Genomic DNA, 55,948 nt, shown 5'->3' on the forward strand with positions numbered 1-55,948 from the left:
ACTCAGCAAAAGTTCGATTTATTCAACAAAGCCCAATGCTGCGCTTTTTTCAACGTCATAAAAAGCATTTAAACTTTATTGCCTGCTGCTCGGTTAAAGCAATTCAGGTAAAAAGTCCGAAATAAGGGTGACGAAATGGGTAATTGTCGATAATTATTAATTATTGTCAGGAAAGTAAAATAAGGTGATTCTTATTTCAACTTTGGCTTCGGGAAGCTTTCTTATATTCTTCTGTTAAATCAAAAAGCGTTAAGAGAGATGAATGGGTAGCGCAAGCGCTGACGTGGTTAAAGGGATAACGGAAAACCAAAATTATCCCGGTACCATTGCTGCGCAGCCCTGTCCTGACGCGGCCTCCGCCGTTGCCTGCAGGGAGCGCAGCGTTCTCCTGCTTTGAGAACAGCTTGCCTTATGATGAATGATTAGCGTGTTAATCATTCTTGTGGTGGATATTTGTAATGATTTATTCATTTTTTGTTTTACATTTTGTTACAGGTGTGCGGGTAATGTGTTTTTTTCTGTTGGCGTAGTTTTTTACTTGCCGCAGTGAATTTAACAGGATTATTATTGTCTGAACTGCTACACGTACCGCCTAATGACAGATGAAGGGACTCGTTTTTTCCTTAAGCGTTACCTCATGTTCTAATGTTTACAGGAAAAAACATGTCTTACGCTTTTAATAAAAGTCTTCTTCACCCTCGTAATTGGGGTACCTGGTTTGGCCTGGGCGTACTCTGGCTGATTGTCCAGCTTCCTTATCCCGTTTTGCATCTTATCGGCACCAGCGCGGGACGCGCCTCCCGGCGCTTCCTTAAACGTCGTGAGCATATCGCCAGACGTAATCTCGAACTCTGCTTCCCCACAATGTCGCCAGCGGCGCGCGAAAAGCTGATCGAGCAAAATTTCATGTCTCTGGGAATGGGGCTGATTGAAACCGGTATGGCGTGGTTCTGGAGCGATGAGCGAGTGAAAAAATGGTTTGACGTCGAGGGGATGGTCAACCTCAACAATGCGCTGAGCGAAGGGAAAGGCGTGATGGTTGTCGGCGTCCACTTTATGTCTCTTGAACTGGGTGGTCGCACGATGGGGTTGTGTCGCCCCATGATGGCAACCTACCGTCCGCATAACAGTCCGTTGATGGAGTGGGTGCAGACGCGCGGTCGCCTGCGCTCGAACAAGGCGATGATCGACCGCCGAAATTTATCCGGACTGGTGCATGCGTTAAAGTCGGGCGAAGCGGTGTGGTTCGCGCCGGATCAGGACTACGGCCCGAAGGGGAGCGTATTTGCCCCGTTCTTCTCGGTCCAGCAAGCGGCGACGACCAACGGCACCTACGTGCTTTCTCGTTTGTCGGGCGCAAAAATGCTGACGATCAGCATGGTGCGTAAAGCGGACCGCAAAGGTTATAGCCTGCATATCAGCGATGTGATGCGCGACTATCCTGGAGAAGATAAACAGGATGCGGCGAGCTATATCAACAAGATTATCGAGAAAGAGATCCTGCGCGCCCCTGAGCAATATCTGTGGGTTCATCGCCGTTTTAAAACCCGTCCGCTGGGCGAAACTTCGCTCTATTAAGCCCTCCGCACTCTCGGCGCTTTCAAAATGGTCCCGGTTGCGTTAACGTGCGCGGGATCATATTTTCGTTGTAAGCGAAGGAGTGCGTTGTGTTCGCTGAGTTTGGTGTACTGAATTACCTGACCTATCTGGTTGGGGCTATCTTTATCATTCTGGTGCCCGGTCCCAATACCTTTTTTGTCCTCAAGACGGGCGTCGCTCACGGCGTGAAAAAAGGCTATCTGGCGGCAGCGGGCGTGTTTATCGGTGATGCCATTCTGATGTTTCTGGCGTTTGCCGGGGTCGCGACCCTCATCAAGACCACGCCGGTATTATTCAATATCGTCCGCTACCTGGGGGCGATTTATCTACTGTGGATGGGCGGGAAGATGCTCTACGCGGTGTTGACGCAGCGCGATGGGCATTCGTCTTCTGATTCCGAGCCGGGGAGCGGGATTCTTAAGCGTTCGCTGACCCTCAGCCTGACGAATCCGAAAGCGATTCTTTTTTATGTCTCATTCTTCGTGCAGTTTATTGACGTCAATGCCAAAACTCCCGGGCTGGCGTTCTTTATTCTGGCGCTGACCCTGGAGATAATTAGCTTTATTTACATGAGCTTCCTTATCGTCTCCGGCTCTTTCGTCACGCGCTACGTAAAAACGAAAAAGAAACTGGCGAAAATCGGTAATAGCCTGATTGGCCTCGTGTTTGTCGGTTTTGCCGCTCGGCTGGCAACGCTACAGTCGTAATCGTTGGGGCCGGTATATGCCACCGGCCCGCCGCTGGCTCTCTGTGCTTTGTAACAAATTCCCTTCAATTTTGATTGCATTGGTGTTACATATACAGCCGATTATCGCTCAGAAAAAAGGGAACCCGGATGATTCTGCAGAAACTCACCAGCAATAAAAACAGCAAGAAGTTCTTTATGTCGATAGCGGCGATATTTGCCATCGCGCTTTTCGTGGTAGGGCGTGCAACCTTTGGCGGCGTGGTGAGCGAGTACAATATGCCGTACTCAGAGTGGACGACTTCAATGTTTTTCCTGCAAGGGGCGATGGTGACGGTTTATAGCATCGTGTTTACTCTGCTGTTCTCCATTCCGCTGGGATTCCTTTTTTTGGGCTCCGACCGCCGGGACTAATCGTATGCGACAAGGCGAACCGAAGTTCGCCTTGTGATGTTTTGCGCTTTATCGCCAGCCTCTGTCGTCGTGATGATGATGACGGTGCCCGTGGTGATAGCCTCTGTCGACGATACATCCCGATAATAGCGTGCAAAGCGCGAGCACTAACGGCAACACGATCGATTTTTTCATTTCTCACTTCTCCAGTTAAATCTGTCCGCGAACGGCGACAAGCGCAAACGGCTGATGAAGTGAGTCTATTCTTTTAAGTTATTGAGTAGATAAGAAAATTCCGCAATGTTTGCCAGTCTGAAGGGCGAATATTCCTGGTTTTACCACCAGCCCAGCTGCGTACCCGCCACGGCCACAATTGCGACAATAAACATAATAATTGTGCTTTTCTTCATTACGCCCCGCCCGGTGCCGCATAGCCGCCGACAAAAAACCAGCCCAGAAAAACAACGGCGACGATAAAAATAGCCACCGGAAATAGAATACCCAGTCTCATTATTGAGCCCCTGTAGGTGCGAATCGTGCTTAATATGATACGGGATTTCACCGTATATTAGTCAATATGAAAAAATGTTCCCTGGCGACGTGACTTTTTATCCTGATACATCGCGTCGTCGGCGCTTCGTAGCGCTTGCTCAACGTCCATTGCCTGTGGGTCGGCTTCAATCACGCCAAAGCTGGCGCCGGGATAGTTAATTCGGTGCGCGCCAAGGAAATAGATCCCCGTTAGCTCTTTACGTAAAGCGGCAATATACTCCTGTTGTTCCTCCGCTTCGGAACATAGGCCAACCAGCAAAAATTCATCGCCGCCCAGGCGGCCAACAATATCGCCGCGGCGGGCGCGGGCCAACAGGCGTTCTCCAACCTGAATCAGAAAGCTGTCACCGCAGGGGTGACCGAATCGGTCGTTGATTGCCTTGAAATCATCGAGATCGATAAAAATGAGCAGTACGCTGCGCTGGCGTTCTCTGGCCTGCGCAAACTGTGCGGCAAGATGCTTGAACAACGAGCGGCGATTCGGCAAACCGGTGAGCTCATCGGTGTACGAGTGCATCTCCAGCGCGACGTTTGCTGCCCGAAGCTGCTGCACCAGGGTCTCTTTCTCAACATAGTGCGAAATGAGGTTGGCAAACAGATTCATCACCTGCTCACCCTCAATGTTATAGGGTTGTCTTTCCCGGCTGGTGGCGCAGAGCGTGCCGAATAATGAGCCATCGGTCAGGCGCACGGGGATGCTGAAAAAGGTTGCGATACCCAAATCCTGGGCGGCGATACACGAACGCCAGCGCTCGGCCACATCGTTGCTGAATATGCAGCGGTCGTCCAGCGCACGTTTACACAGGGAGTCATTCCAGGGAACGGAGAAACCTTCAGGGATCTGCATTTCGCTGCTATTGTGCGCGTACATAATCTGCTGGCGCTGCGCCTCGAAGTCAATACGAGTCAGGTAGGTAGATTCCATTCGGGTAACAAGCTCCAGCATCTCAAGCAGCTGTCGAACCAATGTTTCCAGGGTGTGTTCATTGGCGAGCGTTTGTGAAACGCGAGCGAGGAGAAAATCGGACATGAGGAATACGGCTCCCGAACGCTAATCGTAACTACCGGCAAGCTATGCGAAACGACAATTAGCGCAGAATTAACAGAGATACACAAAATTTAACACATCTGTCGGGAGAATACCTGCATCGAGGGTGGGAAAAAAGCCCCGTCGGGGGCGACGGGGAAAAACTCATTGATTATGGAATGATCTGTTCTCTGGTCAGTTCGAGAACAGGGCTACTCTACGATGCAAAAGTGCAGCTAAAATGGAGAAAAGGTGGAGATTCAGGGCGAAAGTCCGTTTTGATCAATTAAGGAGTAGAAATGAAGTGGATGATAGCTATGTTGCCTCTGGCGATGGCCGGATGTGCGCAGACTCAGCCGACGCAACCTGCGCATCCGGTGGGGATGGCTAACCCGGCTTCGGTTTACTGTCAGCAGCTCGGCGGCACGCAGGTTCCCATCCAAAGCCCGCAGGGCGTACGCACTGAATGTAAGCTGCCCAGCGGGGAAACGTTAGATGAATGGGCGCTCTGGCGGCGCGATCACCCGAATAAGCCGTAGCGTTTATTGTAGCGATTTTAGCCAGTCAGCCAGCACCTGCGCATGGTTTTGCCGGGTGTTTTTCGCCGCATAGAGTAACGTCAGCGGCTGTTGACTGGCCAGGGCCGCCAGGCGTTTGCCTTCCTCCCGTTGAGCCTCAAGCTCCTGGCGATAGAGTTGGCTAAAGTGGGCGAAATCGATGGTCTCGCTGTGAAAAGCCTTGCGTAAATCTGCTGATGGCGTCAGCGTTTTACACCACTCATCGTAGTTCAGCGCTTCTTTTTTTATCCCGCGCGGCCACAGACGGTCTACCAGTATCCGGTAGCCGTCGCTCGTTTCCTGCGGGTCATAAACGCGTTTACACTGAATCATCATTGCCCTCCCTTTGTTCCATCCACGCCAGCAGCTGCGGGAGCTGCTGCTCAGAAAATACCTTAATGCCGTGCTCACGAAGCAGAGCGGCTGCAACACCAGCACCGGGTTTGCGCTGGCCTTTAAAGGTACCATCATAGATAAACTGGCTGCCGCAGGTGGGGCTACCATCGGTAAGCAGAGCCGCAGCGCACCCTTCTTCTTGCGCCGCTTTTAGCGCCAGCCAGGCGGCCAACTGGTAATGAGCAGTGACATCCTTGCCGTCGCTTTCAACAATTTGCCCGCGATTTTGCATCACCTCTGCGCCCTGGGCGTTGAGGATCTCAGCCGGTAGTCGCGGTACAGGCAATCCGGCCGCCAGCTCCGGACAGTGGGTGACCAGCCGTCCCTCACGCTGCCAGCGAGTCAATGCGTCAGTCAAGCGGGCCTTGTGGCTGCCGTTATAGCGAACCTGAAAGCCCATCAGGCAGGCGCTAACCAGAATTTTGCTCTTCATCGTGTATCCATAGCCATTCTTCTGTCCTTTACCATACCGCCAGTCGGCGCAAAATGCCCGTCTTCAGGCGCAGAGAAAATAAGGATTGTTTTCTGCATGTGAGATCGCTAATCTGAGGTTCCTTGTGTTGCCTGATAATCGCTCTGACATAAGGATCCTGCTATGAATTCCCCCCTGCGTATTGCCCTGGTTGGTGATTACAACCCCGATGTTGTCGCCCACAAAGCGATTCCCCTGGCAATAGATGATGCTGCAGCCGTCCTCGAGCTTTCGTTGCGCTATGACTGGCTGGCAACCAGTGAGATAAAATCTACTGAGGATCTTGCTGACTACGATGCTATTTGGGTGGTACCCGCCAGCCCCTATAAAAACGCCGCAGGCGCATTTATCGCCATTCGCCACGCCCGTGAAAACAGCATACCGTTCCTCGGTACCTGCGGTGGGTTTCAGCACGCCATTATTGAGTATGCGCGCAACGTTATGGGCTGGCAGGATGCCGCACATGCGGAAACCGATACCGAAGGCCGGATGGTCATCGCGCCGCTAAGCTGCTCGCTGGTTGAAAAGACTGATAATATTGAGCTGCGCGCCAATACGCTTATCGCGCGCGCTTACGGTCGCGATAGCATTCAGGAGGGATACCACTGTAATTATGGGATTGCCGACGATTTTGCTCGCGAACTGGAGCAGGGCGATCTGCGGGTGACCGGCTGGGACGATGACGGCGAGATTCGTGCGGTCGAGCTGGTTACGCATCCATTCTTTGTCGCCACGCTGTTCCAGCACGAGCGCAATGCGCTGGAGGGGCGGCCCGCGCCGCTGGTTCACGCGTTTTTACACGCCGCGAGCCGTTAAATAAAAGCCCGGCAGCGTTTGCCGGGCGAGAGTGCCTCTAGCCGTGAATTTCCCGATCGCGGCCAGCCAGCGCGCCGAAGACCGCCATCACGACAGAAATTAGCGCCACGGCGATCAGCGGAATATGCCAGTCGCCCGAGGCGTCATGAATTTTACCCATCACCGGCGGCCCGCAGGCGGCCAGCAGATAGCCCACCGCCTGCGCCATTCCCGACAGCGCAGCGGCCTGATGGGCTGAGCTGGCGCGCAGTCCGATAAAGGTCAGCCCCAGAATCATGGTCGCGCCGGAGCCAAAGCCGAAGATAAGCGTCCACATTACCGCCTGGCCCGGGAGAAACCATAATCCGAGCGCGCTGACCGCGCACATCATGGCAACCAGCACCGCAATACCGCGCTGATCTTTTAACCGATGAAGGATTAAGGGAATCGCCAGTCCCGGCGCGGCGGTCGCCAGCTGCAGCAACCCGTGCAGGGAACCCGCCTGCGCTTCGCTGTAGCCAATACTTTGCAAAATGGCCGGCAGCCAGCCGATGATAACGTAATAGACCAGCGAGTTAATGCCAAGAAACAGCGTCACCTGCCAGGCTAACGCAGAACGCCAGATACCGCGGTTATGGATGGCTCCCGAACCGGTCAGCGGCGCGGTAGCCTGCCTGCGCGACTGCGGCAGCCAGACAAACAGCGCCAGCAGTGGAAAAACCATCAGCGTCAATAGCGCGCCGCGCCAGCCAAGTCCGGCAAGCGCCAGCGGTACCACCATGGCCGAGCCCAATGCCGCCGCGCCACCCATGGTGAGAGAGTAAGCGCCGGTCATTTTGGCGACGTGCTGCGAAAAGTCGCGTTTGATTAACCCCGGCAGCAGTACGTTCCCCAGCGCGATACCGCAGCCGATCACCGCGGTGCCGATAAACAGTAGCGAGACGAAGGGCAGGGAGCGCAGACCAATTCCGAGGCAAATCAGTATCATCGCCAGCAGCAGGCTGCGTTCAATGCCGAAGCGGCGAGCGACTCCCGCAGCCAGCGGTGACACCAGGCCGAAGGCCAGCAGCGGCAGCGTCGTTAACAGCCCGGTTTGTGCGGTAGTGAGGCCATATTCGCTGCGAATGGCGTCGAGCAGCGGCGCGGCGCCGGTAAATGCCACGCGTAAGGTCGTGGCGATAAGCAGAATACCGGCAATCAACAAAAGAGGACGGCGGCCGGCAGAAGGTAAAACAGAATTCATGGCGATCTCAAACAAGAATACGAGGCGTTCACAATAGCTTGTTTGTGGGATGTTTAAATCAAGCTAAAATGACAGATTATCGCTAAAATCGGACAATTTTATGATCGGACTCGGCCTGGACGGCTACGACCCGGACAGCGGCCACGAGGCGGCGCTGGCTTTTCGTATTCAGGTTGTCGCGGATGAACAGTACATTCCGCGCCATCAGCATCGTAAAGGGCAACTCATACTTGCCCTTCACGGGGCGCTAACCTGTGAAGTCGAGAACGCCATGTGGATGGTGCCGCCGCAGTACGCGGTGTGGGTGCCCGGGCAGGTACCGCACAGTAATCGCGCGACGCCGGAGGCGCAAATCTGCTTCTTATTTATCGAACCCGATGCGGCGCCGATGCCGGATTTCTGCTGTACGTTAAAGATTTCGCCGCTGGTGCGCGAGCTGATCCTCGCGATGGCCCAGCGCGGCAGGGCCTGGCTCGGTAAACCGGAGATGGACCGGCTGGGGCAGGTGCTGTTTGATGAGCTACCGCAGCAGCCGCAGGAGCATCTGCAGCTACCGGTCTCCGGACATGCCAAAATTCGTCAAATGGCGGAAATGATGGCCGTCGACCCGGCCCGCTGGCAAACCCTGGCGCAGTGGGCGGCGGAGTTTGCCATGAGTGAACGCAATCTGGCGCGGCTGGTGGTGCGCGAGACGGGGCTGAGCTTTCGGCGCTGGCGGCATCAGCTGCAGCTTATTCTCTCCCTGCAGATGCTGATTCGCGGGCAAACGGTACAGCAGACGGCGCAGAGCCTGGGCTACGACTCCACCACCGCTTTTATTACTATGTTTAAAAAGGGCCTTGGGCAGACGCCGGGACGCTATCTTGCCAGCCTGGCTACGACTTCCCGATAAACAGCGAAATTATCCCGGCGGCGATCAACGGGCCGACCGGTACGCCGCGGAAGAGGGCGACGCCGAGCACGGTGCCGACCAGCAGCCCGGCAACCAGCTGCGGCTGCGAGCCCATCAGCGCCACGCCGCGCCCGCCAAGCCAGGAAACAAAAACGCCTACCGCGATGGCCAGCAGCGATTTCCAGTTAACGAAGGAATGCAGCAGCGTTGAAGGCGGGAGCGTACCGCTGGCGATTGGCGCCATCACGCCAATGGTGAGAATAATTATACCGATGGTCAGCCCCTGCTTTTCTATCCACGGAAAGAAAGCGTTAAGCGGGGTGACGCGAACGATAATTAACACCAGGATAGAAATAGCCACGGTTGTGTTATGGCTAACAAAGCCGAGCGCCGCCAGGCCCAGCAGTATTAACAGGGTGGTGTCGAGCATGTGCAGAGGTCCTTGCCAGAAAACAAAAAAGAGAAGCCCGTTTACTCTACGCATAATTGCGTGACTAAACAGGCTTTTTTTATCTCAGAATGATGTTTTCAGGCATCTGCCCGATGGCGATCTTCCCGCCGCGAAGCTCGCAAAAAAGCGGAAACGGCCTGGAGACGGCGGGAGCAGACTCAGGGCTGGCGATGAAAAGCCGCCAATTCCGGCCGAGCAATGCGCAGATAGTCGGCGGTATCCAGGATGATCGATTTATCAAGCTGCCCGGCGTTAAAGGCGATTTCCGGGAAACGCTCGAACAGGACCGGATCGGCAACCAGCCGCAACGCCGGGTGGAAACTAAAGGGAGGAATCGCGCCAAACACGCAGGCGGTCAGGGAGTCCACTTCCGCCGGGCTGGCGAGGGAGGCTTTACTGCCGCCGATATACTCGGCCAGACGGGCTAAGTCCGCCTGCAGGTCGGCGGCAAGAATCGCCAGAACGTGCTGATTTACGCCATGACCTTTAATTTTGCATACCAGCGCTTTGGCTCCCTGACCCAGCGCGGTACCGCGGATCTTCGACACCGCTTCACATTTCCCGACGGCTTCATGTTCCACAACCCGGTAGCGGGCATGGGAGCGGTTAAGCAGCGCGATCAGCTGCTGATGAATGTTGAGTCCTGCAGACGCGTTCATGCTGATGGTTCCTTAAAAATTTAAAGCTAAAGATTAATCCTCTCGCCCTGGATGGACGTGCTTTTTTTGTTTTTTATTTTCGTACAGCCGGGCATCGGCGATTTGCATGGTATCGGCCAGGCTATCTCCCGGCGCCATGCTACAGGCGCCCCATGAGAAGTTAACGCGCTTGTTGACGTCAATCGTTCGCAGATGATGGCGGATACGCTCGGTAATATTTTTGGCGTCTTCTTCGGCGTAATCAATCAGTATCAGAAAGAACTCATCGCCACCCAACCGGATACCGTAATCGCTTTTGCGTATGGCGGCGGATATGGACTGAGCAAGCATCACAATTGCGCGGTCGCCTTCGTTATGCCCAAAGGTATCATTAATGTATTTAAGCCGGTCGCAGTCCAGCGCCATAAACACAATATTCACCCCCTGTTCCGTCAGCTTTTGCATGCGCGATTCCAGCAGCGAGGAGAGAATTTTACGGTTGTAAAGACCGGTTAATGAATCACTAATATTTTCTTTAAAAACATCGATATACAAACGAAAATGCATGCGAACAAGATGAAGCAGCACGCCGGTAGAAATCAGGTAAAACAGGAAGAGCTTCCAGGAGCTGAGCAGGAAATACATCACGTCCAGCGACAGCGAGATCTGCAGGTTTGTGGCTACCGCATGTTGATAATGGGCATAGCTAAAAAGATGCGTTTTGCTGCGGTGAACAATGATTTCTGAGGTTGAGTCCGAATCCGTTAATGTGATGTCGAGATAACGCCACACCAGCGGGCGGTCAGCGGTATACAGGAGCTCTTCGATATCTTTACGGCTGACATCGACCATGACGACCCCTTTAAGCCCTTCGTGGTGATACACCGGGGACAAAAACGAGAGAATATTTTGCCCGGTCACCGCGTCCACGTACATGCTGGACATCAACGTGCGGCCGCGCAGTAAGCTGTTAAGGTTAGTCTGGGTAATACCTAATTTGCCGTCGTGGAGAAAGTTCCAGTTGTCCAGTGCGCGGTTTTTAATCTCGACTTGAGTATGGAAATACACATATTTATTTTTAAAATCAATGAAGTAACGTAATTTGTTGTCGGATTTATAAGGACCTGTTTCCTGGCCATGGTGGGTTCTGTTATGGTCGATAATGGTATCAAAGGCCTGCAGCGCGGGCAGATCGTTAACCCACGCCAGGCAGGAAGACTGATTCGCACTGAGCGTGCCGCTAAGCAGGGGAAAGGTGTACTCCGTAATATTCAGACCGCTAACGCTGCCTTTTGTTTGTACGCTGTCGCATGCCTGTTGAGCGACTTCAGCAGAAGGTAGGGTATCTAACTTGCGGGCGATCTGGGAGATAACCAGCTGATTTTGATATTTATCGTAGAGAAAAGCGTACTCGCCTTTTTCGACAATATAGTGCATATATTCCGACATATCCCGATGGCTGACGACTAACTCATAGACCAGGAATGAAGAGGTCAGGACCACTACCCCAGCCGAAATCAAATGACGAAGTAATTTATTCTTTAATTTCATTACGTTAGTTCACCAGATCGTTAAGGTCAGTTTACCTGCGCACGGTCTATTCATGTCATGAAGGGGAAAAATCAGGATACGCTGTGATAAAACTTAAGCAGTTGTCACCGGTAGATTCTAGCAAAAGCGTGTGCATGTTTAGCCACATTACGTGTTGAATGGAGAAAGAGTTCACTTTGTGTATGGCGATCCCGATAGCGATATGAAAACTGAAACCAGAATTCATGCAAACTATAAGCAGGCTAATTGTAGGCTTTCACACCCCTTTTATCCACATTAACTTCACCTTTCCCTCATTTTGCATGCAATAAGATATGCTGCAATAACGAAACGTATTACTATTCGCCCTGCGCCAAAAACAGGATAATTTTATATAACAAGAGAACTTTTCTTATTTTCATTAGTCATTAGGATGACTAGCAGAGGTGTTGTTGATTGTGGTGACGAGGTTATGATGATGGAAAACGCAGCGGTGCAGGTAGCTCCCCGGAAGTTTAAAAAAATAAGAGAGCTCAACCGGCGCCGTAATTATTTTTTTAAGAAATTACGCAATATTCTGCGGGTTTATATCGCAAAAGCGTTATGGGATAGTCGCGCGCGTCGCGAAGCAGATTTAACGTCCGCCAAAACGGTACTGCTTATGCGCAATGAAGGCGCGATAGGCGACGTTGTCGTTGATTCTGCGCTGGTTAAATGCCTCCATAAGGCAGGTATGACCGTTGATTTTCTGTTAACGAAATCGAACAGCCAGGTCATGCGTGATAATCCACATATTCGCCATATTTATGAAGCTGAGAATGTCGACTCGGCGGCTTATCTGCGTAAGTTTACTCATAACGTTCCTCAGTCCGTTATTAATGAGCTTGCGAATAATAAGTATGATATTGTTATTGACCCCTCGCTGTTTGATATTCCGGTGCACCGGATGCTGCTGTTACGGCAGATAAAAGCGCGCTCGGTGCTGGGGTTTAATAAATGGCCTTCTATTAATCACTATACCCGCTCTTTTGATTTTGACTGTGCAAACTGGCACGTCAGCAAGACCTTTACGCTCATTGCCGATTATCTCCAGCTGGACAAAAAATATCTGCAGTCTTATGACTTGCATATTCCCGAGAATGTCGAGCACGAGGTGCGTGATTATCTGGCGTCTAAAAGTGGACGAAATGTGGTCATTAATATTTTTGCCGGCCATCCGGACCGCAGCATGTCGCAGGAGCAGCTGGCCACGCTTCTCACCCGACTGCGCGAAGAGTATCCCGCTATCAATATTATATTGCTCGACCACCGCAATGAAATTCGTCTTTCTCTGCCGGAGAAGGTCAGCGTGAATCCGTTTAAAACGCTGCACCACTGCATGGCGCTGATTGCGCAGGCCGATTTGGTTATCTCGCCGGATACCTCGGTGGTACATATGGCGGCTGCGTGGAAAAAACCGCTGGTCGCAGTGTATAAGGATGTGCGCATGAATAATCGGCTGTGGGCGCCGGGATATGATAGGGCCCGGCAGATCATCGTTAAGTGCGGTAAGGTTCACCAGCTGGAGAGCTTGCCCGACCTGATAATGGCGGAGATTGACCCTGGCACTCTACAGCAGACCCGGGCCGGATAAAGCGAAAAAAACAGCCAGCTGTGAAGGCTGGCTGTCCGGAAGAGATTAACCGTCCGCTTTTGAGGTTTGCTTGTGAAACAGTTCCCGGAACACCGGATAAATATCTTCCGGGTCGCGAATATGCTGCATGGCAAAGTTTTCAAAGGTCGACTGCAGGTGTTCATACTCCCGCCACAGCGTCTGGTGCGCACGGCGGGTTATCTCGATATAGCTATAGTAGCGGACCACGGGCAGGATTTTCTTCGCCAGCAGCTCGTGACACAGCGGTGAATCGTCCGCCCAGTTATCGCCGTCCGATGCCTGAGCGGCGTAGATATTCCACTGCGCCGGGTCATAGCGCTCTTTAACGACTTCATCCATCAGCTTCAGAGCGCTGGAGACAATGGTGCCGCCGGTCTCCTGCGAATAAAAGAATTCGTGTTCGTCGACCTCTTTTGCCTGCGTATGGTGGCGGATATAAACCACATCAACGTTTTTATAGGTCCGGCTGAGGAACAGATACAGCAGGATGTAAAAGCGTTTTGCCATATCCTTTGTCGCCTGATCCATCGAGCCGGAGACGTCCATCAGGCAAAACATCACCGCCTGACTTGAGGGTTCTGGCCGTTTTTCGTAGTTCTTGTAGCGCAGATCGAAAGTATCGATAAACGGCACGCGGTCGATTTTCGCCCGTAGCTCGGCAATCTCTTTGCGCAGCCGCTCCTCCTCCAGCAGCTGCGCCGGTTCGCTTTTGCTAATACTCTCCAGATCTTCTTCCAGAGCATGCAGCTCCCGGCGCTTACCGGCGGTCATCGCCGTGCGCCGCGCCAGCGAGTTTTGCAGCGAGCGAACGACGCTGATGTTGGCGGGAACCCCGTTAGCGGTGTAGCCTGCGCGATGGGTTTTGAATTCCGTCAGCTGCCGATGCTGATTTCTCTTCAGATTCGGCAGGGCAAGATCTTCGAATAACAGATCCAGATACTCATCTTTCGAGATCTGAAAAACAAACTCATCCTGGCCTTCGCCATCGGCGCTGGCTTGCCCCTGACCGCTTCCTCCACCGCCTCCGCCGCCCTGAGGGCGTTCAATACGGTCATTCTGCACGAAGTGATCGTTACCGGGATGAACGCGATTGCGCAGGCCGCCGCGCCCCTGATGAAACATCGGTTCGTTGATATCGTCCGTTGGGATGGAGACGGACTCTCCGCTCTGAATATCGGTCACCGAGCGCTTGTTTATGGCCTCGGAGATCGACTGCTTTATCTGCGCTTTGTAGCGGCGCAGAAAGCGCTGCCGGTTGACGGCGCTTTTATTTTTCCCGTTCAGGCGTCGGTCTATGAACCAGGTCATATGCCCTCCTGTACTGCATTTGCCAACTATGCCCCGGCCATTCAAGCGCCGGAATGTGCCTGGCGCTGAATGTCATTGGGTCTTCGCAGTTATTATTCGCCCGGCAGCAGTTGCCTGCCGGGCTGGTCTATCAGGATGATTTACGTACCCGCAGATACCATTCGCACAGCAGGCGAACCTGCTTGCGGGTATAGCCTTTCTCCATCATGCGGTCGACAAAGTCATCGTGTTTTTTCTGCTCATCGGTTGACGTTTTGGTGTTGAACGAGATCACCGGCAACAGCTCTTCGGTATTGGAGAACATTTTCTTCTCAATAACCGTGCGCAGTTTCTCGTAGCTGGTCCAGTTTGGATTGCGTCCGCTGTTGTGCGCTCTGGCGCGCAGCACGAAGTTGACAATCTCGTTGCGGAAGTCTTTCGGATTACTGATCCCGGCCGGCTTCTCGATTTTTTCCAGCTCCGCATTCAGCGACTCGCGATCAAACAGCTGGCCGGTATCCGGGTCGCGATACTCCTGATCCTGAATCCAGAAATCGGCGTAGGTCACATAACGGTCAAAAATGTTCTGCCCGTATTCCGAGTAGGACTCAAGGTAGGCGGTCTGGATCTCTTTCCCGATAAACTCGGCGTATTTCGGGATCAGATAACCTTTGAGGAACTCCAGGTAACGTTCGGACTGCTCCTGCGGGAACTGTTCACGCTCAATTTGCTGCTCCAGGACGTAGAACAGATGCACCGGGTTCGCGGCGACTTCGGCGTGATCAAAGTTAAATACCCGCGACAGAATTTTGAACGCGAAGCGGGTAGACAAGCCGTTCATCCCTTCATCAACGCCGGCATAATCGCGATACTCCTGATAGGATTTCGCTTTCGGGTCGGTATCTTTCAGGCTTTCACCGTCATAGACGCGCATTTTCGAGTAGATGCTCGAGTTTTCCGGCTCTTTCAGGCGCGACAGAATCGAGAAGCGCGACAGCGTTTCCAGGGTTCCCGGCGCGCAGGGCGCGTGAGTCAGTTCGCTATTATTGAGCAGTTTTTCATAGATGCGGATCTCTTCCGAGATGCGCAGGCAATAAGGCACCTTGACGATGTACACGCGGTCGAGGAAGGCCTCATTGTTCTTGTTATTGCGGAAGGTAACCCATTCCGATTCGTTGGAGTGGGCGAGGATAATCCCGTTAAACGGCAGGGCGGAGATCCCTTCAGTGCCGTTATAGTTTCCTTCCTGCGTCGCGGTCAGCAGCGGATGCAGCACCTTAATAGGCGCTTTAAACATCTCTACAAATTCCATCAGCCCCTGGTTGGCGCGGCACAGGGCGCCGGAATATCCGTAGGCATCCGGATCGTTCTGCGCATAGTGTTCCAGTTTACGGATATCCACTTTACCCACCAGCGCCGAGATATCCTGGTTATTCTCATCGCCGGGCTCGGTTTTGGCGATGGCAATCTGCGCCAGGATTGACGGCCACACTTTCACCACGCGGAACTTAGTAATGTCGCCGCCGAATTCCTGCAGACGCTTGGCCGCCCAGGGCGACATAATTGTTCCCAGATAGCGGTTTGGAATGCCGTACTCTTTTTCGAGGATTTGCGCATCCTCTTGCGGGTTAAACAGACATAGCGGATGGTCGTTGACCGGGCTACGCTCTCCGTTTGCGCTAAGCACATAGATAGGCACGCGCTGCATTAAGGACTTAAGGCGTTCGGCAAGCGATGATTTACCGCCGCCCACGGGGCCCAGCAGATACAGAATCTGTTTCTTCTCTTCAAGCCCCTGAGCGGCGTGCTTTAAGTAAGAAACAATTTGCTCGATGGCATCTTCCATACCGTAAAACTCTTCAAATGCCGGATAGCGCGCAACGACCCGGTTTGAAAAGAGACGGGATAGCCTGGGTTCCAGGGCCGTATCGACCATGACCGGCTCACCGATGGCCATCAGCAATCTTTCTGCTGCGTTAGCATAAGCACTGCGATCTTGCCGACAGATGGTAAGAAACTCCTGCAGTGTGAACTCTTCGTCCTTGGCAGCTTCATAGCGCTGGCGATAGTGATCGAATATATTCATGGCATGCCGTCCTTTCGTTTTTAGCACAGGTTGAGAGCCGTTCATATGAATAGTGGGAGCCCCCGGAAGAGGTAAGCTGCACAGCGCTCTCTGATTCTCCAGCAACCCTTATGCCAGGTTGGCGAAGTCTCGGGATAACGTGCCCCGCATTTACTTCTTCTAAATTAAAGCGTAGATGCATTTGGAAAACTTGCATGGCGTGGAAAATCAATTTCAATGACTTATCAACAACTCATCCGGAAAAGCAGCCTCTCATTTCCACTTCTGGTTTCACGCCGTCATGACGCTGTCATTCGGCTGTCAGCGAATGGTCATCTGAGGATGAGAATCTGGTGAATTCAGTGTAATGACTGGTAAAGAATTTGAGGCATGACGTATACAACGTTAAACTGCCTGCGCTAATAATTTGACAACAGGAATATGGATCGTGACTAAAATCAAACTTCTGGCACTTGGTGTGTTGATTGCGACTTCAGCATCCGCCGTACACGCTGAAGGGAAGTTCACTTTAGGGGCGGGTGTAGGCGTCGTTGAACATCCGTACAAGCAGTATGATGCTGATGTTTACCCGGTGCCGGTGATTAATTACGAGAGCGATAACTTCTGGTTTCGTGGTTTAGGCGGTGGTCTTTACCTGTGGAATGATACCAACGATAAGCTCTCCGTGACCGCCTACTGGTCGCCGATGTACTTTAAGCCAGGCGACAGCGATAGCGAGCAGATGCGCCGTCTGGATAAACGTAAATCCACGGTGATGGCAGGACTTGCGTACGAACACTATACGCAGTACGGTTTCCTGCGCACCGCGCTGTCAGGGGACACCCTGGATAACAGCAACGGTATCGTATGGGATCTGGCCTGGCTATATCGCTACACCAACGGCAACCTGACGCTTACGCCGGGTATTGGCGTTGAATGGAATAGCGATAATCAGAACGAGTACTACTATGGTGTTTCGAAGCATGAGTCGAATCGCAGTGGCATGCGCAGCTACGATCCGGACAGCAGCTGGAACCCGTACCTCGAGCTGTCGGCAAACTATCGTTTCCTCGGCGACTGGAGCGTATACGGCGTGGCCCGCTACACCCGCTTGTCTGACGAAATCACCGATAGTCCGATGGTGGACAAATCCTGGAGCGGTCTGATTTCAACCGGGATCACTTACTCCTTCTGATAGTGCTTTATTACAGAGCAATTTGTGCATCAAAACAGGGCGTAATGCCCTGTTTTGCATTACGGTGGTGCAATCAAACGACAGGAGGCAGTCATGGCACAAAGGACAATCAGTTTTGGTGAGCATCCAGCGGTTCCCGTCATAGGGCAGGGGACCTGGTACATGGGCGAAAACCCGGCGCTGCGCGTTCAGGAGTCTGCTGCACTACGCGCGGGCATCGAACTTTGGCTCACGGTGATCGATACGGCGGAAATGTATGCTGACGGCGGCGCCGAAGAGGTTGTCGGCGAAGCCATTCGCGGCCAGCGCGAGCGCGTGGTGCTGGTGTCTAAAGTGTATCCGTGGAACGCTGGCGGTCGCAAAATAGCCAGCGCCTGCGAAGCCAGCCTGCGCCGCCTGAAGACCGACTATCTCGATCTCTACCTTCTGCACTGGCGCGGCGACTACGCATTGCAGGAGACGGTGGCAGGTATGGAAGCGCTCGTTGCGCAGGGCAAAATTCGTCGCTGGGGCGTATCGAATCTTGATTACGCTGATATGCAAGAACTCTGGCAGGTTGACGGCGGCGAGCAGTGCGCAACTGACCAGGTACTCTATCACCTGGCTTCTCGCGGTATTGAACATGATTTGTTGCCATGGTGCCAGCAGCAGCGGCTGCCGGTGATGGCCTACTGTCCGCTGGCCCAGGCCGGCCGTCTGCGCAATGGACTTTTAAATCATACCGTTGTGAAAAATATTGCGCAGGCCCGGGGCGTAACCGCCGCGCAGGTGCTTCTGGCATGGGTTATCAGCCATCAGGGGGTACTGGCGATCCCGAAAGCATCGAGTATCGAACATGTTGAGCAAAATGCTGCGGCGCTGGACATCGAGCTAACCGCTGAAGAGAGGGCGCTGCTGGAAAAAGCTTACCCGGCACCGGGAAGAAAAACACCGCTGGATATGGTCTGAATAGGGTATAAAGAAAAGCCCCGACTCTGCGGGGCTCCGGTCGCGAGCTGCCACCAGGCATGAATACGATCGCAATCAGTGCGTCAGGCCGGGCAAAGCGTCAGCTGCCGCCCGGCAGAAATACGCGCACTAGATTTTAACCCGTATGCGCTCTTTCAGTGCGTTAGCGTTTCACCACGCGAATGGTTTGCGCCAGGCGCGAAGGTTTCTCTTCGCTGGCCTTCTGCGATTCGGTTACGCAGCAAGTTTCTACGCAAACGAAGGTTTTGTAGCCATCATCGGGCATATCGCCCATGCTGACGGAAAGGGCCGGTCCCGGGTTCCAGCCAACCACGTTGCTGTTGTGATGATGGACGACATCGATGTTGCGGCTGAGCGCATCATCGTGAATGACGCTGCAGGTTTCTGCATTCAGATAGATGCGGTCGGTACGATCCGGGAAGGTTTCAGTGCCGTTGCTTAATACGCCTTCTTCGGCATTTTTCACTTTATCAATATAACGGTCGCCCAGACCGCTGACCTTCACTGCCGCAATGTCACCGACGTTGAAATAGGTGTGAAGGGCGGAAGTGGTTTCAAATTCGCCGTGCGCTTCCAGCTCAATTTCGCAGGTTTTACCCAGTTTGAAACGCGCTAACAGGGTGAACTCATGCGGCCAGTACTGGCGAGTGGCATCGCTGCTTTTTAGTTCAAAGGTCAGCACCACGCCGTTATCGTCTTCATCGTGGCCTTTCAGGGCCCACGGCAGATTGCGGGCAAAACCGTGCGACGGCAGACCCTGCTGAGCTGATGGGCCAAACCATGGCCAGCAAATCGGCACGCCGCCACGCAGGGCAACGCCATTTTTGAATGGGGTATTGCCGCTGAGCCACAGGACCTCTTCTTCGCCTGCGGGCTTCCAGGAGAGCAGGTGAGCGCCCTGGAAAGCCACGGAAGCTTTAACCTGCGGATGATCAACCACGATCAGTTCCAGGTCATCAAGCTGGCGACGGGAAAGGACAGGGGTAAGCTGTTCGATAACCGGGAGGGCAAAAATTTTATTAATCATTACGCAATCCTTTTTACCCTAAATAATTCGAGTTGCAGGAAGGTGGCAAGTGAACGACAAATTCGTCAGGAACGAATTTGAACAACCGAAGATGGCCTTCGGTCAGGGACATGGATGTCCTTGATTCATCCCGATGAGCTTACCGTAGTAAGTGATTCGGGTGAGCGAGCGTAGCCAACACATCTGTAACTTGAAGTATGACGGGTATATTTTTAGGCAAAAAAAAGAGCGACCGGAGTCGCTCTTACAGATTACGGTCTCATCTCAACTTATTTGGAGATGTGAGCAATCAGGTCCAGAACCTTGTTGGAGTAACCAGTTTCGTTATCGTACCAGGAAACCAGTTTCACAAAGTTGTCGTTCAGAGCGATACCCGCTTTAGCATCGAATACGGAAGTGCAAACTTCGCCGTTGAAATCGGTAGAGACAACGTCGTCTTCGGTGTAGCCCAGAACGCCTTTCATTGCGCCTTCGGAAGCAGCTTTGATTGCTTTCTTAATTTCTTCATAAGAAGCAGCTTTTTCCAGACGAACGGTCAGGTCAACAACGGATACGTTCGGAGTCGGAACGCGGAACGCCATACCGGTCAGTTTGCCATTCAGTTCTGGCAGTACTTTACCTACAGCTTTAGCAGCGCCGGTAGAGGACGGGATGATGTTCTGAGCTGCGCCGCGGCCGCCGCGCCAGTCTTTATGAGACGGGCCATCAACGGTTTTCTGAGTAGCGGTAGTGGCGTGAACAGTAGTCATCAGACCTTCGATGATGCCGAAGTTGTCGTTGATAACTTTTGCCAGCGGAGCCAGGCAGTTGGTGGTGCAGGAAGCGTTGGAAACGATGTCCTGGCCTTCGTATTTGTCAAAGTTAGCACCTTTAACAAACATCGGAGTGTTGTCTTTGGACGGGCCAGTCAGAACGACTTTTTTCGCGCCAGCGGTGATGTGCTTACGAGCGGTTTCGTCGGTCAGGAAGATACCGGTTGCTTCAGCAACAACGTCAACACCCACTTCGTCCCACTTCAGGTTAGCCGGGTCACGCTCAGCGGTAACACGGATTTTTTTACCGTTAACGATCAGATGACCGTCTTTCACTTCAACGGTACCGTTGAAACGGCCGTGAGTGGAGTCATACTTCAGCATGTAAGCCATGTAGTCAGCGTCTAACAGGTCGTTGATTGCAACGATCTCGATGTCAGAACGTTCCTGAGCAGCACGGAAAACAATGCGACCGATACGGCCAAAACCGTTGATACCTACTTTGATAGTCATATATTCCACCAGCTATTTGTTAGTGAATAAAAGGTTGCCTGTAAAATTACAAAAACCTTACGCAGCGTCAAGCGGAATCGTGTCAATCATTGCGACAAATCAATCCGGAGCATGCCTTTGCGCGGTTGATTTATCCCACTTTCCCTTTGAGCCCAATTCCATATGGGGGCTGCGCCCGGAATTTTAAAGGTCATTTGAGATAAAAATGTGATATTCATCACAATTGTGTGGCTGCCTTTTGGCGTCGCCTAAGTTTAGAACAAAAGTGCACGCTTCATTGTTAATATTTTGTTAGAATTAAGCCGAAAAAGTTGTCCTTTCACAGCGAGAAGCAAGCCAATGTCGAATAAACCCTCTTCGGACGAGCTCAAAAAAAATTTGAGCGAGATGCAGTTTTACGTGACGCAGAATCACGGTACTGAACCGCCGTTCACCGGGCGGCTACTCCACAACAAACGCGATGGCGTCTACCACTGCCTGGTATGCGACGCGCCGCTGTTTAACTCGCAATCCAAGTATGATTCAGGCTGCGGTTGGCCGAGCTTTTATGAGCCGGTAAGCGATGACGCTATTCGCTATCTTAACGATTACTCCCACGGTATGCAGCGCACGGAAATTCGCTGCGGAAACTGCGATGCTCACCTTGGACACGTCTTCCCGGATGGCCCGCAGCCTACCGGTGAGCGTTTTTGTGTTAATTCGGCCTCTTTAAGCTTCACCAATGATGAAAATGGTGAGCAAACCAAGGGTTGAAAAAACGATTCAGCAAATTATTCCAACACGGGGCGGGAGAACGATGGAAATTGAACGGATTATCGACGGCATGACGCCGGAAGTGTATCAGCGTCTGGCGACGGCGGTGGAGCTGGGAAAATGGCCCGACGGCGTGGCGTTAACAGCCGAGCAGAAAGAGAACTGTCTGCAGCTGGTGATGCTCTGGCAGGCCCGATATAACGTTGACGCGCAGCATATGACCATCGACACCAACGGACAGATGGTGATGAAGAGTAAACAGCAGTTGAAAGTGGACTTCGGTATTTCGCCGCAACCTATCGCGACGTTTAAATCCTGAGTCTGAACGGCCCGGCCAATTGAACGCCGGGCTTAGCGTCAGCTGAGCGTTATTTCTTGTTCATCATCGCTTTTAGATCGGCGAAAGGGTTATATTTCGCTTCGCCGACGCTTTTCTGCGCATCTTCGCCGGCCACCACCGTTGAACCATACTGATCGGCCTCGGTGTATTTTGAGTGTTCATGATCGTGGCAGTAGAGGCACAGCATCTCCCAGTTGCTACCATCTTCCGGGTTATTGGAGTGGTCGTGGTCGATATGATGTACCGTCAGTTCACGCAGATTCGAATAGACAAACTCACGCGAGCAGCGTCCGCAGACCCAGGGGAAGAGCTTCAGCGCTTTTTCGCGATATCCGACTTCCAGACGGGCGTAGTTTTTCGGGATATAAGCCATAATACCCATGCCTTCTGTTGCAAATGAAAAGCTGCGCCGGAGCTGGCGCAGCGGAATGTGCTTATCATAACCTATTGTGCAGGCGGTGACATCGCGCAGATCAGCGTTTGATCCCCAGGGATTCGGCCAGCTGTTTCGCTAGCTGGTTTTGATCATCGGCGCCGTACTCCCAAAACATCGCGCCTCCCAGTCCTTTGCTCTTGATATAGTCGGCTTTGATCGCCACCGAACGCGGGTTCTCATAGGAGAGGGCAAAGAGCGCTTTACCGTCGGAGGAAGTTACCGACAGCCACGGCACTTTCGCTTCATCATCCCAATGCTGAGTAAAGCGCTTCTGCGGATCGTTGATGAACTTCGCCACGATATCGTTATATTTCACGTAGGTATCTTTTGACAGATCGACGCCTAGCGTTTTGAACAGCTCGACCTGCTGCGGCTCAAAATAAGGCTGCGTTGCCGGATTTTTCTGTGCATCTGGTTTGCTCCAGTCAATGCCCGGCTCGACGGCGCGTTTCGGTACCCGCCCATAGAAACCAATCCCCAGGTTCATCTGGCTGGGCTTCAAACCCGCCGCAAGATAGTTGTTGACCACGAAATCAGCGCTGTACTTATCGGCTTCTGCGACCGTCGGCCATTGAGAGGAGTCGTACAGGTTGGAATTGAAGTACTGGGTGCCGTAAGCCATGTCGTAGGTCATCAGGTTGATGTAGTCGAGCGAGGGGGCTATCGCTTTGACATCCACCCAGCTCTTCGGACTCTCCGCGTTAGCGCCCACGGCGATGGTCACCAGTTTTTTATTGCCCACCGCCGCGCGCAGCTCTTTCAGCAGGGCGGTAAAATTATCGCGATCGGCCGGTTGGCTGTCGACCAGTCCCCATGCGCCGTTGACCGGATACTCCCAGTCCAGATCGATACCATCAAGACCATATTTTTCAATGATCTCCTGCGCCGACTGAATAAACAGCGCTCGGGTTTCTTTTGTCGCCGCCGCGCCGGAGAATCCGCGCGCTCCCCAGCCGCCGACGGAAAGCAAAACTTTCAGGTTCGGATTCTGCTGGCGCAGATGCGGGATTTTCTGCAAATCAGCCTGCACTTTTGGCGACAGCCAGATTTGATGCAGCCTGCCGGGGTCTTTCAGGGCCGCGTTGGTTTCACCTTTTTCGTCGTTATAGATCAGACCAAACGAGTAGTTGAGATGGGTAATCTGCCGGACGTCAAGTTTATCGATATTGCCGCCAGGTCCGGCAGTGACGTCGCCGCCGCCGTTAAAGTAGCCGACGGACATCAGGGTATTAGCAGAAGCGACGCTCGCGCAGAGCAGGGGTAAAGCTGCCAGTAAAGGCAAAAGTTTCATAGCAAATCCTCTTTGACAGAAAAGTGACTTAGTAAAACAAACACGCCACGGAAATGGCGTGGCGAAAAAACAGCTCGTGCAGGCTAGCATCTTCCATTGCGCAAAACTGCGAAGGGGTTCACGCTGCATCAGCGAAGCCGCGCCATGCCAACGCCATAAGCTTTCCTTCACATCTCTCCCCGCCATCCATTTTGCCGTATTTGTGATCTAAGTTGTGAAATGCAGATCAATATCTGTGTTTTAAACATTTAATGTTGACCTTAAAGATTTCGTGGTTAAGTATTGCTCCCACTGATGCAAAACCACAAACAAAGGAAGACGCAATGAAAGCACTGGCAAGATTTGGTAAGGCCTTTGGCGGCTATAAGATGATTGATGTTCCGGAACCGGTCTGCGGTCCGGATGATGTGGTGATTGAAATCAAGGCGGCAGCCATTTGCGGCGCGGATATGAAGCACTACAACGTCGATAGCGGATCCGACCAATTCAACTCCATTCGCGGCCACGAATTTGCCGGTGAAATCGTCCGGGTCGGCGAAAAGGTTAAGGACTGGAAAGTGGGCCAGCGGGTGGTTTCTGATAATAGCGGGCACGTCTGCGGCGTGTGTCCGGCCTGCGAACAAGGTGATTTTCTGTGTTGTACAGAAAAAGTTAATTTAGGTCTTGATAACAATACCTGGGGCGGCGGCTTTTCGAAATACTGCCTGGTGCCGGGGGAGATCCTCAAAATTCATCGCCACGCGCTGTGGGAAATCCCGCCGGGCATTGATTACGAAGAAGCGGCGGTGCTGGATCCTATCTGTAACGCCTATAAATCTATCGCTCAACAATCCAAATTTCTCCCCGGTCAGGACGTGGTGGTTTTCGGTACCGGTCCGCTAGGGCTCTTTGCCGTACAGATGGCGCGCATCATGGGGGCCGTCAATATCGTGATGGTCGGGCTGGAAGAGGACGTCGCGGTGCGTTTCCCCATCGCTAAAGCGTTGGGCGCGACGGCGGTGGTCAACGGTTCGAGCGAAGATGTGGTTGCGCGCTGTCAGGAAATTTGCGGCAAAGATAATCTCGGTCTGGTTATCGAATGTTCAGGCGCCAACATTGCCCTCAAACAGTCTATCGAAATGCTGCGCCCCAACGGTGAAGTGGTCCGCGTGGGGATGGGCTTCAAACCGCTGGACTTCTCCATCAACGACATCACTGCCTGGAACAAAAGCATCATCGGCCATATGGCTTACGACTCCACCTCCTGGCGCAACGCCATTCGCCTGCTCGCCAGCGGCGCGATCAAAGTCAAACCAATGATTACTCATCGCATTGGCCTGTCGCAGTGGCGCGAAGGTTTTGATGCCATGGTCGATAAAACCGCGATTAAGGTCATCATGACTTACGACTTTGATGAATAACCCATTTATTAAAGGAAGGTTCCCGGATGGAACAGATAGCAAAACCGCACTGCGGCGCCAGGCTCGATCGCCTGCCCGACTGCCGCTGGCACGCTTCAATGTTTGCCATGGTCGCTTTCGGATTACTTGTCTGCTGGAGTAATGCCGTAGGCGGGTTAATACTCGCGCAGCTAAAAGACCTGGGCTGGACCGATAATTCCACGACCGCTACGTTTTCTGCCATTACCACGGCGGGAATGTTTCTTGGCGCGCTCGGTGGCGGCATTATCGGCGATAAGATCGGGCGTAAAAATGCGTTCATCCTGTATGAAGCGATTCATATTATTGCCATGGTCATTGGGGCGTTTTCGCCGAATATGATCTTTCTGATTGCCTGTCGTTTTATCATGGGGGTAGGGTTAGGCGCGCTGCTGGTGACCTTATTTGCCGGATTCACCGAATATATGCCTGGCAGAAATCGCGGCACCTGGTCCAGTCGGGTCTCGTTTATCGGCAACTGGTCTTATCCGCTCTGTTCGCTGATTGCGATGGGATTAACGCCGTTAATCAGCGCGGAATGGAACTGGCGCGTACAGCTGCTGATCCCGGCGGTGCTGTCGCTAATTGCTACCGTTATTGCCTGGCGCAGTTTCCCTGAATCGCCCCGCTGGCTGGAGTCTCGCGGACGTTACGCGGAAGCGGAAAAGGTGATGCGGGCCATTGAAGAGAGGGTCGTGCAGCAAACCGGTAAGCCATTGCCGCCAGTGGTAATAGAAGATGATGGTAAAGCGCCGCGCGCGGTTCCTTATTCAGCCTTATTAACCGGCGTATTACTCAAGCGGGTTATTTTAGGCTCCTTCGTCCTGATTGCCATGAATGTCGTCCAGTATACCTTGATTAACTGGCTGCCGACGATATTTATGACACAGGGCATTAATCTGAAAGACTCGATCGTTTTAAACACCATGAGTATGTTCGGCGCGCCGTTTGGCATTTTCATCGCCATGCTGGTGATGGATAAAATACCGCGGAAAACTATGGGTGTGGGCTTATTGGTATTAATCGCCGTGCTGGGATATATCTATTCTCTGCAAACCAGTATGCTGCTCATCACGTTAATTGGCTTCTTCCTGATTACGTTTGTCTATATGTACGTTTGTTACGCCTCAGCGGTCTATGTGCCGGAAATATGGCCGACCGAAGCGAAGCTTCGTGGTTCAGGCCTGGCGAACGCGGTGGGGCGCATCAGCGGTATCGCCGCACCCTATGCGGTGGCGGTATTACTTAACGGCTATGGCGTAACCGGGGTATTTGTGCTGCTGGGGGCCGTCTCCATTATTGTTGCAGTCGCTATCGCCACAATCGGAATTGAAACTAAAGGCGTCTCTGTCGAAAGTCTCGGTATTGATGCCGTTACCAGCAAATAATATTGACGGAAAATAAAATGAATAATTCAAAAGCGATTTTAAAAACGCCGGGTATGATGAAAATCATCGCTACTGATATTCCGGTACCCAAAGAACATGAAGTGCTGATCAAAATTGAATACGTTGGTATTTGCGGTTCAGATGTTCACGGTTTCGAATCAGGTCCCTTTATTCCGCCGAAAGATCCCAATCAGGAAATTGGTCTGGGGCACGAATGCGCCGGTACGGTGGTCGCGGTGGGAAACCGCGTGAGCAAATTTAAACCCGGCGACCGGGTGAATATTGAACCCGGGGTGCCGTGCGGCCACTGCCGCTACTGTCTGGAGGGGAAATACAATATCTGCCCTGACGTTGATTTCATGGCCACGCAGCCAAATTATCGCGGCGCGTTAACCCACTACCTGTGCCATCCGGAGAGCTTCACCTATAAGCTGCCCGACAATATGGACACGATGGAAGGCGCGCTGGTGGAGCCTGCGGCGGTCGGCATGCATGCCGCAATGCTGGCGGACGTCAAGCCTGGCAAGAAAATCGTCATTCTTGGCGCAGGCTGTATTGGTTTAATGACCCTGCAGGCATGCCTTTGCCTGGGGGCTACCGATATCACGGTGGTTGATGTGCTGGAAAAACGCCTGGCCATGGCCGAACAGCTCGGGGCCAAAGTCGTTATCAACGGCGCAAAAGAGGACACCGTCGCGCGCTGCCAGCAGTTATCCGGCGACATGGGGGCTGATATCGTATTCGAAACCGCCGGTTCGGCCATCACCGTTAAGCAGGCACCGTATCTGGTCATGCGTGGAGGGAAAATCATGATCGTCGGTACGGTCCCCGGGGATTCGGCAATTAACTTCCTGAAAATTAACCGCGAAGTATCGATTCAGACCGTTTTCCGCTATGCCAACCGCTACCCGGTGACTATTGAAGCTATCTCCTCCGGCCGTTTCGATGTGAAGTCGATGGTGACGCACATTTACGACTACGAGGATGTTCAGCGCGCGTTTGAGGAATCTGTTAATAACAAACGCGAGATTATTAAAGGCGTTATTAGAGTTAACCATTAATTTATTAAAAAGGGAGAAACAACTATGCTGGCTGATATTAAATATTGGGAAAATGATGCGCAAAATAAACATTATGCCATTGCCCACTTTAACGTGTGGAATGCCGAAATGCTGATGGGCGTTATCGATGCCGCGGAAGAGTCAACATCGCCGGTGATTATCTCTTTCGGCACCGGATTTGTGGGCAATACCTCGTTTGAAGATTTTTCGCATATGATGGTTTCAATGGCCAAAAAGGCCTCGGTACCGGTGATTGCGCACTGGGACCACGGACGCAGCATGGAAATTATCCACAATGCGTGGGCCCATGGCATGAACTCCCTGATGCGCGACGCTTCCGCCTTTGATTTCGAAGAGAATATTCGTCTGACCAAAGAAGCGGTGGACTTCTTCCATCCGCTGGGCATTCCGATCGAAGCGGAGCTGGGACACGTGGGCAATGAAACGGTCTACGAAGAAGCGCTGGCGGGCTATCACTATACCGATCCGGATCAAGCGGCGGAATTCGTCGAGCGCACCGGCTGCGATTCCCTGGCGGTAGCGATTGGTAACCAGCACGGGGTCTATACCTCAGAGCCGAAACTCAACTTTGAGGTGGTGAAACGCGTGCGCGAGGCGGTATCCGTTCCGCTGGTACTGCACGGCGCATCCGGCATTAGCGACGCGGATATTAAGCAGGCTATTTCACTGGGTATTTCCAAAATTAACATTCATACCGAACTGTGCCAGGCGGCGATGGCGGCAGTGCAGGAGAACCAGAATCAACCGTTCCTGCACGTTGAGCGCGAAGTGCGCAAAGCGGTCAAAACGCGCGCGCTGGAGAAAATCAAACTGTTTGGCTCTGACGGTAAAGCGGAATGACAACATGGATAATATCGAGGTTATTTGTATAGGCGCGGCCATTGTTGATATTCCCCTGCAGCCGGTGAGCAAAAATATCTTTGATGTTGACTCATATCCCTTAGAACGCATCGCCATGACCACCGGGGGGGACGCAATTAACGAGGCAACCATTATTTCCCGACTCGGTCATCGAACGGCATTAATGAGTCGGGTAGGGGACGACGCGGCGGGAAATTTTATTCTTGCACACTGTCGCCGGGAGAATATTGATATCCACAGCCTGAAGCAGGATGGCGAAATCGATACCTCCATTAATGTGGGGCTGGTCACCGCCGATGGCGAGCGTACTTTTGTGACTAACCGCAATGGTAGTCTGTGGAAGCTGAATATTAACGATGTGGACTTTGGCCGCTTTTCTCAGGCAAAACTGCTGTCGCTGGCGAGCATTTTTAATAGCCCGCTGCTCGATGGTAAAGCGTTAACGGAGATATTCACTCAGGCCAAAGCGCACGGGTTAATTATTTGCGCCGATATGATTAAGCCGCGGCTTAACGAAACTCTGAACGATATTCGCCAGGCGCTGAGCTACGTCGATTATCTGTTTCCCAATTATGCCGAGGCAAAACTGCTCACCGGCAAAGAGACGCTGGATGAGATCGCCGATAGCTTCCTGAACTGCGGGGTGAAAACGGTGGTTATTAAGACCGGCAAGCGAGGCTGCTTTATTAAGCGTGCCGATATGAAGCTGGAAGTGCCGGCGGTTTCAGGCATTACCGCCATCGACACCATTGGCGCAGGGGATAATTTTGCCTCGGGATTTATCTCCGCGCTGCTTGAAGGCAAACCGCTGCGCGAGTGCGCGTTGTTTGCTAACGCCACGGCGGCGATCTCGGTGCTGAGCGTAGGCGCCACGACGGGCGTGAAGAACAGAACGCTGGTTGAACAACTTCTCGACGAATATGAAGGGTAATAGCAGCAGATGAAAATGATTTCTTTAGGCAGTACGGATATCACGCTTTCCCGAATGGGATTAGGCACATGGGCCATTGGCGGCGGCCCGGCGTGGAACGGCGATCTCGATCTGCAGATATGTATCGACACCATTGTTGAGGCGCATCGCTGCGGGATCAATCTGATTGATACCGCGCCAGGCTACAACTTTGGCAACAGCGAAGTGATTGTTGGCCAGGCGCTTAAACAGCTGCCGCGCCGCGAAGTCGTTGTCGAAACCAAATGCGGTATCGTCTGGGAGCGCACGGGCAGCCTGTTTAATAAGGTGGGCGATCGCCAGCTGTATAAAAACCTGACGCCCGAGTCGATTCGCAAAGAGGTGGAGGCCAGCCTGCAAAGGCTGGGCATCGATACTATTGATATCTATATGACCCACTGGCAGTCGGTAGAGCCCTGCTTTACGCCAATTGCGGAGACCGTAGCCACACTGAACGCGCTTAAGAAAGAGGGGAAAATTCGCTCTATCGGCGCGGCGAACGTAGATGCCGGGCATATCAGAGAGTACCTCAAGCACGGCGAGCTGGATATCGTGCAGGCCAAGTACAGCATTCTTGACCGGGCGCTGGAGGCCGAGCTACTGCCGCTCTGTCAACAGAACGGCATTGTAGTGCAGGTCTACTCGCCGCTTGAGCAGGGGCTACTGACCGGGACTATCGGCCGTGATTATATTCCCAGCGGTGCGCGGGCCAATAAGGTCTGGTTCCAGCGGGAAAATATGCTGCGCGTGATTGATATGCTTGAGCAATGGCAGCCGCTATGCGAAAAATATCGCTGTACCATCCCCGCGCTGGCGCTGGCGTGGATATTAAAGCAAAGCGATCTCATTACCCTGCTGAGCGGCGCTACGGCGCCCGAGCAGGTGCGCGAGAATGTCGATGCGCTGAACATCGCTCTGACCGATGATGATTCATTATTGATGAGGCGAATGGCGGAAGCGCTGGATCCTAAATAAGAGATAAGACGCGGACCTCTGTTTCTGTGTAAAAGAGTATTAAATCTGTGATTCAGACAGGTTCTTTTGAAAATAAACATGGCCTGTGCGATACTAGAATCTTATTATGACTTTGCAGGAAACAGAGGTGTCATCGTGGCGGCAAAAGACAGGATTCAGGCCATAAAGCAAATGGTGGCTAATGATAAGAAAGTAGCGGTTTCTAATTTAAGCGCAATTTTTCAGGTCACTGAGGAAACCATCCGTCGCGATCTGGAAAAGCTCGAAGATGAAGGTTATTTGACCCGCACGTACGGCGGCGCTGTATTAAATACCAATGCTTTAGCTGACAATATTCATTTTTATAAACGCGCTAAATCTTTTTTAGAAGAGAAGCAGATCATTGCCCGCAATGCATTACCGTTTATAAAGAATAAAACCACCATGGCTGCCGACTCCAGCAGTACCGCGATGGAGTTATTAAAGCTGTTGAAAGAGAGAAACGATCTCACGCTGTTAACCAACTCGGCGGAAGCCTTTCATGAGCTGGCACAGTCTGAAATCAACGTGGTATCTACCGGCGGCGAGCTCAATAAGAATACGCTGTCGCTGCAGGGAAGGATCACTAAGGAAATTATTAGCCGCTATCATGTTGATATTATGGTGATGAGCTGCAAAGGGCTGGATATGCAGAGCGGGGCGCTGGACTCTAACGAAGCGGAAGCGGAAATTAAGAAAACCATGATCCGCCAGGCGACCGAAGTCGCTTTGCTGGTCGATCATTCAAAATTCGATCGCAAAGCATTCGTCCAGCTCGTGGATTTTAGCCATATTAATTACCTTATCACCAATAAGGCGCCGGGTGCACAGTGGATTGCATTTTGTAAAGAAAATAATATTCAACTTGTTTATTAACATTAAGATTGGCTGTATCGATATTATTTTAATTTGCACCTGGATAATGCCATAAAAATTTAATGATGATGGCTGGCGCGGCAAAAATGATTCTGCCGCGATGGCCATACTTTATATTTTAGCTGAATTTGAGGCATCCAGATGGAACAATGTGACCCTATCGGCGCAAGATTAGACCGCTTACCTTTATCGCGATTTCATTTTCGTATTTTTGGCATTATTAGTTTTAGTTTATTAATCACCGGTTTTCTCAGCTATTCCGGCAACGTGGTGCTGGCAAAGTTAGTCAGCAATGGCTGGTCAAATAACTATCTCAACGCCGCATTTACCTCGGCGCTGATGTTTGGCTACTTTATTGGTTCGTTGACCGGAGGTTTTATAGGCGATTATCTCGGGCGACGTAAAGCATTTCGCCTGAATTTACTGATCGTCGGGGTCTCTGCCTGTGCGGCAACCTTTGTGCCCAACATGTACTGGCTTATCTTTTTTCGCTGTCTGATGGGCTGCGGAATGGGGGCGCTGATTATGGTGGGCTATGCCTCCTTTACCGAATTTATTCCGCCCGCGGTACGTGGAAAATGGTCCGCCCGGCTCTCCTTTGTCGGCAATTGGTCGCCTATGCTATCGGCGGCAATTGGCGTCGTGGTGATTGCTTTTTTAAGCTGGCGGATGATGTTTCTGTTCGGCGGAGGAGCCATGCTGCTGGCCTGGTATCTGTCGGGAAGATACTTTATTGAATCTCCCCGCTGGCTGGCCGGAAAAGGGCAGCGCAGCGCCGCTGAAAAGCATCTCCAGCAGGTAGAGTCGCAAATCGAGAGAGAGAAAAACATCACCTTACCGGCCTGGCAAAGCGCGGATCAAACGGCGGATGTGTGTGTGGAAAGCGGCTCTTTCTGGCTGCTGTTTAAAGGCCAGATGCTGCGGCGCACGCTGGTGGCAATCACGGTGCTAATCGCCATGAATATTTCGCTCTATACCATTACGGTGTGGATCCCGACAATTTTCGTCAATTCGGGCATCGACGTGACGAAGTCAATCTTGATGACCGCGATTATTATGATTGGCGCGCCGGTGGGAATATTTATCGCCGCGCTGATTATCGACCGTTTTCCGCGGCGGTTATTTGGCTCATCGCTGCTGATTATTATTGCGGTGCTCGGCTACTTCTATTCGATTCAAACCGCAGAGTGGGCCATCTTAAGCTATGGCCTGGTGATGATCTTTTTCCTGTATATGTACGTCTGCTTTGCCTCGGCGGTGTACGTGCCGGAGCTGTGGCCAACGCATCTCCGGCTGCGCGGTTCAGGCTTTGTCAACGCGGTAGGGCGAATTGTCGCCGTCTTTACTCCCTACGGCGTCGCTGTCCTGCTGACCCGCTACGGCGCGATTACGGTTTTTATGGTGCTCGGGGTGATGCTGGTACTCTGTGCGCTGATCCTGTTCTGCTTTGGCATCGAAACGCGCAAGATATCGCTGGAGGAGATTTCAACGCTGGCCTGAGAAATGCGCCGACAGGGAAAATGCCTGTCGGCACCGGTTATGCGTGGGTTTCCAGCCAGTCGTCCAGGGTATAGAGGGTGGCGCCCGCGGCGGCCATCTCCATAAATGCCTGATTGCTGTCGTGCGGCTGAATATTCACCCCGCGGCAGCCGTCGGTAATGACGTTGACGTTGTAGCCCAGATTGAGAGCGTCGAGCACGGTAAACTTGACGCAGTAGTCGGTGGCCAGACCCAGCACAGTGAGTTCGCGAATATCGCGCTCGCGCAGCCACGCATCAAGCTGCGTTTTCTGTCGGTGGCCGTTGTCGAAAAAGGCGCTGTAGCTATCTATGGCCGGATTTTCGCCTTTGTGGAAGACGGCGGCGATATGCTGCTGTTTGAGCAGCGGATGCAGAGCCGCGCCTTCGCTGTTTTGCACGCAGTGATCCGGCCAGAAAGTTTGCGCCAGGCCGTCGAGCTCGCCCTGGGTATAGGGTTCAACCTGATGCTGGCTGGCAAAGCTGCCGTGATTCGCCGGATGCCAGTCCTGGCTGGCTACCACCGTTTCGCCCCGCGTCAGGCTCCAGTCGATAAGCCGGTTGGCGACGTCAACCGTACTATCGCCCTGCGGAACCGCAAGTGCGCCACCGGCGCAGAAATCATTTTGTAGATCGACCAGTAGCAGCGCGCGCTGGGTCATGTGTTTCTCCTTACTCATCGGGGGTCAGTTCGCCGCGCAGGTTCTCCTGCATTGCGCGACGGATAGCCGCAACGTCCAGATCCTGACTCAATAAATAGTGTAGCTTGGTCAGCGTGGCTTCGACGGTCATATCAAAACCGCTAATCACCCCGGCCTGAGCCAGCGCGTTACCGGTGGCGTAACCGCCCATATTCACCTTGCCGGACATACATTGGGTCAGGTTAATCACCACGATACCGCGCTGGCTGGCTTCAGCCAGGACCTGAATAAATTCGCCGTTCTGCGGCGCGTTACCGACGCCATATGAGCGCAGGATCAGCGCTTTGACCGGCTGGCGCAGGAAATTGCGCACGACGTCGGCGGAGATGCCGGGATAAATGGTCACCACGCCAATCGGCTGCGGCGTGATAGGGTGAACCACCAGCTCACCGCTGCCGTGCGGTGCGGGAGGGGTGCCGAGACGGCGAATATGGATCCCGGCTTCCAGCAGCGGCGCCAGGTTTGGCGAAGCGAAGGCGTTAAATCCGTCGGCGTGTGCCTTTGTTGTACGGTTGCCGCGGTAGAGACGGTTGTTGAAGAACAACGACACTTCGTTAATCGGATAGTTGGCGGCGACGTACAGGGCATTGAGGAGATTAATCTGCCCGTCGGAGCGTAGCTCAGCGAGCGGAATTTGTGACCCTGTCACAATGACCGGTTTCCCCAGATTCTCCAGCATGAAGGAGAGCGCCGAAGCGGTAAACGCCATGGTATCCGTACCGTGCAGGATCACGAAACCGTCGTACTGGTCATAACGATCGCGAATATCCTCGGCGATATGCTGCCAGTCTTCCGGCGTCATATCGGAGGAGTCCATCAGCGGAGCATATTCATGAATGGTGAAGTCCGGCATCTCCGGACGGTGAAACTCGGGCATTAAAGCCAGCTGGCGCTGGAGATGGCCGGAAACGGGAATGTAGCCGTGTTCAGAACGCTGCATACCAATGGTGCCGCCAGTATAGGCAACGTAGATAGATTTCTTCTGCATAGCATCGCTTAGGTTAAACGTAGACAGGCGCAGTATATACCCGTCACGCCGCAAGTTGCAGGGGCGTCGGCTGCTTTCGTGTATTGCATGGCTTGCCTGACACAAAAACATTTACGCTGCATCGAGGCGGCAAGCAATGAAATCTATGGGAGCATAGTGACTATGGGGCCAGCGTTGCTGCGCGTAGCCAGGAAAGAGGCGGCGGGAAGGATGAAGTGAAAAATGCCGCCCCGTGGAATGGGGCGGCGGAGGATTAACGAATATTGCCGCAGGTCAAGCAGAAGGCGTAGCGATTCTGCGGATCATTAAAGGCCGCCAGCTTGTCGCTTTCGTTTTTCACTGCATTAGCCGCAGCGGCCACCGGCGCAGGCAAATAAGCCTGAACCGCCGCCGGCAGCGCCGCGCGAACGGAACCGGTCAGGCTATCGACCACCATCGAGAAGAAGGTCGGCTCTTCCTGATAATAATTGATATGCCACTCTTTCAGCTTCGCCAGCTCTGCGGCTTTTGCCACCGCGTCGTCAAAGTCGCCAAGGCTGTCGACCAGACCGTTTGCTTTCGCATCTTCACCGGTCCAGACGTGGCCCTGGGCGATTTGGTCGATTTTTTCCGGCGTGCTCTTACGCGCGTTCGCCACCAGGGTGATAAAGCGCTTATAGCCGTTTTCGATGCTGAGCTGCATCAGCTGTTGTACTTCCGGCGGAAGCGCTTTAGTGGTGGAGACATCGGCCAGCGGAGAGGTGGCCACGCCATCGGTATGAACGCCAATCGAGCCGAGCGTATTTTCGACGGTGTTAATTACCCCAAAGATACCGATAGAACCGGTCAGGGTGCTGGGGTTCGCGACGATATAATCCGCCGGGGTGGAGATCCAGTAGCCGCCGGAGGCCGCCATGCCGCCCATCGATACCACCACCGGTTTGCCGGCCGCTTTTGCCGCCGCCAGCTCTTCGCGAATCACCTCCGAGGCGCTGACGCTGCCGCCAGGGCTGTTTACCCGCAGTACGATAGCTTTCACTTTCGGATCGAGGCGGGCGTCGCGGATCTGCGCAGCGGTAGTGTCGCCGCCGACGTTACCCGGCGTTTCCTCGCCATCCATAATCGCGCCGTTAGCAAAGATAACCGCTATCGCGGAGCCTTTATCGGCAGGCGTTTTCACGGTGTAGTCGTAGTAGCTGATCGCGCTGTAGTTATTATCCGCTTTGCTCCAGCCAAACTGCTTAGTCAGCGCTTTCTCCACTTCGGTAGAGGTGCCAAGCTCGTCAACCAGCTTGTTATCCAGCGCGTACCTGGCGGTGTCGCCATCAACTTTACGCAGACCGTCGAGGACCCCCTGAGCGCCAGGGAACAGCTGCTGTGCGGAGATCTGGCGGTTGGCGGCGATGGTGCTGAGGTAGTTTTGCCACAGTTCGCCAATCCAACGGCTATCCGCCTCGCGCGCTGCCGGGGACATATCATCGCGGATAAACGGCTCTACCGCTGATTTATAAGTGCCGACGCGGAAAACGTGGGTCGATACTTTGAGTTTGTCGAGCAGCGATTTGTAGTACAGGCCGTTGGTCGCGAAACCATGCAGATCCACTTCGCCCTGCGGCGAAAGCCAGATTTTATTGGCGAAGCTGGCCAGATAATACTGCCCCTGGCTGTAGCTGCTGCCAATGGCGTAGACCGGTTTGCCGCTATCGCGGAATTCGCGCAGCGCTTTACCGATGTACTGCATCGATGGCTGATCGCCGCCGGCAAAGTTTTTCAGATCCAGCACGATGCCGGTGATATTGCGGTCGTCTTTCGCCTGGCGAATTGTCTGCACAATATCAAACAGCGAGTTTTCCTGTAGGCGATCCGAGCTGGCGCCAAACAGTTGACGGCCAATGACCCCAAGTTTGCTGCTGGCCGAAGGTTTATCGACCACCACGCCGGTGATATCCATCAGCAGCGCGCCGCGAGTGGTATGCTCTGTTGTGTTACTGCTGAACTGGGCCCAGATACCGACGCAGGCCAGCACCAGCACAAGGAAAACCACGTTCAGTGCGAGCTGGCGAATGAAGTTGAGCACTCGCCATGTCCATTTAAAGATTCCGGCGAGCAGTCGCCAAAGAGTTCGCATGTATTCTCCCTAACCATTATCAAAATAGGGCAAGCCGCAGGGGCTGCCGCGTCTGGCTATCCTAATGAGAGTGCCGACGGTTGTCAGCAGGAATCACCCGCTGGGCTGTAACAAAATCCTTGTGCATGTTAATTTTATGAAAAATGACATCACAGGAGTTACACAGATGGATGCTCTCGAACTACTGGTTAATCGCCGCAGCGCTTCACGTTTGACCGATCCGGCGCCGGCTGGCGAACAGCTGGAAAACATCCTTCGCGCGGGGCTGCGCGCGCCGGACCACGGAACGCTACAGCCGTGGCGCTTCTTCATTATTGCCGATGATGGGCGCGAGCGCTTCAGCCAGCTGCTGGAAAAAGGCGCCGTGGCGGCAGGCGGAGATGAAAAGGCGATTGAAAAAGCGCGCAGCGCGCCGTTCCGCGCGCCGCTGATTATTGCGGTGGTGGCGCGCTGTGAAGATCATCCGAAGGTCCCCAGGTGGGAACAAGAGATGTCGGCGGGCTGCGCGGTGATGGCCATGCAGATGGCGGCCGTGGCGCAGGGTTTTAACGGTATCTGGCGCAGCGGCGCATTAACCGAGAGCCCGGTCGTCCGTGAAGGGTTTGCCTGCCGCGAGCAGGATAAAATCGTGGGCTTTCTTTATCTGGGAACGCCGCAGCTCAAAGCTTCAACCACCATCACTTTGCCGGATACCGCGCCGTTCGTGACGCGCTTCTGAGTCCATTCTCGTTATGCCGGGCGGGCCCGGCTCACCGCCGCCTCCGGGATTGTAGCCCCGCTAAGCGCAGCGCGAGTCGGGTGGAAGCCGTACCAGTGTACCAGGCTCGACACCTTTCCCGGAGGCGGTGCTGGCGCATCTGCCCGGGCGACCAAACCGCGGACGGCTGGGAACCCGTAGCCCGGATAAGGCGCGTCAAGCGCCGCCTCCGGGAATTTAACAGCGATGAGGTTACTTCTGCCGTTTGGCGAATTCGTCTTTCGCTTTCTGAAGCTGCTGCTGGAAGGCCGGGTTGGTATGCAGCGTGGCAACCACCGCCGAACCGACAATCCGCGCCGCGTCGACGTCGCTCTGCCAGTGATAGCCGCAGATCACCCGGCTTTCGCCCAGCTCAAAGCCGCGCTTAAGAATTTCATTTTGCCGCTGCGGATTAATCTCAGCCAGCACCAGCGCGGTGGCCCAGCCGATAGAGGTGTGGCCGGAGGGGTAGGAGCCGTTTTTCGATAGCGTATCCTGTTCCTTGGTGTTACAGGTGGCGACTCCGTAAAACGCAAAGGGGCGAATGCGCATGTATTTCTCCTTCGCCCCTCGCGTGGCCAGGTCGCCGGCATCTTCAATCATATTGGTGAGCAGCTTGTGCAGCTCCGGCGCATCTTTGGCGGTAATGGGCGAGCCGAAGGCACCCGAGAAGGCGTTGGCGACGCCGCCGCCGCTCAGGTTTGCGTCTTCCGCCGCCAGTTTGCCGCGCTCGGTGCCGCGCAGCAGGCGTCCCTTCTCATACATGGCCTGATCGTTTAAAAACGCGATACTGCCCACCTCCGGCGGCGGCGGTAGCAGCGCGAGGCTGTCGATAGCCTGCGCATTGGTCAGGTAGTAGAGATCCGGTTTGGTGGTGACGTCGTTACCGGCGGGAACCAGGGCGAAAGCGTTGATGGAGAAGAAACTGGCCAGGCAAAGGGCGAGAACACGCTTTTTCATGAAAACTTCCTTACGTTGTTATATGTCCAGACAAAACAGAATTTTTTGTTGTTACATTTCTGTCATTTTTTAGTAAAGGGTAAAATGACGACGAAAAAGCGGGCCCGCATCGCAAAATCGGTTTTTTGTCTGCTTAATGAGCAACCATACGCGATTTCGGACTGTCGCACTTACCACTCCGCCATTTGGGCGCTACCATATCGGGATTGCAATGACAGGAGATGTCCATGAGCGAGCAAGCCATTCGTTTAACGCAATACAGCCACGGAGCCGGTTGCGGATGTAAAATTTCCCCTAAAGTGCTGGAAACCATCCTGCAGAGCGACCAGGCCAAATTTATTGACCCGAATCTGCTGGTGGGGAATGAAACCAGCGATGATGCCGCGGTCTACGATCTCGGCAACGGTACCTCGATTGTCAGTACTACCGACTTTTTTATGCCGATCGTCGATAATCCGTTCGACTTTGGGCGCATTGCCGCGACAAACGCCATCAGCGATATTTTCGCTATGGGCGGCAAGCCGATAATGGCCATCGCTATCCTCGGCTGGCCCATCAATACGCTGGCGCCGGAAATTGCCCGTCAGGTAGTTGATGGCGGGCGTTTTGCCTGCCAGCAGGCGGGGATCGCGCTGGCCGGGGGCCACTCGATTGATGCGCCTGAACCCATCTTCGGTCTTGCGGTGACCGGCGTGGTTCCGACCGAGCGGGTGAAGAAAAACAGTACCGCTCAGGCCGGATGCAAACTCTACCTCACGAAACCGCTGGGTATCGGCGTGCTGACCACTGCCGAGAAAAAGTCGCTGCTGAAGCCGGAACATCAGGGGCTGGCGACGGAAACCATGTGCCAGATGAACCTCGTCGGCTCGGCGTTCGCCAACATTGACGGCGTGAAGGCGATGACCGACGTCACCGGCTTCGGACTGCTGGGGCATCTGAGCGAAGTGTGCCGCGGCGCGGGCGTACAGGCGCAACTCACCTATGCCAGTATCCCGAAACTACCGGGCGTGGAAGAGTATATTGCGGCCGGTGCGGTGCCGGGCGGAACCGGGCGAAACTTTGCCAGCTACGGGCATCTGATGGGCGAAATGCCGCCTGAGTGGCGCGATCTGCTGTGCGATCCGCAAACCTCCGGCGGCCTGCTGCTGGCGGTAACGCCGGAAGCCGAGGACGAGGTGCTGGCAGCAGCCGCTGAATATGGCATCACGCTGACCGCTATCGGCGAGCTGGTGACCGCCCGCGGCGGACGCCCTATGATCGAGATTCGTTGATTTCATGCGGCTGTTTATTGCAGAAAAGCCGAGTCTCGGCCGCGCCATTGCCGATGTGCTGCCAAAACCGCATCGCAAAGGCGATGGTTATATTGAATGCGGCAACGGACAGGTGGTCACCTGGTGTATCGGCCACCTGCTGGAGCAGGCTCAGCCGGACGTCTATGATGAGCGCTATGCGCGCTGGAATCTGCTCGACCTGCCTATCGTTCCGGAAAAGTGGCAGCTCCAGCCCAAGCCCTCGGTGACCAAACAGCTTAACGTGATTAAGCGTTTGCTTGGCGATGCGCAGGAAGTGATCCACGCGGGTGACCCGGACAGAGAAGGTCAACTGCTGGTGGACGAGGTGCTCGACTACCTGCAGCTGGCGCCGGAAAAGCGCCAGCAGGTGCAGCGCTGCCTGATTAACGATCTCAACCCGCAGGCGGTGGAGCGGGCGATTAACCGCCTGCGCGCCAATAGCGAGTTCGTTCCGCTGTGCGTCTCGGCGCTGGCTCGCGCCCGCGCCGACTGGTTATATGGGATCAATATGACCCGCGCCTACACCATCCTTGGGCGTAACGCGGGTTATCAAGGGGTGCTATCGGTCGGACGCGTGCAAACGCCGGTGCTTGGCCTGGTTGTACGCCGCGATGAAGAGATTGAAAACTTCGTCGCCAAAGACTTCTTCGATGTGAAGGCGCATATCGTCACCCCGAAGGAGGAGCGTTTTGTCGCCACCTGGATCCCCAGCGAGGCCTGTGAACCCTACCAGGATGAAGAGGGACGGCTGCTGCATCGTTCGCTTGCCGAACATGTGGTCAAGCGCATTGAGGGCCAGCCGGCGACGGTGACCGCTTATAACGACAAGCGGGACTCCGAGCCAGCGCCGCTGCCGTTTTCCCTCTCGGCGCTGCAGATTGAAGCCGCGAAGCGCTTCGGATTTAGCGCGCAGAACGTGCTGGATATTTGCCAGAAGCTGTATGAAACCCATAAGCTGATTACCTATCCGCGTTCGGACAGCCGCTATCTGCCGGAAGAGCATTTTGCCGGAAGACATGCGGTGCTGAACGCCATCAGCGTACATGCGCCTGACCTGCTGCCGCAGCCGGTGGTGGACCCGGAGATCCGCAACCGCTGCTGGGACGATAAAAAGGTCGATGCCCACCACGCCATTATCCCCACCGCGCGCAGTTCGCAGGTGAAGCTCAGCGACAACGAAGAAAAGGTTTACACCCTGATTGCCCGCCAGTATCTGATGCAGTTCTGCCCGGATGCGGTGTTCAGAAAGTGTCAGATCGATCTTGATATCGCCAACGGTAAGTTTGTGGCCAAGGCGCGTTTTCTGGCAGAAGCGGGCTGGCGAACCCTGTTAGGCAATAAAGAGCGCGATGAAGAAAACGACGGCATGCCGCTGCCGGTGGTCGCTAAAGATGATGAGCTCCTGTGCGAAAAAGGGGAAGTGGTGGAGCGCCAGACCCAGCCGCCGCGTCACTTTACCGACGCCACGCTGCTGTCGGCGATGACCGGTATTGCCCGCTTTGTGCAGGATAAAGACCTGAAGAAAATTTTGCGCGCCACGGACGGTCTCGGTACGGAGGCGACCCGCGCCGGAATTATCGAGCTATTGTTCAAACGCGGTTTTCTGACCAAGAAAGGGCGCTATATCCACTCTACCGATGCCGGCAAGGCGCTTTTCCATTCGTTGCCGGAGATGGCGACGCGTCCGGACATGACTGCCCACTGGGAGTCGATTCTGACGCAAATCAGCGAGAAACAGTGCCGTTATCAGGATTTCATGCAGCCGCTGGTCGGGACGCTGTTCCAGCTTATTGACCAGGCCCGTAGCACGCCGGTACGCCGCTTCCGCGGAATTGCGGCGCCGGGGGAGGGGAAGAAAAGCTTTAGCAAGGGGAAAGGCAGAGCCAAAGCGAAAGATAAAAAAAGCGCCGCCGGCCCTGCGGCGGAAAACCCGCAGTAAAAAACCCCGGGAAGCCGGGGTTTTTCAATTATGCACCGAATCCGCATGCAGGGGTTCATTCAGCGAGTGGGCTTAAATCACACCCTGAGCCAGCATAGCGTCAGCAACCTTCACGAAACCGGCGATATTGGCGCCGCGCACGTAGTTGGTCTGCTTCGCTTCGCCGCCGTACTGCACGCAGGCGTGGTGAATATCCAGCATGATGTGGTGCAGACGCGCATCCACTTTTTCCGCTTTCCAGCCCATGCGCGCGGCGTTCTGCGCCATTTCCAGGCCGGAGGTGGCGACGCCGCCGGCGTTCGCGGCTTTACCCGGCGCGAACAGTACGCCCGCTTCAAGGAACAGATCGGTGGCGGCGATGGTGGTTGGCATATTGGCGCCTTCCGCTACGGCCTTCACGCCGTTAGCGATCAACTGACGGGCGGCATCGACGTCCAGCTCGTTCTGCGTCGCGCACGGCAGCGCGATATCCACCGGTACGGACCACGGCTGTTTGCCTTCCAGATAGGTCAGGCCAAACTCGCGCGCGTAATCCGCTACGCGGCCATGGCAACGCTCTTTAATGTCGATCAGGCGCGCCAGTTTTTCTTTGGTGAAGCCTGCCTCGTCGACGACGGTGCCGTTAGAGTCGGACGCTGTAATCACCCGCGCGCCAAGCTCCATCGCTTTCTCGATGGCGTACTGCGCCACGTTGCCAGAGCCGGAAACCGCCACGCGAGCGCCTTCAAAGCCCAAACCGTGGCGCTTAAGCATTGCTTCGGTGAAGTAAATCAGGCCATAGCCGGTGGCTTCCGGACGAATCAGGCTGCCGCCGAAGGAGAGACCTTTGCCGGTAAATACGCAGGCGCTGTTGTTAGAGAGCTTACGCATCATCCCGGCCATAAAGCCGACTTCACGACCGCCTACGCCGATATCACCGGCAGGCACGTCGGTATCCGGCCCCAGATGACGATACAGTTCGGTCATCAGCGCCTGGCAGAAACGCATGACTTCGCCGTCGCTCTTGCCTTTAGGATCGAAATCGCTGCCGCCTTTACCGCCGCCCATAGGCAGGGTGGTCAGGGCGTTTTTGAAGGTTTGTTCAAAGCCAAGGAATTTCAGAATCGACAGGTTTACGGAGGGGTGAAAACGCATACCGCCCTTGTACGGGCCGATGGCGGAGTTGAACTGCACGCGCCATGCGCGGTTAACCTGAACCTGGTTACGGTCATCAACCCAAACGACGCGGAACTGGATAGCACGCTCCGGTTCAACCAGACGTTCCAGCAAATTCATCTGGCGATAGCGCGGATTTTCCTCAAGGAAGGGCCACAGGGTGGTCATCACCTCGCGGACGGCCTGAGCAAATTCAGTTTGATTTGGATCGCGCTGTTGAACGCGGGCGAGAAAACCTTCCAGAGTGCACGTCTGATCCATAGATATAATTTCCCCTTATGGTTGTGGTTGCGTCTATTTATTATGATTCGGCCCTTGAAAAAGCCGATTTTCCGACTATACCACCGGGAATCGTTAGGTAAGCAAGGAAAAATTGTTCGGAAAGCAAAATTTATAATCAGGCATGGGTCATAATCAAAAACGATGACCGCCGCCTGACAGAATTAGCGGGAGAGGAGAGCGGCACGCTGGGCGATAAAGGCTTCCAGCAGGGGGATGTCCGCTGGCGCAAGGTTGAAGCTAAAGGCCTCCTGCGGTGAACACCAGCGCAGCTGGCTGTGATAGCGGGCGGTGGGTTCGCCGCTAAAATGAGGGACCCACCAGGCGTGAAGATGAATCAGGCGAGCGGAAACTTCGCGCCGATGGCTGGCGATATAGCATCCCGGGCTGGCGTCGATCTCCAGCTCTTCCCGGAGCTCGCGGGCCAGCGCCTCGACCTGGGTTTCGCCGGGTTCGACTTTACCGCCGGCAAATTCCCACATCCCCGGCTGATCCGCGTGGGGAGGGCGCTGCGCCAGCAAAATTTGCCCGTTGCGTTCGATAATGGCGGCAACAACATCAAGAGTTTTTAGCATGTGAATCATCGTTCTGTACGAAAGAATCGCCTATTATCACCGCCCTGGTACTCTGCAAACAACCCTGAATCCGCTGGAGAAACTTCGTGCTTGATCGTTATCTGCATCCGCGTTTGAAACCTGCCCTCAACGCCACCGCCGCTCTACTGGATCGTCCAGCCGTCTCTCCAGACGGTCTGACCCTGCTTGGCTTTGCAATTGGCGTACTGGCGCTGCCGTTTTTAGCCCTGGGCTGGTATCAGGCGGCGCTGGCGGCGATAGTGCTTAACCGCCTGCTGGACGGCCTCGACGGCGCACTGGCCCGGCGACGCGGATTGACCGATGCGGGCGGTTTTCTTGATATTTCCCTCGATTTTCTGTTTTACGCCCTGGTGCCGTTTGGCTTTATTCTGGCCGACCCGGCGAGCAACGCGCTGGCGGGCGGCTGGCTGCTGTTCGCGTTTATCGGTACCGGCAGCAGCTTTCTCGCCTTTGCCGCGCTGGCGACAAAGCATCAGATCGCCAATCCGGGCTACGCCCACAAATCGTTTTACTATCTTGGCGGATTGACGGAAGGGACGGAAACCATCGCGCTGTTTGTGCTGAGCTGTCTGTTCCCGGCATGGTTTGCCTGGCTGGCGTGGATTTTTGGCGCGCTGTGCTGGCTGACGACCTTTACGCGGGTGTGGAGCGGATACCTGACCCTGAAACAGGTAAAAGAGTGATGAGCAGGTTTTGTGCTGGGCGGCGGCTGACGGGTTCAGTGCCGTCTGCGGGCCGGTAGCCCGGACAGATGCGCAGCATCGCCTCCGGGAATCTCTGTCACTCTGCGCGCGGCTCCCGGGGGCGGCGCTTAACGCGCCTTGCCCGGACTACGGGTTCTGACGACCTTGGCACAGGTGCCTGAGTCTAAGAAAAAATCAGCGCCACCCAAAAAATAACAGCCTTGGTGGTACGGCGAATCAGGAGTGAATTAGTTTGTAAGGCTGGCCAGAACCAGGCCAAAACCCACCCCAGCGCTGAGAATTAGTGTCAGGATCGCATTGCGCCATACGCGCCAGTGTTTGCCGAAAGTATCGGGATCGGATTTGTGTTTATGCCAGGTTTGCCATGCAACGGCGACAGTAGCCACAATGGGCAAACCCACCATAAATGTCAGAATAAGATTTTCGATATATTCGGTATTAATGGTCAATTTCATCGTCCTTTATCATTAACGTGCCGGGCAAATCCATCGCCCGGCATCAAAGCCGCGATATCACTCCGGCTTGCGATCGCCAGTCGCAATCGGATTTTTCGGATCGCTGCTCCACTCGTACCAGCCGCCGTCGTAGACCGAGACGTTGTTCCAGCCCATCGCCCTGGCGTACATAAACGTTTCTGAGGCGCGCCATCCGGTGCCGCAGTAAAAAGAGACCTGCTGGCTCGGCAGAATATTCCATGATTTCCACATCGCGGCGATATCATCAGCGCTACGCATGGTGCCGTCCGGATTATGGAAATCCTCCATATGGGTGGAATCGCTTCCGGCATGACCCCAGCGAGCCCCGGCAATTTCGCCCTTCGGCTTGATATAGCTGTAGCCGCTGGTGGTACCGATAAACTCCGGCCAGGAACGGATGCTGACCAGCGAAGCATCCTGACGATGCAGCAGGGCGCGAGCCTGCTCGGTATTGAGCATCAGCTGCGGCTGGCCCGGGATGGGGGCGCCAAAATCAGGTTCAGGTTTCTGTTCTGGCGGCGTTCCGCGCTCAACCGGCAGACCGGCATCGGACCAGGTCTTCCAGCCGCCGTCGAGCAGTCGCACATCCTTCACGCCGGCGTAGAGCATAATCTGCGCCACGCGGGCGGCGGCATACACGTCGCGACCGTACAAAATTACCGTGGTGTCATGGCGAATGCCGTGTTTTGCCAGCATCGCTTTAAGCTGCGCGTCGGACACTTTATTCCATAGCGGTTCGCTCTCCACCTCGTTAGTGTCGATATAACCGGCGCCCGGAATATGGCTCAGCAGATAAAACTTCGGCGCGCCCCAGGCGGCTTCAAAAACTTTCCATTCACCGGCAGGCGCGGCGGTAACCGGCTCGCCGCGCTGGAGGTCGTGCAGCCACTGTGGATATACCAGCTGTTCAAAATGCGGCAGCTTTTGCAGGCGACCTGCCTGGCTCAGGGCATCGCCGAGGGAGCTGAGATGAGTGAAACCAGCAGCCTGAAGGCGCGCCGCGACTTTCGCGTTGTCGTCGGCATTGCCGTATAGCGCAATTGGCGTAGAGGTCTGCAGATTGTGCAGCTTAGCCCAGGCGCTCAGCTGTTCGTCGTTCATCGCGCCAAGCCAGCTGGCTGACAGGTTAAGCGCCTGCGGTTCATGACCCTGAGGCCCGTTAGCGCTTTGCGGCCAGCCGTTATAGAAAGCGCTGAGACGCGTATCAATAGCGACGCCGTTCTGCTGTTGCAGCGTGGAGAGCGTTAGCGTTGGCATGGATTCAGCGGCGGAGGTGGAAGCAGCAAGCCCCATCAGGAGGGCGAGTGCGGTCAATTGAGAAACACGTTTCATCGAAATGCCCGACAGTAGAAAATTGAGCGGCAATTCTCGGCGTTCTCAGCGGAAAAATCCTTGCGATAGCGCAGGCTTTCATTGCCACTGGCTCATATGCAAACAGCGCCCGCCGACGGGAGAGTCCTGGCGATCGTGCGTCACCAGCAGCGCCGGAATGGCCAGCCGCGCCAGTTCGTCGAATACCCAGCGGCGAAAATCGGCGCGCAGCTCAATGTCGAGGCGATTAAAGGGCTCATCAAGCAGCAGCGCCCGTGGTCGGGCCAGCAGGGCGCGCATCAGGCTGACCCGCGCCCGCTGGCCGCCGGAAAGGGTGGCCGGATCGCGGCTGTAGAAACCCTCCAGACCGGCGCGCTCCAGCGCCTGTTCTACCTGCGGTTTTCGCTGGGAACGCTGGACGTCAGCGGGCAGCGCCAGCCGCAGATTTTGTCCGACGCTGAAGTGGTCAAACAGCAGCGCGTCCTGGAACAGGATGCCGATACGCCGCCGCTCGGTGGGTAAACTGTCGCAGCGCTGGTTATCCAGCCACAGCTCCCCTGCGGCGCGGAAATCTTCCGCCAGCGCGCCCACCATCCAGGCGAACAGCGTCGATTTGCCGCTGCCGGAGGGGCCCATCAACGTCAATATCTCGCCCGCTGCGACCGAAAAATCGACGTCGCGCAGCAGCGGCTGCCCGTTGAGTCTGAGAGTCAGGTTTTTGACGATCAACATTAGCGTAATCCTTGTCGATAGCGGCCAATCGGCCAGGCCAGCAGAGCGGTGAGAGCAAAGAACATCGCCGGTAGCAGCAACTGCCACAGCGCCTGCGCGGCGAGGGTGGCGATATCGCCGCCGCTGCTCAGCGCCACGGCTTCGCTGGTCAGCGTTGGGATCCGCCCGCCTCCCAGCCATAACGTCGGTAGATATTGCGCAATGCTTACCGAAAAGCCCACCGCCAGCGCCGTCAGCAGCGGACGCGTCAGGGCAGGTAAGGTGACCAGCCAGAAGATACGCCCCTGATGCCAGCCGAGGGTTCGGGCAACCAACTCCGCGCGCGGATCGGCCGCGCGACGCGCGGGATGCAGAATAAACAGCATCCATGGTACCACCCATAGCAGATGGCCCCATAAAACGGTAAGCCACTCGCCGTCCTGCCACGTATACAGCGCCAGCTGGTATTGCCCGTCCACCAGCGGCAGCGCCGGTAAAATTAGCGGCAGCCAGATCCAGCCGCCGAAGCGGGAAGGGCCAAGCTCCAGCCACAGCAGGCAAACGACCGCGCCGAGAAGCGCAGAGCAGAAACCGAGCCACAGACTGTTGCCGATGCTATCGCCGAGCGGAGCTCGACTCTGCGCCGTCGCCGCCAGCAGCAGCGCGCAGAGCGCGCCACACAGCGGCAGGAGAATCGCGAAGCTTTTCCCGACGAGCGCCCGCGGCTGCGGGCGGCGGATCCCCTGAACCGGTGGGATCCGCCGCCGCCAGACGCGCCAGGCTCCCCATGCCAGCAGCGCCATCATGACGAGCGTCAGCAGTAATACCAGGCTGGCAAGGGCCCCTTTGGCCTGCTGTTGTTCATCGCCCTGGCTCAACCATTGCCAGGCCAGCACCGCCAGCGTCGGCGGGTTGCCCGGCCCAATTACCAGCGCGACATCAACCGCCGAAAGGCTCCAGGCGGCGGTCGCCAGTAGCGCGATCGCCAGCGCTGGCAGCAGTGCAGGTAACACTAGCCACTTCAGGCACTGCCAGCGGCCATAGCCGAGGCTTTTTAATACTGTAGCCTGTCCCGCCAGCCGTTTCTCACCTAACAGGCCGTAAACCACCCACAACAGAAATGCGCTCTCTTTGACCGCCATCGTCAGACCCAGGCCAATGCCGTAGCGGTCAACTGGCGGAATGAAAAAGGGCAGCAGGCGAGAGAGCCAGCCGCCTTCAGCAAATAGCAGCAGGGCGGCGGTAGCGAAGGCGACATGGGGTACCGCCAGCAGCAGCGGCAGCCTGGCTGCCAGCCGGCGCCAACCGCTTGATGGCCAGAGTGCGGCAACAACCGAGAGCGTGATGATCAGCGCGCCGCCAACCGAGAGCAGGGTTGAGACGAGAGTCGCCGCCAGCGCCTGCCAGAACTGCGGATCGGCAACCAGCGACTGCCAAAGCGTCAGGCGCAGCGCCGGAAGCGTCATCATAGAAACGGCCGGCAGCAGCGGGAGATAGATCAGCGCGACGGCGGCCCAGGCCAGCAGCCTTAGTGCGTGCCGTAGCGGCGCAGCCATTCCTGCTCCAGCGCTTCTACCCAGGCCGAGTGCGGTTCTCCCAGCATTGGCGGCAAATCCTGCGGCACAACGGCGTTGAAGGACTGGCGCTCATCTGCCGTTAACTTCGCCGGATCCAGCACGCTGGGGTCGCCCCACACCGCCGGGTCGGCCTTGCGCAGCTGCGCCTGCGGTGAGAGCAGGAAATTGGCGACAACTTTCGCCCCTGCCGTCGCGCGGGCGTTAACCGGGATCGCCACAAAGTGGACGTTGCCGAGCATCCCCTGGCTAAAACCGAAGCCGTAGCTGTCTTTCGGCAGCTCGCCGCTGGCCGCTTTTTGCTGCGCGTGCAGCGGGTTGAAGGTGATTGACAGCCTGAGGACACCGTTCGTCAGCATGGTATCCATACGGGCGGGCGAAGCCGGGAAGTCGCGGCCCTCGCGCCATAGCAGAGGGTGAAGCTGGTCAAGGTATTGCCACAGCGGCGCGGTCGCGGCGGCGAAGTTGGCCTCTTGCGGCGGCTGACGCAGGGCGTCAGGATCTGGGGTCAGCGTCAGCAGCAGCTGTTCGAGAAAGGCGGTACCGGTAAAATCCGGCGGCCGCGGATAGGTAACGCTACCGGGGTGCGCGGCGGCGAAAGCCAGCAGCGCCTGCGGATCGTTGGGCGCGTCGGGCGTTTGCGAACGGCGGGCGATAAAAGTGAGCTGCGCGCCGCCCCACGGCGACTCCGCCCCGTCGGTAGGAATGGAGAAATCTTCGCGCACCGGCTTTTGCGTATCGACAAAGCGCCAGTTGGGCAGGGTTTCCGCCCACTGGGTTTGCAGCAGATTTGCGCTTTTCAGGGTGCGGAAATTCTCGCCGTTAACCCACAGCAGGTCGATAGAACCGCCTGAACTGCGCCCGGCGCGGGCTTCGCTTTGAATGCGCTTTACCGCGTCGGCGGCATCGGCGATATGCACGATGCGCAGGTCGATGGCATAGTCGCGCTTCACCTCTTCGCTGACCCAGTCGAGATAGCGGTTAACCGCCGGATCGCCGCCCCAGGCGTTAAACCACACCGTCTGGCCGCGAGCCTCTTGTTGCGTGGATTGCCAGTTGGCGCTGGCGGACAGCGGAGAAAGCAACAGCAAAGCGAAGACCAACAAACTACGCATAACCACTCCTTATGGTTTCGAATCGGTGGGAAGCTGGCATAACCCCTGGGCGGGGATCGCCATCGCCGAATTAAAGCGCGCTGACAGGTTTTGTAACCCGATCAGCGCCGTGAGTTCGGTCAGCGCTTGAGCATCAAACTGTCCCGCCAGCTTATCGCGCAGCGCGTCGTCGACGGCCGGAGGCGTCATGCTGGCCGCTTCGGCATACTCCAGCGCCAGCCGCTCGCGTTCGCTGAATAGCGCGCTATCTCGCCATCCGGCTACAGCCAGGAGTTTATCGCTGCCGCCGCTGCGCTCCGCCAGCTTCATGCTGGTGATATCAATACAAAACTCGCACAAACACAGCTGCGCGATGCGGGCGCTGACCAGCGAACGCAGCACCGGCTCGAGGGGCGAGCGTTTGCGTTCCAGATAACCGACGAACATCGACACCAGATAAAAGACCAGCGGAATGCGACCCCACCAGCGAATAGGGCTCAGCACCTCGCCGTAGTGGCGGCGATGCAGCCAGGCCTGCGGGCGCAGAATCAGGGGAATTGACTTCAAGGGGGGTAAGCTCATCGTGAACGCCTCTTTTGTTGTTCAAGATAGAGTGCTTTCGCGACGACCACCAGGATCGCCAGCGCAAACAGGATCGATAAACCGGTTACCAGCCAGAATGTACCGCCCGTCAGCAGGCTGCCGGTCCACGAGTAGACTATCGTGGCGGGCAACTGGCCCAGACCGGTAGCCAGCATAAAATGGCGAAAGCGTATTGAGGTCAGTCCGGCTGCGTAACTTACCGGATCAAAAGGTACAAAGGGCAGCAGGCGGCAAACCAGGATGGTGTGTTTACCGTAGCGGGTAAAAAAGCCATCCATACTCTGCAATACGCTTTTGCCGGTCAGTTTTTCCACCGCTTCGCGGCCAAATACTCTGGCGATGAAAAAACACAGCGCCGCCCCGGCCATGGCGCTCACCCACGATAGCGCGCCGCCCCAGAAGGCGCCGAACAGGGAAGCGTTAGCGAAGGTGATGAGAAAAGCGGGAAGCGGGGCGATAATCGCCTGCAGAATCATCAGCGCAAAGGAGACCAGAGCCGCCTGCGGCCCCCAGGAGTCGATAAAACGCTCAATAGCCAGCTGATCGAGCGTGGCAAAGGCGGCGAGGCTGCGCTGCATAAACCCATTGACGCCGGGGATCAGCCACCATGCCAGCAGCCCCGCCAGCAGCGTAGCGCCAATGATTATCCGGTAGATCGCCTGGCTATTTTTCATCGTTGATTCGCCACCGTTGCGTGTCGATCCGCCGATAGCGGGCATATCTTTTGGCTGCCTGAATCAGGACAAATAACACCAGCCCGGCAAGCGTTAGCTTTAGCACAAAAAGGGAAGTGATACCGTCGCGGATAAGTTCGCTGGCCATCAGCGTATAAATAAATATGCCGGGCAAGGTGGTTATGGCGGAAATAAAGGTAAACGACCAGAATGAAATAGCCGTGAGGCCATAGGCGTAATTCTGAATATTATAGGGAAACAGCGGGACTAACCGGGTCAGAATTAAAAAGTCGCAGCCGCTACGTTCAATGCCTCTTTCAATTGCCTGGAATATCGCCGTCTCTCCGAAGTATTTAAGCAGCAGCTCGCGGCCCAGCCAACGGGCGAGCAGGAACGACAGGGAGGAGGCGACCGACGCCGCCAGCAGCGATAGCAAGGTTCCCGTCAGCGGGCCAAAAAGTACACCGCCGGCAATGACCAGCGCACTGCCCGGAATCAAAAACAGGGTAGCGATAATAAACAGCAAGATATAGAGCGCATACCCGAAGCCACCGCTTTGGCGGATCATTTCGCGCAGATGGTGGAAATGAGTGACCAGCTCGGCAAAACCCGACTGCTGGATAATACAGGCGAAAATGCTCAGGATGACCACAACAGAAAGCAGCTTATACTCTGCTTTATGACGGCTTCTTTTGCATTGGGTTCTCCTGTCTTACGCGGGCGGTCAAAAGTGCGCGCGACAGTATAATAGTTTGCCGACGTTCACAATCTATTACGGCGGCTTTTTTGATATGGCTCAGGCTCTCCGGGCGGGAGAGCCTGACAGAGGGCATCATCAGACTTTAAAGGTGGCCCATACCGGGGCATGGTCGGAGGGTTTTTCCATGCCGCGAATTTCGTAGTCGATGCCGGTCTCGATACAGCGCTGCGCCAGCGGGTGGCTGGCCAGCAGCAGGTCGATACGCAGCCCGCGGTTATCGTCAAAGCCCTTAGAGCGATAGTCGAACCATGAGAAATGTTCGTTGTCCTGCGGGTTCGCATGGCGGTACGTATCCACCAGGCCCCAGCCCAGAAGGCGCTCCATCCATTCGCGCTCTTCCGGCAGGAATGAACATTTGCCGGTACGCAGCCAGCGCTTGCGATTCTCTTCGCCGATGCCGATATCAAGATCGGTAGGGCTGATGTTCATATCGCCCATAATCAGCACCGGATTCTCTTTATTCAGTTCGGTATCAAGGTAGTTCTGCAGATTCTGATAAAAGGCCGCTTTCGCCGGGAATTTGGTTTCATGATCCCGGCTTTCGCCCTGCGGGAAATAGCCGTTGATTACCGTCACGTTGCCAAACGGAGACGGGATTTCCGCCATGATAATGCGGCGCTGGGCCTCTTCACCATCGTTGGGGAAGCCGCGGCGCACCGAGATCGGCGTCTCTTTGGTCAGCAGCGCGACGCCGTAATGGCCTTTCTGCCCGTGATAAAAGACGTTATAGCCTAGCTTCGCGACCTCTTCGAGGGGAAACATATCATCGTGAACCTTGGTTTCCTGGAGGCCGATGACGTCGGGCTGGTGTTTGTCGATGATGGCGGCCAGCTGATGCGGGCGGGCACGCAGGCCGTTGATATTAAAAGAGACAAATTTCATAGTCGCTGCCACTGTGCAAGGTGAATAGTGCAGGGATGGTAGCAGAAATTCGCCGGGCTGGCTGCGCAAAGGCGCTTTATTCTGCCGATTGCAGCGGTTGGTAGCCTGTTTGCACAAAGTGTGCACCATTCTGGAACGCGCTGCGCCAAAAAAGGGCGATTATTGCCGATAAATTTCGTCAAGGATCACAATTACAGAATTATATCTTACCCCTGCATAATCTTTCTTTTTATTCCACTGCTAAAGCCTCTTTTAGTATTTTTATTCACTTTTTATGCATTTTATGTGAATAGCGGTCTTTTGTAACTTATTGATATTTCGTTGACGACCTCGATTTATGCATTTTTACCTCTGGCTGGCACGAACCGTGCAATCTACATTTACAGCGTAATAACCATATTCATTAACATTATTTAAACTTTTTGTTTACCGGAAGAGGTCGATATGTCTCAGTCAATTACGCGTAGCAACTTTGATGAATGGATGATGCCTGTATACGCGCCAGCGGCTTTTATTCCGGTACGCGGCGAAGGGTCACGCCTGTGGGATCAGCGGGGGAAGGAGTATATCGATTTTGCCGGCGGCATTGCGGTTAATGCCCTCGGCCATGCGCACCCGCAGCTGATTAAGGCGCTGACCGAACAGGCGGAGAAATTCTGGCATACCGGCAACGGCTATACCAATGAGCCGGTACTACGTCTGGCTAAGCAGCTCATTGACGCCACTTTTGCCGACCGGGTCTTTTTCTGTAACTCGGGGGCTGAAGCCAACGAAGCGGCGCTAAAACTGGCGCGCAAATATGCCCACGATCGTTTCGGCAGTGAGAAAAGCGGCATCGTGGCATTCAAGAATGCCTTCCATGGCCGCACGCTGTTTACCGTTTCTGCGGGCGGTCAGCCGGCCTATTCACAGGATTTTGCGCCGCTGCCGCCGCAGATTCAGCACGCTATCTTTAACGACCTCGACTCGGCAAAGGCGCTGATCGACGACAATACCTGCGCAGTGATCGTTGAACCGATGCAGGGGGAAGGCGGCGTCGTACCAGCGGATGTGGAATTCCTGCGCGGCCTGCGTGAGCTGTGCGATGCGCACAATGCGCTGCTGATTTTCGATGAAGTCCAGACCGGCGTCGGCCGTACCGGGGAGCTGTACGCCTATATGCACTATGGCGTGACGCCGGACGTGCTTTCCACCGCGAAAGCGCTGGGCGGCGGTTTCCCGATCGGCGCGCTGCTGGCAACGGAACGCTGCGCCAGCGTAATGACCGTGGGTACTCATGGCACCACCTACGGCGGCAACCCGCTGGCCTGCGCGGTGGCGGGGGAAGTCTTTGCCATCGTCAACACGCGTGAGGTTCTCAACGGCGTCAAGCAGCGCCATCAGTGGTTTAGCGAACGGCTCAACGCCATCAACGCCCGGTACGGCCTGTTTAAAGAGGTTCGCGGTCTGGGGCTGCTTATTGGCTGCGTGCTGAAAGATGAATATGCCGGCAAGGCGAAAAACATCAGCAACCTGGCGGCGGAGGAAGGGCTAATGATGCTGATTGCCGGCGCCAACGTGTTGCGCTTCGCACCGGCACTGATTATCAGCGAAGACGAAGTCAATAGCGGCCTGGATCGCTTCGAGCTGGCCTGCAAACGCTTTCTCTCGGGGGTCTCATCATGATGGTGATCCGTCCAGTCGAAAAAGGTGACCTGCCGGGGTTAATGACGCTGGCAGGCGAAACCGGCGGCGGCCTGACATCGCTGCCGGCCGATGAGGCCACGCTGGCCGCGCGCATTGAACGTTCACAGATGACCTGGCGCGGCGAGCTGCCGAAAAGCGAACAGGGGTATGTATTCGTTCTGGAGGATTGCACCAGCGGCGCGGTGGCGGGAATTTGCGCCATTGAGGTGGCCGTAGGGCTTAACGACCCCTGGTACAACTATCGCGTTGGTACGCAGGTCCACGCATCGAAAGAGCTAAACGTCTATAACGCCCTGCCGACGCTGTTTCTCAGTAACGACCATACCGGCAGCAGCGAACTGTGTACCCTGTTCCTTGATCCAAAATGGCGAAAAGAGGGCAACGGCTATCTGCTGTCGAAGTCGCGTTTTCTGTTTATGGCCGCCTTTCGTGAACGCTTCAACGATAAGGTCGTGGCGGAAATGCGCGGCGTAATTGATGAGCACGGCTACTCGCCATTCTGGGAGAGCCTCGGGAAACGCTTCTTCGCGATGGAGTTTTCCCGCGCCGACTATCTGTGCGGCACCGGGCAAAAAGCGTTTATCGCCGCGCTGATGCCGAAGCACCCGCTGTATATCGACTTCTTAAGCGATGAAGCGCGGGCGGTTATCGGCGAGGTTCATCCGCAAACCGCCCCGGCCCGCGCGGTGCTGGAAAAAGAGGGATTCCGCTATCTCAACTACGTCGATATTTTCGACGGCGGTCCGACGCTGGAATGCGAAATTGACCGGGTGCGGGCCATCCGCAAAAGTCGGCTGGTTACCGTCGTTGAAGGCGAACCCGAGGCGGGAGAGTGGCCGCCATGCCTGATCGCCAATGAACAGTACCATCACTTTCGCGCCATGCTCGTTCACGCGGACCCGGATAGCGACCGCCTGGTGCTAAGCGCGCGTGAGCTGGATGCCCTGAAATGCCATTCCGGTGAACAAATTCGCCTGGTTCGCCTGTGCCCTGAGGAGAAAAAATCATGAGTTTATGGATCAATGGCGACTGGCAAAGCGGTCGCGGCCCGGCCCGACAAAAACATAACCCGGTAAGCCAGGCGCTACTGTGGCAGGGACAGGATGCCGATGCTGAGCAGGTTGCGCTGGCGGTCAGCGCGGCGCGGCGGGCATTCCCCGCGTGGGCGCGCCAGCCGTTTGCCGCCCGCAAAGCGATAGCAGAAAAGTTTGCTGCTTTACTTGACGCGAACAAAGCTGAATTAACCGCCATTATTGCTCAGGAGACCGGCAAACCGCGCTGGGAAGCGGCGACGGAAATCACCGCGATGATCAACAAAATCGCGATTTCAGTAAACGCTTACCATAGTCGTACGGGGGAAGCGCAAACCGCACTGGCCGACGGCGCAGCCACTCTGCGTCACCGGCCGCACGGCGTACTGGCGGTGTTTGGTCCCTACAATTTTCCCGGACATTTACCAAACGGACATATTGTTCCGGCGCTGCTGGCGGGCAATACCGTGGTGTTCAAACCCAGCGAGCTGACCCCACAGAGCGGCGAAGCGGTGGTAAGGCTTTGGGCAGAAGCCGGCCTGCCGCCCGGGGTGCTTAACCTGCTTCAGGGCGGTCGCGAGACCGGCGAAGCGCTGAGCGGTCAGTCAGATATCGACGGTCTGCTGTTTACCGGCAGCTCTGCCACCGGCTTTCAGCTCCATCGCCAGCTTGCCGGCCAGCCGGAAAAAATACTCGCTCTTGAGATGGGCGGCAACAATCCGCTGATCGTCGATGAACCGCAGGATATCGATGCCGCCGTTCATCTCACCATTCAGTCGGCATTTATTACCGCAGGCCAGCGCTGTACCTGCGCGCGTCGGCTGTTGGTGAAGCGCGGTGAGGCTGGCGATGCGTTTCTTCGCCGTCTGGTGACAGTGTCACAAAAACTTATTCCTGACGCCTGGGATGCAGAGCCGCAGCCTTTCCTCGGGGGACTGATTTCAGCGCAGGCGGCGCAGAAAGTGCATCAGGCCTGGCTGACACACGTCTCCAACGGCGGCCAAACGCTGCTGGAGCCGCGTCTGCTACAGGCCGAAACGTCGCTGCTGACGCCGGGTATTATCGTCATGAGCGAGGTCGCGCAGGTGGCCGA

General features: G+C 55.1%; 56 protein-coding genes and 1 pseudogene (1 of these 57 cut by a window edge). 26 read left to right on the top strand and 31 right to left on the bottom strand.

Annotation, left to right across the window (positions count from 1 at the left end):
• The first annotated feature begins 663 nt into the window (after positions 1–663).
• The 3 genes from lpxP to HMPREF3178_RS01935 all read left to right on the top strand — a co-directional run bounded on the left by lpxP (position 664) and on the right by HMPREF3178_RS01935 (position 2,698).
• Positions 664–1,578 (top strand): kdo(2)-lipid IV(A) palmitoleoyltransferase, encoded by a 915-nt coding sequence (gene lpxP, locus HMPREF3178_RS01925; protein WP_004101221.1) that lies wholly within the window; start codon positions 664–666, stop codon positions 1,576–1,578.
• A gap of 89 nt (positions 1,579–1,667) precedes the next feature.
• A complete protein-coding gene (leuE, locus tag HMPREF3178_RS01930) occupies positions 1,668–2,306 on the top strand; it encodes a leucine efflux protein LeuE (RefSeq protein ID WP_017146100.1) in 639 nt (212 codons plus the stop codon).
• A gap of 128 nt (positions 2,307–2,434) precedes the next feature.
• Positions 2,435–2,698: a DUF2534 family protein gene (locus tag HMPREF3178_RS01935; protein WP_004112248.1), complete on the top strand. Its 264-nt coding sequence runs from the start codon at positions 2,435–2,437 to the stop codon at positions 2,696–2,698.
• Between the two features lie 48 nt (positions 2,699–2,746).
• Here HMPREF3178_RS01935 and HMPREF3178_RS30685 read toward each other — a convergent pair whose 3' ends face one another.
• The 4 genes from HMPREF3178_RS30685 to HMPREF3178_RS01940 all read right to left on the bottom strand — a co-directional run bounded on the left by HMPREF3178_RS30685 (position 2,747) and on the right by HMPREF3178_RS01940 (position 4,259).
• Positions 2,747–2,872, bottom strand: coding sequence for a hypothetical protein (locus HMPREF3178_RS30685; RefSeq protein WP_085955747.1), 126 nt, complete (start codon positions 2,870–2,872; stop codon positions 2,747–2,749).
• Between the two features lie 140 nt (positions 2,873–3,012).
• Positions 3,013–3,087 carry a protein YoaJ gene (gene yoaJ, locus HMPREF3178_RS32145; RefSeq protein ID WP_139146009.1) on the bottom strand — a complete coding sequence of 25 codons (75 nt, stop codon included), beginning with the start codon at positions 3,085–3,087 and terminating at the stop codon, positions 3,013–3,015.
• A complete protein-coding gene (locus HMPREF3178_RS30695) occupies positions 3,087–3,188 on the bottom strand; it encodes a YoaK family small membrane protein (protein WP_004101234.1) in 102 nt (33 codons plus the stop codon). Before HMPREF3178_RS30695 ends, yoaJ begins: the two co-directional genes overlap by 1 nt.
• 57 nt (positions 3,189–3,245) lie before the next feature.
• Positions 3,246–4,259, bottom strand: a complete 1,014-nt coding sequence (locus HMPREF3178_RS01940; protein WP_004101236.1) for a sensor domain-containing diguanylate cyclase — start codon at positions 4,257–4,259, stop codon at positions 3,246–3,248.
• A 296-nt stretch (positions 4,260–4,555) separates the two neighbouring features.
• On the opposite strand from HMPREF3178_RS01940, the gene HMPREF3178_RS01945 reads away from it, so the two are divergent.
• Positions 4,556–4,795 carry a putative hemolysin gene (locus HMPREF3178_RS01945; RefSeq protein WP_004101237.1) on the top strand — a complete coding sequence of 80 codons (240 nt, stop codon included), beginning with the start codon at positions 4,556–4,558 and terminating at the stop codon, positions 4,793–4,795.
• Between the two features lie 3 nt (positions 4,796–4,798).
• Here the strand turns inward: HMPREF3178_RS01945 and HMPREF3178_RS01950 are convergent, their stop codons facing one another.
• On the bottom strand, positions 4,799–5,146 hold the full coding sequence (locus tag HMPREF3178_RS01950) for a DUF488 domain-containing protein (protein ID WP_004112251.1): 348 nt from the start codon (positions 5,144–5,146) through the stop codon (positions 4,799–4,801).
• Complete coding sequence (locus tag HMPREF3178_RS01955) at positions 5,133–5,642, bottom strand: 2-thiouracil desulfurase family protein (RefSeq protein WP_016808475.1); 510 nt, start codon at positions 5,640–5,642, stop codon at positions 5,133–5,135. The genes HMPREF3178_RS01950 and HMPREF3178_RS01955 overlap by 14 nt, the downstream gene beginning before the upstream one ends.
• 162 nt (positions 5,643–5,804) lie before the next feature.
• Between HMPREF3178_RS01955 and HMPREF3178_RS01960 the strand changes: the two genes are divergently transcribed.
• Complete coding sequence (locus tag HMPREF3178_RS01960) at positions 5,805–6,497, top strand: CTP synthase C-terminal region-related (seleno)protein (protein WP_004112256.1); 693 nt, start codon at positions 5,805–5,807, stop codon at positions 6,495–6,497.
• A 37-nt stretch (positions 6,498–6,534) separates the two neighbouring features.
• Here the strand turns inward: HMPREF3178_RS01960 and HMPREF3178_RS01965 are convergent, their stop codons facing one another.
• Positions 6,535–7,719, bottom strand: coding sequence for a CynX/NimT family MFS transporter (locus tag HMPREF3178_RS01965; protein ID WP_004101244.1), 1,185 nt, complete (start codon positions 7,717–7,719; stop codon positions 6,535–6,537).
• A 100-nt stretch (positions 7,720–7,819) separates the two neighbouring features.
• On the opposite strand from HMPREF3178_RS01965, the gene HMPREF3178_RS01970 reads away from it, so the two are divergent.
• Positions 7,820–8,611 (top strand): AraC family transcriptional regulator, encoded by a 792-nt coding sequence (locus tag HMPREF3178_RS01970; protein WP_070584982.1) that lies wholly within the window; start codon positions 7,820–7,822, stop codon positions 8,609–8,611.
• Here the strand turns inward: HMPREF3178_RS01970 and HMPREF3178_RS01975 are convergent.
• From HMPREF3178_RS01975 to dgcJ, 3 genes are all read right to left on the bottom strand, one after another.
• The gene (locus HMPREF3178_RS01975; protein WP_004101248.1) at positions 8,595–9,041 is read right to left on the bottom strand and encodes a DUF441 domain-containing protein; all 447 of its coding nucleotides are present in this window, start codon (positions 9,039–9,041) and stop codon (positions 8,595–8,597) included. The two genes, HMPREF3178_RS01970 and HMPREF3178_RS01975, sit on opposite strands and share 17 nt — an antisense overlap.
• Positions 9,042–9,220: 179 nt before the next feature.
• A complete protein-coding gene (locus HMPREF3178_RS01980; protein ID WP_004112261.1) occupies positions 9,221–9,721 on the bottom strand; it encodes a YbaK/prolyl-tRNA synthetase associated domain-containing protein in 501 nt (166 codons plus the stop codon).
• Positions 9,722–9,754: 33 nt separating this feature from the next.
• Complete coding sequence (dgcJ, locus tag HMPREF3178_RS01985; RefSeq protein ID WP_017146098.1) at positions 9,755–11,251, bottom strand: diguanylate cyclase DgcJ; 1,497 nt, start codon at positions 11,249–11,251, stop codon at positions 9,755–9,757.
• A 454-nt stretch (positions 11,252–11,705) separates the two neighbouring features.
• Between dgcJ and HMPREF3178_RS01990 the strand changes: the two genes are divergently transcribed.
• Positions 11,706–12,863, top strand: a complete 1,158-nt coding sequence (locus HMPREF3178_RS01990; protein WP_029496836.1) for a glycosyltransferase family 9 protein — start codon at positions 11,706–11,708, stop codon at positions 12,861–12,863.
• A 45-nt stretch (positions 12,864–12,908) separates the two neighbouring features.
• Here HMPREF3178_RS01990 and HMPREF3178_RS01995 read toward each other — a convergent pair whose 3' ends face one another.
• Together HMPREF3178_RS01995 and yeaG are read right to left on the bottom strand one after the other, a co-directional pair.
• Entirely contained in the window at positions 12,909–14,192 is a 1,284-nt protein-coding gene (locus HMPREF3178_RS01995) for a YeaH/YhbH family protein (protein ID WP_004101255.1), read from the bottom strand.
• A 130-nt stretch (positions 14,193–14,322) separates the two neighbouring features.
• Positions 14,323–16,257 (bottom strand): protein kinase YeaG, encoded by a 1,935-nt coding sequence (yeaG, locus tag HMPREF3178_RS02000; RefSeq protein WP_004101257.1) that lies wholly within the window; start codon positions 16,255–16,257, stop codon positions 14,323–14,325.
• Positions 16,258–16,684: 427 nt separating this feature from the next.
• Between yeaG and HMPREF3178_RS02005 the strand changes: the two genes are divergently transcribed.
• Both HMPREF3178_RS02005 and HMPREF3178_RS02010 read left to right on the top strand, forming a co-directional pair.
• Entirely contained in the window at positions 16,685–17,431 is a 747-nt protein-coding gene (locus HMPREF3178_RS02005) for a MipA/OmpV family protein (protein ID WP_004101263.1), read from the top strand.
• A gap of 93 nt (positions 17,432–17,524) precedes the next feature.
• Positions 17,525–18,379 (top strand): aldo/keto reductase, encoded by an 855-nt coding sequence (locus HMPREF3178_RS02010; protein WP_017146096.1) that lies wholly within the window; start codon positions 17,525–17,527, stop codon positions 18,377–18,379.
• Between the two features lie 163 nt (positions 18,380–18,542).
• Here HMPREF3178_RS02010 and HMPREF3178_RS02015 read toward each other — a convergent pair whose 3' ends face one another.
• Both HMPREF3178_RS02015 and gapA read right to left on the bottom strand, forming a co-directional pair.
• Positions 18,543–19,427 carry a D-hexose-6-phosphate mutarotase gene (locus HMPREF3178_RS02015; RefSeq protein ID WP_004101267.1) on the bottom strand — a complete coding sequence of 295 codons (885 nt, stop codon included), beginning with the start codon at positions 19,425–19,427 and terminating at the stop codon, positions 18,543–18,545.
• 269 nt (positions 19,428–19,696) lie between these two features.
• A complete protein-coding gene (gene gapA, locus HMPREF3178_RS02020) occupies positions 19,697–20,692 on the bottom strand; it encodes a glyceraldehyde-3-phosphate dehydrogenase (protein ID WP_004101269.1) in 996 nt (331 codons plus the stop codon).
• A 339-nt stretch (positions 20,693–21,031) separates the two neighbouring features.
• Here gapA and msrB point away from each other — a divergent pair, with 339 nt between their 5' ends.
• Both msrB and HMPREF3178_RS02030 read left to right on the top strand, forming a co-directional pair.
• Entirely contained in the window at positions 21,032–21,445 is a 414-nt protein-coding gene (msrB, locus tag HMPREF3178_RS02025; protein ID WP_004101271.1) for a peptide-methionine (R)-S-oxide reductase MsrB, read from the top strand.
• Between the two features lie 43 nt (positions 21,446–21,488).
• Positions 21,489–21,764, top strand: coding sequence for a YeaC family protein (locus tag HMPREF3178_RS02030; protein ID WP_004101272.1), 276 nt, complete (start codon positions 21,489–21,491; stop codon positions 21,762–21,764).
• 49 nt (positions 21,765–21,813) lie between these two features.
• On the opposite strand, the gene yajD is transcribed toward HMPREF3178_RS02030, so the two are convergent.
• Positions 21,814–22,158 (bottom strand): HNH nuclease YajD, encoded by a 345-nt coding sequence (yajD, locus tag HMPREF3178_RS02035; RefSeq protein ID WP_004101273.1) that lies wholly within the window; start codon positions 22,156–22,158, stop codon positions 21,814–21,816.
• A 100-nt stretch (positions 22,159–22,258) separates the two neighbouring features.
• Positions 22,259–23,512: a chitinase ChiD gene (locus HMPREF3178_RS02040; protein ID WP_004101274.1), complete on the bottom strand. Its 1,254-nt coding sequence runs from the start codon at positions 23,510–23,512 to the stop codon at positions 22,259–22,261.
• A 323-nt stretch (positions 23,513–23,835) separates the two neighbouring features.
• Here HMPREF3178_RS02040 and HMPREF3178_RS02045 point away from each other — a divergent pair, with 323 nt between their 5' ends.
• The 8 genes from HMPREF3178_RS02045 (at position 23,836) to HMPREF3178_RS02080 (ending at position 32,579) form a co-directional block, all read left to right on the top strand.
• Positions 23,836–24,912, top strand: coding sequence for a zinc-binding dehydrogenase (locus HMPREF3178_RS02045; RefSeq protein ID WP_017146095.1), 1,077 nt, complete (start codon positions 23,836–23,838; stop codon positions 24,910–24,912).
• Positions 24,913–24,938: 26 nt separating this feature from the next.
• Positions 24,939–26,318 carry an MFS transporter gene (locus tag HMPREF3178_RS02050; protein WP_017146094.1) on the top strand — a complete coding sequence of 460 codons (1,380 nt, stop codon included), beginning with the start codon at positions 24,939–24,941 and terminating at the stop codon, positions 26,316–26,318.
• A 17-nt stretch (positions 26,319–26,335) separates the two neighbouring features.
• Complete coding sequence (locus tag HMPREF3178_RS02055; RefSeq protein ID WP_070584984.1) at positions 26,336–27,379, top strand: NAD(P)-dependent alcohol dehydrogenase; 1,044 nt, start codon at positions 26,336–26,338, stop codon at positions 27,377–27,379.
• A 24-nt stretch (positions 27,380–27,403) separates the two neighbouring features.
• On the top strand, positions 27,404–28,240 hold the full coding sequence (locus HMPREF3178_RS02060) for a ketose-bisphosphate aldolase (protein ID WP_016808483.1): 837 nt from the start codon (positions 27,404–27,406) through the stop codon (positions 28,238–28,240).
• Positions 28,241–28,244: 4 nt separating this feature from the next.
• Positions 28,245–29,192, top strand: coding sequence for a sugar kinase (locus tag HMPREF3178_RS02065; RefSeq protein ID WP_017146092.1), 948 nt, complete (start codon positions 28,245–28,247; stop codon positions 29,190–29,192).
• 9 nt (positions 29,193–29,201) lie between these two features.
• Entirely contained in the window at positions 29,202–30,185 is a 984-nt protein-coding gene (locus HMPREF3178_RS02070) for an NADH-dependent methylglyoxal reductase (RefSeq protein WP_016808484.1), read from the top strand.
• A 135-nt stretch (positions 30,186–30,320) separates the two neighbouring features.
• On the top strand, positions 30,321–31,079 hold the full coding sequence (locus HMPREF3178_RS02075) for a DeoR/GlpR family DNA-binding transcription regulator (protein WP_004101292.1): 759 nt from the start codon (positions 30,321–30,323) through the stop codon (positions 31,077–31,079).
• A gap of 141 nt (positions 31,080–31,220) precedes the next feature.
• On the top strand, positions 31,221–32,579 hold the full coding sequence (locus HMPREF3178_RS02080) for an MFS transporter (RefSeq protein WP_004101293.1): 1,359 nt from the start codon (positions 31,221–31,223) through the stop codon (positions 32,577–32,579).
• 37 nt (positions 32,580–32,616) lie between these two features.
• On the opposite strand, the gene pncA is transcribed toward HMPREF3178_RS02080, so the two are convergent.
• From pncA to sppA, 3 genes are all read right to left on the bottom strand, one after another.
• On the bottom strand, positions 32,617–33,258 hold the full coding sequence (gene pncA, locus HMPREF3178_RS02085; RefSeq protein ID WP_017146090.1) for a bifunctional nicotinamidase/pyrazinamidase: 642 nt from the start codon (positions 33,256–33,258) through the stop codon (positions 32,617–32,619).
• A 10-nt stretch (positions 33,259–33,268) separates the two neighbouring features.
• Positions 33,269–34,285 carry an asparaginase gene (gene ansA, locus HMPREF3178_RS02090; RefSeq protein ID WP_004101295.1) on the bottom strand — a complete coding sequence of 339 codons (1,017 nt, stop codon included), beginning with the start codon at positions 34,283–34,285 and terminating at the stop codon, positions 33,269–33,271.
• 253 nt (positions 34,286–34,538) lie between these two features.
• On the bottom strand, positions 34,539–36,392 hold the full coding sequence (sppA, locus tag HMPREF3178_RS02095; protein WP_017146089.1) for a signal peptide peptidase SppA: 1,854 nt from the start codon (positions 36,390–36,392) through the stop codon (positions 34,539–34,541).
• Between the two features lie 166 nt (positions 36,393–36,558).
• Here sppA and HMPREF3178_RS02100 point away from each other — a divergent pair, with 166 nt between their 5' ends.
• Positions 36,559–37,110 carry an NAD(P)H nitroreductase gene (locus HMPREF3178_RS02100; protein WP_004101297.1) on the top strand — a complete coding sequence of 184 codons (552 nt, stop codon included), beginning with the start codon at positions 36,559–36,561 and terminating at the stop codon, positions 37,108–37,110.
• 231 nt (positions 37,111–37,341) lie between these two features.
• Here HMPREF3178_RS02100 and phoC read toward each other — a convergent pair whose 3' ends face one another.
• Positions 37,342–38,088 (bottom strand): acid phosphatase PhoC, encoded by a 747-nt coding sequence (gene phoC / locus HMPREF3178_RS02105; protein ID WP_004101298.1) that lies wholly within the window; start codon positions 38,086–38,088, stop codon positions 37,342–37,344.
• A 227-nt stretch (positions 38,089–38,315) separates the two neighbouring features.
• On the opposite strand from phoC, the gene selD reads away from it, so the two are divergent.
• Positions 38,316–39,359, top strand: coding sequence for a selenide, water dikinase SelD (gene selD, locus HMPREF3178_RS02110; protein WP_004101299.1), 1,044 nt, complete (start codon positions 38,316–38,318; stop codon positions 39,357–39,359).
• 4 nt (positions 39,360–39,363) lie between these two features.
• Positions 39,364–41,296: pseudogene (locus HMPREF3178_RS02115) on the top strand (DNA topoisomerase III); the annotation flags it as partial.
• Positions 41,297–41,391: 95 nt separating this feature from the next.
• Here the strand turns inward: HMPREF3178_RS02115 and gdhA are convergent.
• Together gdhA and HMPREF3178_RS02125 are read right to left on the bottom strand one after the other, a co-directional pair.
• Complete coding sequence (gene gdhA, locus HMPREF3178_RS02120; RefSeq protein ID WP_004101304.1) at positions 41,392–42,735, bottom strand: NADP-specific glutamate dehydrogenase; 1,344 nt, start codon at positions 42,733–42,735, stop codon at positions 41,392–41,394.
• A gap of 182 nt (positions 42,736–42,917) precedes the next feature.
• Complete coding sequence (locus tag HMPREF3178_RS02125; RefSeq protein WP_017146087.1) at positions 42,918–43,328, bottom strand: pyrimidine (deoxy)nucleoside triphosphate diphosphatase; 411 nt, start codon at positions 43,326–43,328, stop codon at positions 42,918–42,920.
• 86 nt (positions 43,329–43,414) lie between these two features.
• On the opposite strand from HMPREF3178_RS02125, the gene HMPREF3178_RS02130 reads away from it, so the two are divergent.
• The gene (locus HMPREF3178_RS02130; RefSeq protein WP_017146086.1) at positions 43,415–44,032 is read left to right on the top strand and encodes a CDP-alcohol phosphatidyltransferase family protein; all 618 of its coding nucleotides are present in this window, start codon (positions 43,415–43,417) and stop codon (positions 44,030–44,032) included.
• 248 nt (positions 44,033–44,280) lie between these two features.
• Here the strand turns inward: HMPREF3178_RS02130 and HMPREF3178_RS02135 are convergent, their stop codons facing one another.
• The 9 genes from HMPREF3178_RS02135 to xthA all read right to left on the bottom strand — a co-directional run bounded on the left by HMPREF3178_RS02135 (position 44,281) and on the right by xthA (position 52,138).
• The gene (locus HMPREF3178_RS02135) at positions 44,281–44,508 is read right to left on the bottom strand and encodes a hypothetical protein (RefSeq protein ID WP_017146085.1); all 228 of its coding nucleotides are present in this window, start codon (positions 44,506–44,508) and stop codon (positions 44,281–44,283) included.
• A gap of 57 nt (positions 44,509–44,565) precedes the next feature.
• The gene (locus tag HMPREF3178_RS02140; RefSeq protein WP_004101308.1) at positions 44,566–45,861 is read right to left on the bottom strand and encodes a rhodanese-like domain-containing protein; all 1,296 of its coding nucleotides are present in this window, start codon (positions 45,859–45,861) and stop codon (positions 44,566–44,568) included.
• 78 nt (positions 45,862–45,939) lie between these two features.
• Positions 45,940–46,572, bottom strand: coding sequence for an ATP-binding cassette domain-containing protein (locus HMPREF3178_RS02145; RefSeq protein ID WP_016808491.1), 633 nt, complete (start codon positions 46,570–46,572; stop codon positions 45,940–45,942).
• Positions 46,572–48,107: an ABC transporter permease family protein gene (locus HMPREF3178_RS02150; RefSeq protein WP_004101311.1), complete on the bottom strand. Its 1,536-nt coding sequence runs from the start codon at positions 48,105–48,107 to the stop codon at positions 46,572–46,574. The genes HMPREF3178_RS02145 and HMPREF3178_RS02150 overlap by 1 nt, the downstream gene beginning before the upstream one ends.
• The gene (locus HMPREF3178_RS02155; RefSeq protein ID WP_017146084.1) at positions 48,080–49,240 is read right to left on the bottom strand and encodes an ABC transporter substrate-binding protein; all 1,161 of its coding nucleotides are present in this window, start codon (positions 49,238–49,240) and stop codon (positions 48,080–48,082) included. Before HMPREF3178_RS02155 ends, HMPREF3178_RS02150 begins: the two co-directional genes overlap by 28 nt.
• Before the next feature lie 9 nt (positions 49,241–49,249).
• Positions 49,250–49,801: a carboxymuconolactone decarboxylase family protein gene (locus tag HMPREF3178_RS02160; protein ID WP_004112333.1), complete on the bottom strand. Its 552-nt coding sequence runs from the start codon at positions 49,799–49,801 to the stop codon at positions 49,250–49,252.
• Positions 49,798–50,496 (bottom strand): TVP38/TMEM64 family protein, encoded by a 699-nt coding sequence (locus tag HMPREF3178_RS02165; RefSeq protein ID WP_016808493.1) that lies wholly within the window; start codon positions 50,494–50,496, stop codon positions 49,798–49,800. The genes HMPREF3178_RS02160 and HMPREF3178_RS02165 overlap by 4 nt, the downstream gene beginning before the upstream one ends.
• Positions 50,486–51,148 carry a TVP38/TMEM64 family protein gene (locus HMPREF3178_RS02170; RefSeq protein ID WP_017146083.1) on the bottom strand — a complete coding sequence of 221 codons (663 nt, stop codon included), beginning with the start codon at positions 51,146–51,148 and terminating at the stop codon, positions 50,486–50,488. Before HMPREF3178_RS02170 ends, HMPREF3178_RS02165 begins: the two co-directional genes overlap by 11 nt.
• A gap of 183 nt (positions 51,149–51,331) precedes the next feature.
• On the bottom strand, positions 51,332–52,138 hold the full coding sequence (xthA, locus tag HMPREF3178_RS02175) for an exodeoxyribonuclease III (protein WP_004101319.1): 807 nt from the start codon (positions 52,136–52,138) through the stop codon (positions 51,332–51,334).
• A gap of 444 nt (positions 52,139–52,582) precedes the next feature.
• Here xthA and HMPREF3178_RS02180 point away from each other — a divergent pair, with 444 nt between their 5' ends.
• The 3 genes in view from HMPREF3178_RS02180 to astD are tightly spaced (each overlapping or abutting the next) and all read left to right on the top strand, a layout consistent with a single transcriptional unit that may run on beyond the window.
• Positions 52,583–53,803, top strand: coding sequence for a succinylornithine/acetylornithine transaminase (locus HMPREF3178_RS02180; protein ID WP_017146082.1), 1,221 nt, complete (start codon positions 52,583–52,585; stop codon positions 53,801–53,803).
• The gene (gene astA / locus HMPREF3178_RS02185) at positions 53,800–54,834 is read left to right on the top strand and encodes an arginine N-succinyltransferase (protein WP_004112343.1); all 1,035 of its coding nucleotides are present in this window, start codon (positions 53,800–53,802) and stop codon (positions 54,832–54,834) included. Before HMPREF3178_RS02180 ends, astA begins: the two co-directional genes overlap by 4 nt.
• Positions 54,831–55,948, top strand: the 5' portion of a protein-coding gene (gene astD / locus HMPREF3178_RS02190) for a succinylglutamate-semialdehyde dehydrogenase (RefSeq protein WP_017146081.1). 361 nt of this gene lie beyond the right edge of the window; 1,118 of the gene's 1,479 nt are visible here — the first part of the coding sequence; the start codon lies at positions 54,831–54,833; its stop codon lies beyond the right edge, outside the window. Before astA ends, astD begins: the two co-directional genes overlap by 4 nt.

It is taken from the genome of Klebsiella sp. HMSC09D12 (assembly GCF_001808475.1).
In the GTDB taxonomy this organism is placed as follows: domain Bacteria; phylum Pseudomonadota; class Gammaproteobacteria; order Enterobacterales; family Enterobacteriaceae; genus Klebsiella; species Klebsiella oxytoca.

Coding starts and splice junctions, on each gene's coding strand:
- lpxP (WP_004101221.1), top strand. CDS start 664: ATGTCTTACGCTTTTAATAAAAGTCTTCTTCACCCTCGTAATTGGGGT.
- HMPREF3178_RS01935 (WP_004112248.1), top strand. CDS start 2,435: ATGATTCTGCAGAAACTCACCAGCAATAAAAACAGCAAGAAGTTCTTT.
- HMPREF3178_RS30685 (WP_085955747.1), bottom strand. CDS start 2,872: ATGAAAAAATCGATCGTGTTGCCGTTAGTGCTCGCGCTTTGCACGCTA.
- HMPREF3178_RS30695 (WP_004101234.1), bottom strand. CDS start 3,188: ATGAGACTGGGTATTCTATTTCCGGTGGCTATTTTTATCGTCGCCGTT.
- HMPREF3178_RS01940 (WP_004101236.1), bottom strand. CDS start 4,259: ATGTCCGATTTTCTCCTCGCTCGCGTTTCACAAACGCTCGCCAATGAA.
- HMPREF3178_RS01945 (WP_004101237.1), top strand. CDS start 4,556: ATGAAGTGGATGATAGCTATGTTGCCTCTGGCGATGGCCGGATGTGCG.
- HMPREF3178_RS01950 (WP_004112251.1), bottom strand. CDS start 5,146: ATGATTCAGTGTAAACGCGTTTATGACCCGCAGGAAACGAGCGACGGC.
- HMPREF3178_RS01955 (WP_016808475.1), bottom strand. CDS start 5,642: ATGAAGAGCAAAATTCTGGTTAGCGCCTGCCTGATGGGCTTTCAGGTT.
- HMPREF3178_RS01960 (WP_004112256.1), top strand. CDS start 5,805: ATGAATTCCCCCCTGCGTATTGCCCTGGTTGGTGATTACAACCCCGAT.
- HMPREF3178_RS01965 (WP_004101244.1), bottom strand. CDS start 7,719: ATGAATTCTGTTTTACCTTCTGCCGGCCGCCGTCCTCTTTTGTTGATT.
- HMPREF3178_RS01970 (WP_070584982.1), top strand. CDS start 7,820: ATGATCGGACTCGGCCTGGACGGCTACGACCCGGACAGCGGCCACGAG.
- HMPREF3178_RS01975 (WP_004101248.1), bottom strand. CDS start 9,041: ATGCTCGACACCACCCTGTTAATACTGCTGGGCCTGGCGGCGCTCGGC.
- HMPREF3178_RS01980 (WP_004112261.1), bottom strand. CDS start 9,721: ATGAACGCGTCTGCAGGACTCAACATTCATCAGCAGCTGATCGCGCTG.
- dgcJ (WP_017146098.1), bottom strand. CDS start 11,251: ATGAAATTAAAGAATAAATTACTTCGTCATTTGATTTCGGCTGGGGTA.
- HMPREF3178_RS01990 (WP_029496836.1), top strand. CDS start 11,706: ATGATGGAAAACGCAGCGGTGCAGGTAGCTCCCCGGAAGTTTAAAAAA.
- HMPREF3178_RS01995 (WP_004101255.1), bottom strand. CDS start 14,192: ATGACCTGGTTCATAGACCGACGCCTGAACGGGAAAAATAAAAGCGCC.
- yeaG (WP_004101257.1), bottom strand. CDS start 16,257: ATGAATATATTCGATCACTATCGCCAGCGCTATGAAGCTGCCAAGGAC.
- HMPREF3178_RS02010 (WP_017146096.1), top strand. CDS start 17,525: ATGGCACAAAGGACAATCAGTTTTGGTGAGCATCCAGCGGTTCCCGTC.
- HMPREF3178_RS02015 (WP_004101267.1), bottom strand. CDS start 19,427: ATGATTAATAAAATTTTTGCCCTCCCGGTTATCGAACAGCTTACCCCT.
- gapA (WP_004101269.1), bottom strand. CDS start 20,692: ATGACTATCAAAGTAGGTATCAACGGTTTTGGCCGTATCGGTCGCATT.
- msrB (WP_004101271.1), top strand. CDS start 21,032: ATGTCGAATAAACCCTCTTCGGACGAGCTCAAAAAAAATTTGAGCGAG.
- HMPREF3178_RS02030 (WP_004101272.1), top strand. CDS start 21,489: ATGGAAATTGAACGGATTATCGACGGCATGACGCCGGAAGTGTATCAG.
- yajD (WP_004101273.1), bottom strand. CDS start 22,158: ATGGCTTATATCCCGAAAAACTACGCCCGTCTGGAAGTCGGATATCGC.
- HMPREF3178_RS02040 (WP_004101274.1), bottom strand. CDS start 23,512: ATGAAACTTTTGCCTTTACTGGCAGCTTTACCCCTGCTCTGCGCGAGC.
- HMPREF3178_RS02045 (WP_017146095.1), top strand. CDS start 23,836: ATGAAAGCACTGGCAAGATTTGGTAAGGCCTTTGGCGGCTATAAGATG.
- HMPREF3178_RS02050 (WP_017146094.1), top strand. CDS start 24,939: ATGGAACAGATAGCAAAACCGCACTGCGGCGCCAGGCTCGATCGCCTG.
- HMPREF3178_RS02055 (WP_070584984.1), top strand. CDS start 26,336: ATGAATAATTCAAAAGCGATTTTAAAAACGCCGGGTATGATGAAAATC.
- HMPREF3178_RS02060 (WP_016808483.1), top strand. CDS start 27,404: ATGCTGGCTGATATTAAATATTGGGAAAATGATGCGCAAAATAAACAT.
- HMPREF3178_RS02065 (WP_017146092.1), top strand. CDS start 28,245: ATGGATAATATCGAGGTTATTTGTATAGGCGCGGCCATTGTTGATATT.
- HMPREF3178_RS02070 (WP_016808484.1), top strand. CDS start 29,202: ATGAAAATGATTTCTTTAGGCAGTACGGATATCACGCTTTCCCGAATG.
- HMPREF3178_RS02080 (WP_004101293.1), top strand. CDS start 31,221: ATGGAACAATGTGACCCTATCGGCGCAAGATTAGACCGCTTACCTTTA.
- pncA (WP_017146090.1), bottom strand. CDS start 33,258: ATGACCCAGCGCGCGCTGCTACTGGTCGATCTACAAAATGATTTCTGC.
- ansA (WP_004101295.1), bottom strand. CDS start 34,285: ATGCAGAAGAAATCTATCTACGTTGCCTATACTGGCGGCACCATTGGT.
- sppA (WP_017146089.1), bottom strand. CDS start 36,392: ATGCGAACTCTTTGGCGACTGCTCGCCGGAATCTTTAAATGGACATGG.
- HMPREF3178_RS02100 (WP_004101297.1), top strand. CDS start 36,559: ATGGATGCTCTCGAACTACTGGTTAATCGCCGCAGCGCTTCACGTTTG.
- phoC (WP_004101298.1), bottom strand. CDS start 38,088: ATGAAAAAGCGTGTTCTCGCCCTTTGCCTGGCCAGTTTCTTCTCCATC.
- selD (WP_004101299.1), top strand. CDS start 38,316: ATGAGCGAGCAAGCCATTCGTTTAACGCAATACAGCCACGGAGCCGGT.
- gdhA (WP_004101304.1), bottom strand. CDS start 42,735: ATGGATCAGACGTGCACTCTGGAAGGTTTTCTCGCCCGCGTTCAACAG.
- HMPREF3178_RS02125 (WP_017146087.1), bottom strand. CDS start 43,328: ATGCTAAAAACTCTTGATGTTGTTGCCGCCATTATCGAACGCAACGGG.
- HMPREF3178_RS02135 (WP_017146085.1), bottom strand. CDS start 44,508: ATGAAATTGACCATTAATACCGAATATATCGAAAATCTTATTCTGACA.
- HMPREF3178_RS02140 (WP_004101308.1), bottom strand. CDS start 45,861: ATGAAACGTGTTTCTCAATTGACCGCACTCGCCCTCCTGATGGGGCTT.
- HMPREF3178_RS02145 (WP_016808491.1), bottom strand. CDS start 46,572: ATGTTGATCGTCAAAAACCTGACTCTCAGACTCAACGGGCAGCCGCTG.
- HMPREF3178_RS02150 (WP_004101311.1), bottom strand. CDS start 48,107: ATGGCTGCGCCGCTACGGCACGCACTAAGGCTGCTGGCCTGGGCCGCC.
- HMPREF3178_RS02155 (WP_017146084.1), bottom strand. CDS start 49,240: ATGCGTAGTTTGTTGGTCTTCGCTTTGCTGTTGCTTTCTCCGCTGTCC.
- HMPREF3178_RS02160 (WP_004112333.1), bottom strand. CDS start 49,801: ATGAGCTTACCCCCCTTGAAGTCAATTCCCCTGATTCTGCGCCCGCAG.
- HMPREF3178_RS02165 (WP_016808493.1), bottom strand. CDS start 50,496: ATGAAAAATAGCCAGGCGATCTACCGGATAATCATTGGCGCTACGCTG.
- xthA (WP_004101319.1), bottom strand. CDS start 52,138: ATGAAATTTGTCTCTTTTAATATCAACGGCCTGCGTGCCCGCCCGCAT.
- HMPREF3178_RS02180 (WP_017146082.1), top strand. CDS start 52,583: ATGTCTCAGTCAATTACGCGTAGCAACTTTGATGAATGGATGATGCCT.
- astA (WP_004112343.1), top strand. CDS start 53,800: ATGATGGTGATCCGTCCAGTCGAAAAAGGTGACCTGCCGGGGTTAATG.